General features: G+C 66.7%; 55 protein-coding genes and 1 riboswitch (1 of these 56 cut by a window edge). Of the genes, 26 read left to right on the plus strand and 29 right to left on the minus strand.

All coding sequences use genetic code 11. From position 1 onward, the window contains the following. Positions 1-261: 261 nt before the first annotated feature. The 4 genes from G7007_RS11725 to G7007_RS11740 all read right to left on the minus strand — a co-directional run bounded on the left by G7007_RS11725 (position 262) and on the right by G7007_RS11740 (position 4,492). Positions 262-555, minus strand: a complete 294-nt coding sequence (locus tag G7007_RS11725) for a YceK/YidQ family lipoprotein (RefSeq protein ID WP_181101936.1) — start codon at positions 553-555, stop codon at positions 262-264. Beyond that, positions 552-1,184: a flavin prenyltransferase UbiX gene (ubiX, locus tag G7007_RS11730; protein WP_181101938.1), complete on the minus strand. Its 633-nt coding sequence runs from the start codon at positions 1,182-1,184 to the stop codon at positions 552-554. Before ubiX ends, G7007_RS11725 begins: the two co-directional genes overlap by 4 nt. Then, positions 1,181-2,530 carry a UDP-N-acetylmuramate:L-alanyl-gamma-D-glutamyl-meso-diaminopimelate ligase gene (gene mpl, locus G7007_RS11735; protein ID WP_181101940.1) on the minus strand — a complete coding sequence of 450 codons (1,350 nt, stop codon included), beginning with the start codon at positions 2,528-2,530 and terminating at the stop codon, positions 1,181-1,183. The genes ubiX and mpl overlap by 4 nt, the downstream gene beginning before the upstream one ends. Before the next feature lie 66 nt (positions 2,531-2,596). Beyond that, the gene (locus G7007_RS11740) at positions 2,597-4,492 is read right to left on the minus strand and encodes a sigma-54-dependent Fis family transcriptional regulator (RefSeq protein ID WP_181101942.1); all 1,896 of its coding nucleotides are present in this window, start codon (positions 4,490-4,492) and stop codon (positions 2,597-2,599) included. Between the two features lie 265 nt (positions 4,493-4,757). On the opposite strand from G7007_RS11740, the gene exaC reads away from it, so the two are divergent. The 8 genes from exaC to G7007_RS11780 all read left to right on the plus strand — a co-directional run bounded on the left by exaC (position 4,758) and on the right by G7007_RS11780 (position 13,646). Beyond that, entirely contained in the window at positions 4,758-6,278 is a 1,521-nt protein-coding gene (gene exaC, locus G7007_RS11745) for an acetaldehyde dehydrogenase ExaC (protein WP_181101944.1), read from the plus strand. Between the two features lie 269 nt (positions 6,279-6,547). Next, positions 6,548-7,996 carry an ethanolamine permease gene (gene eat, locus G7007_RS11750; protein WP_181101946.1) on the plus strand — a complete coding sequence of 483 codons (1,449 nt, stop codon included), beginning with the start codon at positions 6,548-6,550 and terminating at the stop codon, positions 7,994-7,996. Between the two features lie 78 nt (positions 7,997-8,074). Beyond that, positions 8,075-9,469, plus strand: coding sequence for an ethanolamine ammonia-lyase subunit EutB (locus G7007_RS11755; RefSeq protein WP_181101948.1), 1,395 nt, complete (start codon positions 8,075-8,077; stop codon positions 9,467-9,469). A gap of 9 nt (positions 9,470-9,478) precedes the next feature. Beyond that, positions 9,479-10,279, plus strand: coding sequence for an ethanolamine ammonia-lyase subunit EutC (gene eutC, locus G7007_RS11760; RefSeq protein ID WP_181101950.1), 801 nt, complete (start codon positions 9,479-9,481; stop codon positions 10,277-10,279). Between the two features lie 418 nt (positions 10,280-10,697). Beyond that, positions 10,698-11,345 (plus strand): DedA family protein, encoded by a 648-nt coding sequence (locus G7007_RS11765; RefSeq protein WP_181101951.1) that lies wholly within the window; start codon positions 10,698-10,700, stop codon positions 11,343-11,345. Between the two features lie 7 nt (positions 11,346-11,352). After that, positions 11,353-12,168 (plus strand): M90 family metallopeptidase, encoded by an 816-nt coding sequence (locus G7007_RS11770; protein WP_181101953.1) that lies wholly within the window; start codon positions 11,353-11,355, stop codon positions 12,166-12,168. Positions 12,169-12,250: 82 nt separating this feature from the next. Then, positions 12,251-12,778: an inorganic diphosphatase gene (gene ppa / locus G7007_RS11775; protein ID WP_060392365.1), complete on the plus strand. Its 528-nt coding sequence runs from the start codon at positions 12,251-12,253 to the stop codon at positions 12,776-12,778. A 166-nt stretch (positions 12,779-12,944) separates the two neighbouring features. Continuing rightward, positions 12,945-13,646 carry an XRE family transcriptional regulator gene (locus G7007_RS11780; RefSeq protein ID WP_181101955.1) on the plus strand — a complete coding sequence of 234 codons (702 nt, stop codon included), beginning with the start codon at positions 12,945-12,947 and terminating at the stop codon, positions 13,644-13,646. Positions 13,647-13,881: 235 nt separating this feature from the next. Here the strand turns inward: G7007_RS11780 and G7007_RS11785 are convergent, their stop codons facing one another. From G7007_RS11785 to kdpF, 6 genes are read right to left on the minus strand one after another with little or no spacing between them, the layout of a single operon-like run. Beyond that, positions 13,882-14,583 (minus strand): response regulator, encoded by a 702-nt coding sequence (locus G7007_RS11785; RefSeq protein WP_181101957.1) that lies wholly within the window; start codon positions 14,581-14,583, stop codon positions 13,882-13,884. Continuing rightward, positions 14,580-17,204: a sensor histidine kinase gene (locus G7007_RS11790; protein WP_181101959.1), complete on the minus strand. Its 2,625-nt coding sequence runs from the start codon at positions 17,202-17,204 to the stop codon at positions 14,580-14,582. The genes G7007_RS11785 and G7007_RS11790 overlap by 4 nt, the downstream gene beginning before the upstream one ends. A 12-nt stretch (positions 17,205-17,216) precedes the next feature. Further along, positions 17,217-17,780: a potassium-transporting ATPase subunit KdpC gene (gene kdpC, locus G7007_RS11795; protein WP_181101961.1), complete on the minus strand. Its 564-nt coding sequence runs from the start codon at positions 17,778-17,780 to the stop codon at positions 17,217-17,219. 10 nt (positions 17,781-17,790) lie between these two features. Continuing rightward, entirely contained in the window at positions 17,791-19,851 is a 2,061-nt protein-coding gene (gene kdpB, locus G7007_RS11800; RefSeq protein ID WP_181101963.1) for a potassium-transporting ATPase subunit KdpB, read from the minus strand. 8 nt (positions 19,852-19,859) lie between these two features. Then, a complete protein-coding gene (gene kdpA / locus G7007_RS11805) occupies positions 19,860-21,554 on the minus strand; it encodes a potassium-transporting ATPase subunit KdpA (protein ID WP_181101965.1) in 1,695 nt (564 codons plus the stop codon). A gap of 3 nt (positions 21,555-21,557) precedes the next feature. Next, complete coding sequence (gene kdpF, locus G7007_RS11810) at positions 21,558-21,647, minus strand: K(+)-transporting ATPase subunit F (RefSeq protein WP_181101967.1); 90 nt, start codon at positions 21,645-21,647, stop codon at positions 21,558-21,560. 234 nt (positions 21,648-21,881) lie between these two features. Here kdpF and G7007_RS11815 point away from each other — a divergent pair, with 234 nt between their 5' ends. The 5 genes from G7007_RS11815 (at position 21,882) to dxs (ending at position 27,574) form a co-directional block, all read left to right on the plus strand. After that, positions 21,882-22,778 carry an alpha/beta hydrolase gene (locus G7007_RS11815; protein WP_181101969.1) on the plus strand — a complete coding sequence of 299 codons (897 nt, stop codon included), beginning with the start codon at positions 21,882-21,884 and terminating at the stop codon, positions 22,776-22,778. Positions 22,779-23,477: 699 nt separating this feature from the next. Continuing rightward, a riboswitch (FMN riboswitch) is annotated at positions 23,478-23,619 on the plus strand. A 76-nt stretch (positions 23,620-23,695) separates the two neighbouring features. Beyond that, entirely contained in the window at positions 23,696-24,349 is a 654-nt protein-coding gene (gene ribB, locus G7007_RS11820) for a 3,4-dihydroxy-2-butanone-4-phosphate synthase (RefSeq protein ID WP_181101971.1), read from the plus strand. Positions 24,350-24,427: 78 nt separating this feature from the next. Then, positions 24,428-24,670 (plus strand): exodeoxyribonuclease VII small subunit, encoded by a 243-nt coding sequence (locus G7007_RS11825; RefSeq protein WP_060392356.1) that lies wholly within the window; start codon positions 24,428-24,430, stop codon positions 24,668-24,670. Then, positions 24,667-25,554, plus strand: coding sequence for a polyprenyl synthetase family protein (locus tag G7007_RS11830; RefSeq protein ID WP_181101973.1), 888 nt, complete (start codon positions 24,667-24,669; stop codon positions 25,552-25,554). The genes G7007_RS11825 and G7007_RS11830 overlap by 4 nt, the downstream gene beginning before the upstream one ends. Before the next feature lie 121 nt (positions 25,555-25,675). Continuing rightward, a complete protein-coding gene (dxs, locus tag G7007_RS11835; protein ID WP_181101975.1) occupies positions 25,676-27,574 on the plus strand; it encodes a 1-deoxy-D-xylulose-5-phosphate synthase in 1,899 nt (632 codons plus the stop codon). A gap of 119 nt (positions 27,575-27,693) precedes the next feature. Here the strand turns inward: dxs and ribA are convergent, their stop codons facing one another. From ribA to nrdR, 10 genes are all read right to left on the minus strand, one after another. Further along, complete coding sequence (ribA, locus tag G7007_RS11840) at positions 27,694-28,311, minus strand: GTP cyclohydrolase II (RefSeq protein ID WP_181101977.1); 618 nt, start codon at positions 28,309-28,311, stop codon at positions 27,694-27,696. A 155-nt stretch (positions 28,312-28,466) separates the two neighbouring features. Beyond that, entirely contained in the window at positions 28,467-29,207 is a 741-nt protein-coding gene (locus G7007_RS11845; RefSeq protein WP_181101979.1) for a substrate-binding periplasmic protein, read from the minus strand. 17 nt (positions 29,208-29,224) lie between these two features. Beyond that, positions 29,225-29,728 carry a phosphatidylglycerophosphatase A family protein gene (locus tag G7007_RS11850; RefSeq protein ID WP_181101981.1) on the minus strand — a complete coding sequence of 168 codons (504 nt, stop codon included), beginning with the start codon at positions 29,726-29,728 and terminating at the stop codon, positions 29,225-29,227. After that, positions 29,725-30,690, minus strand: coding sequence for a thiamine-phosphate kinase (gene thiL / locus G7007_RS11855; protein WP_181101983.1), 966 nt, complete (start codon positions 30,688-30,690; stop codon positions 29,725-29,727). The genes G7007_RS11850 and thiL overlap by 4 nt, the downstream gene beginning before the upstream one ends. Positions 30,691-30,708: 18 nt before the next feature. Further along, complete coding sequence (gene nusB, locus G7007_RS11860) at positions 30,709-31,209, minus strand: transcription antitermination factor NusB (RefSeq protein WP_181101985.1); 501 nt, start codon at positions 31,207-31,209, stop codon at positions 30,709-30,711. Further along, on the minus strand, positions 31,206-31,682 hold the full coding sequence (gene ribH / locus G7007_RS11865) for a 6,7-dimethyl-8-ribityllumazine synthase (protein WP_060392348.1): 477 nt from the start codon (positions 31,680-31,682) through the stop codon (positions 31,206-31,208). Before ribH ends, nusB begins: the two co-directional genes overlap by 4 nt. Positions 31,683-31,773: 91 nt before the next feature. Beyond that, positions 31,774-32,865 (minus strand): bifunctional 3,4-dihydroxy-2-butanone-4-phosphate synthase/GTP cyclohydrolase II, encoded by a 1,092-nt coding sequence (gene ribBA, locus G7007_RS11870; RefSeq protein ID WP_181101987.1) that lies wholly within the window; start codon positions 32,863-32,865, stop codon positions 31,774-31,776. A gap of 18 nt (positions 32,866-32,883) precedes the next feature. Further along, positions 32,884-33,549 (minus strand): riboflavin synthase, encoded by a 666-nt coding sequence (locus tag G7007_RS11875; RefSeq protein WP_060392346.1) that lies wholly within the window; start codon positions 33,547-33,549, stop codon positions 32,884-32,886. A gap of 40 nt (positions 33,550-33,589) precedes the next feature. Then, positions 33,590-34,720: a bifunctional diaminohydroxyphosphoribosylaminopyrimidine deaminase/5-amino-6-(5-phosphoribosylamino)uracil reductase RibD gene (gene ribD, locus G7007_RS11880; protein WP_181101989.1), complete on the minus strand. Its 1,131-nt coding sequence runs from the start codon at positions 34,718-34,720 to the stop codon at positions 33,590-33,592. 2 nt (positions 34,721-34,722) lie between these two features. Further along, positions 34,723-35,187, minus strand: coding sequence for a transcriptional regulator NrdR (gene nrdR, locus G7007_RS11885; RefSeq protein WP_060395555.1), 465 nt, complete (start codon positions 35,185-35,187; stop codon positions 34,723-34,725). Positions 35,188-35,292: 105 nt separating this feature from the next. On the opposite strand from nrdR, the gene G7007_RS11890 reads away from it, so the two are divergent. From G7007_RS11890 to trxA, 3 genes are read left to right on the plus strand one after another with little or no spacing between them, the layout of a single operon-like run. Continuing rightward, a complete protein-coding gene (locus G7007_RS11890) occupies positions 35,293-35,745 on the plus strand; it encodes a YbaY family lipoprotein (RefSeq protein ID WP_181101991.1) in 453 nt (150 codons plus the stop codon). Further along, complete coding sequence (locus tag G7007_RS11895) at positions 35,745-36,404, plus strand: class I SAM-dependent methyltransferase (RefSeq protein WP_181101993.1); 660 nt, start codon at positions 35,745-35,747, stop codon at positions 36,402-36,404. The genes G7007_RS11890 and G7007_RS11895 overlap by 1 nt, the downstream gene beginning before the upstream one ends. 31 nt (positions 36,405-36,435) lie before the next feature. Further along, positions 36,436-37,308: a thioredoxin gene (gene trxA / locus G7007_RS11900; protein ID WP_181101995.1), complete on the plus strand. Its 873-nt coding sequence runs from the start codon at positions 36,436-36,438 to the stop codon at positions 37,306-37,308. A gap of 4 nt (positions 37,309-37,312) precedes the next feature. Here the strand turns inward: trxA and G7007_RS11905 are convergent, their stop codons facing one another. Beyond that, positions 37,313-37,657, minus strand: coding sequence for a hypothetical protein (locus tag G7007_RS11905; protein WP_181101997.1), 345 nt, complete (start codon positions 37,655-37,657; stop codon positions 37,313-37,315). 130 nt (positions 37,658-37,787) lie between these two features. Between G7007_RS11905 and G7007_RS11910 the strand changes: the two genes are divergently transcribed. The 5 genes from G7007_RS11910 (at position 37,788) to G7007_RS11930 (ending at position 41,674) form a co-directional block, all read left to right on the plus strand. Then, on the plus strand, positions 37,788-38,381 hold the full coding sequence (locus G7007_RS11910) for a DUF2796 domain-containing protein (RefSeq protein WP_181101999.1): 594 nt from the start codon (positions 37,788-37,790) through the stop codon (positions 38,379-38,381). Beyond that, positions 38,382-39,092 carry an ABC transporter ATP-binding protein gene (locus G7007_RS11915; protein WP_181102001.1) on the plus strand — a complete coding sequence of 237 codons (711 nt, stop codon included), beginning with the start codon at positions 38,382-38,384 and terminating at the stop codon, positions 39,090-39,092. Further along, positions 39,092-40,357: an ABC transporter permease gene (locus tag G7007_RS11920; RefSeq protein ID WP_181102003.1), complete on the plus strand. Its 1,266-nt coding sequence runs from the start codon at positions 39,092-39,094 to the stop codon at positions 40,355-40,357. The genes G7007_RS11915 and G7007_RS11920 overlap by 1 nt, the downstream gene beginning before the upstream one ends. 8 nt (positions 40,358-40,365) lie before the next feature. After that, positions 40,366-40,881, plus strand: coding sequence for a DUF3299 domain-containing protein (locus G7007_RS11925; RefSeq protein WP_181102005.1), 516 nt, complete (start codon positions 40,366-40,368; stop codon positions 40,879-40,881). A 109-nt stretch (positions 40,882-40,990) separates the two neighbouring features. Continuing rightward, complete coding sequence (locus G7007_RS11930) at positions 40,991-41,674, plus strand: OmpW/AlkL family protein (protein ID WP_181102007.1); 684 nt, start codon at positions 40,991-40,993, stop codon at positions 41,672-41,674. Between the two features lie 51 nt (positions 41,675-41,725). On the opposite strand, the gene G7007_RS11935 is transcribed toward G7007_RS11930, so the two are convergent. From G7007_RS11935 to G7007_RS11945, 3 genes are all read right to left on the minus strand, one after another. Beyond that, positions 41,726-42,655, minus strand: coding sequence for an NAD-dependent epimerase/dehydratase family protein (locus tag G7007_RS11935; protein WP_181102009.1), 930 nt, complete (start codon positions 42,653-42,655; stop codon positions 41,726-41,728). After that, positions 42,648-43,532 carry a sugar nucleotide-binding protein gene (locus G7007_RS11940; RefSeq protein WP_181102011.1) on the minus strand — a complete coding sequence of 295 codons (885 nt, stop codon included), beginning with the start codon at positions 43,530-43,532 and terminating at the stop codon, positions 42,648-42,650. Before G7007_RS11940 ends, G7007_RS11935 begins: the two co-directional genes overlap by 8 nt. A gap of 109 nt (positions 43,533-43,641) precedes the next feature. Next, entirely contained in the window at positions 43,642-44,460 is an 819-nt protein-coding gene (locus G7007_RS11945; protein ID WP_181102013.1) for a helix-turn-helix domain-containing protein, read from the minus strand. A 174-nt stretch (positions 44,461-44,634) separates the two neighbouring features. Between G7007_RS11945 and G7007_RS11950 the strand changes: the two genes are divergently transcribed. From G7007_RS11950 to G7007_RS11965, 4 genes are all read left to right on the plus strand, one after another. Further along, positions 44,635-46,083 (plus strand): alanine/glycine:cation symporter family protein, encoded by a 1,449-nt coding sequence (locus tag G7007_RS11950; protein WP_181102015.1) that lies wholly within the window; start codon positions 44,635-44,637, stop codon positions 46,081-46,083. A gap of 72 nt (positions 46,084-46,155) precedes the next feature. Further along, entirely contained in the window at positions 46,156-47,145 is a 990-nt protein-coding gene (locus G7007_RS11955; RefSeq protein ID WP_181102017.1) for an asparaginase, read from the plus strand. Positions 47,146-47,385: 240 nt separating this feature from the next. Then, positions 47,386-47,574, plus strand: a complete 189-nt coding sequence (locus G7007_RS11960) for a hypothetical protein (protein WP_181102019.1) — start codon at positions 47,386-47,388, stop codon at positions 47,572-47,574. 5 nt (positions 47,575-47,579) lie between these two features. After that, positions 47,580-48,116 carry a hypothetical protein gene (locus tag G7007_RS11965; RefSeq protein WP_258198558.1) on the plus strand — a complete coding sequence of 179 codons (537 nt, stop codon included), beginning with the start codon at positions 47,580-47,582 and terminating at the stop codon, positions 48,114-48,116. Positions 48,117-48,295: 179 nt separating this feature from the next. Here the strand turns inward: G7007_RS11965 and G7007_RS11970 are convergent, their stop codons facing one another. From G7007_RS11970 to G7007_RS11980, 3 genes are all read right to left on the minus strand, one after another. Further along, positions 48,296-48,649, minus strand: coding sequence for a hypothetical protein (locus tag G7007_RS11970; protein ID WP_181102021.1), 354 nt, complete (start codon positions 48,647-48,649; stop codon positions 48,296-48,298). A 215-nt stretch (positions 48,650-48,864) separates the two neighbouring features. After that, on the minus strand, positions 48,865-49,425 hold the full coding sequence (locus G7007_RS11975; RefSeq protein ID WP_181102023.1) for a single-stranded DNA-binding protein: 561 nt from the start codon (positions 49,423-49,425) through the stop codon (positions 48,865-48,867). A 9-nt stretch (positions 49,426-49,434) separates the two neighbouring features. Then, positions 49,435-50,829 (minus strand): MFS transporter, encoded by a 1,395-nt coding sequence (locus G7007_RS11980; protein ID WP_181102025.1) that lies wholly within the window; start codon positions 50,827-50,829, stop codon positions 49,435-49,437. A gap of 129 nt (positions 50,830-50,958) precedes the next feature. Between G7007_RS11980 and uvrA the strand changes: the two genes are divergently transcribed. After that, positions 50,959-53,793 (plus strand): excinuclease ABC subunit UvrA, encoded by a 2,835-nt coding sequence (uvrA, locus tag G7007_RS11985; RefSeq protein WP_181102027.1) that lies wholly within the window; start codon positions 50,959-50,961, stop codon positions 53,791-53,793. Between the two features lie 90 nt (positions 53,794-53,883). On the opposite strand, the gene bfr is transcribed toward uvrA, so the two are convergent. Further along, positions 53,884-54,348: a bacterioferritin gene (gene bfr / locus G7007_RS11990; protein ID WP_181102029.1), complete on the minus strand. Its 465-nt coding sequence runs from the start codon at positions 54,346-54,348 to the stop codon at positions 53,884-53,886. Between the two features lie 160 nt (positions 54,349-54,508). Continuing rightward, a protein-coding gene (locus G7007_RS11995) for a catalase (RefSeq protein WP_181102031.1) crosses the window boundary here: on the minus strand, positions 54,509-55,915 show its 3' portion. It continues 36 nt past the right edge of the window; 1,407 of the gene's 1,443 nt are visible here — the last part of the coding sequence; its start codon lies off the right edge, out of view — the gene reads right to left on this strand; it ends in the stop codon at positions 54,509-54,511.

Raw genomic sequence — 55,915 nt, forward strand, 5'->3', positions numbered from 1 at the left:
AGACAGGGAATTGTGTTTGGCTTTATGCTTGCTCATGGACTGGCCCTCGCTGCCGTTGGCTGTTCAAGAAACGCCACCGTGGCACTGTGATGCCTCGGCGGGGGCGAGTCCATTCAATTACACCCGTGGCCGCACCACGGCGTTGCAGGCCATCGCGGTCACCTGTAGGAGCGGCCCCCGTGCCGCGATTGGGCCTGAAGGGCCCACAAAATCAGCCACTCCATGCATCAGGCAGACCTGTACCGCTATCGCCCACGTCTCTTACAACCCACCCTGCGCCTGATACCGAACCCCCAGCACCGTCAGCACCGACAACGGCAGTAGCAGCGTGTCCAGCACCAGACTCCCCGGCAGGTCCAGGCGTGGCCAGGCGGGCGCCTCGGTGCCGAAGCGCTGCATCGCGCAGCACCCGCCGTTCAGGGCGTACAGGTCCAGCCGCGTCCCGGCGTACACCACCGGCGCGCCAGGATGGGCCGCATCGAGGGTGCGCACCGTGGCGCAGCCGCAGCTCAGGGCCAGCACCAGGGCCAGGGCGACGCCGCGGTTCGGTTTCACTCCTCGGCGGCGCCCAGGTGGTGCTCGCCCCAGCGTGGCAGCATGTCTTGCGGAATCTCCAGCAGGTTGAGGATGCGCGCGACGACGAAGTCGATCAGGTCGTCGAGGGTCTGCGGCTGGTGGTAGAACCCCGGCGCCGCCGGCAGGATCACCGCGCCCATCTGCGAGAGCTTGAGCATGTTTTCCAGGTGGATGGTGGAGAACGGCGCCTCGCGCGGCACCAGGATCAGTTGCCGGCGCTCCTTGAGCGTGACGTCGGCGGCGCGCTCGATCAGGTTGTTGCAGGCACCGGTGGCGATCGCCGACAAGGTGCCGGTGGAGCACGGCACCACCACCATCGCCGCCGGGGCCCCGGAGCCGGAGGCGACCGGCGACATCCAGTCCTCCTTGCCGTACACGCGGATCTGCCCGGCCGCAGCGCCGGTGTATTCGGTGAGGAAGGCCTGCATGGCCTGGGGCTTGGCCGGCAGGATCACGTCAGTCTCGGTGGACATCACCAGCTGCGCGGCCTTGGAAATCAAAAAGTGCACTTCGCGGTCTTCACGCACCAGGCAGTCCAGCAGGCGCAGACCGTACTGCGCGCCCGAGGCACCGGTCATGGCCAGGGTGATGCGCTGCGGCCCGCTCATCGCAGGGCCTCGGCGAGCTTGCCGTGCAGGCCGCCGAAGCCGCCGTTGCTCATGATCACCACATGGGTGCCGGGCCGGGCCTGGCCCTTCACGCGCTCGATGATCGCCTCGAGGCTGTCGGCGACCACGGCCGGCACCGGGCAGGACGCTGCCGTGCCGGCCAGGTCCCAGCCGAGGTTGGGCGGCGCGTACCAGATCACCTGGTCGGCGGCGACCACACTCTCGGGCAGCCCGTCACGGTGCGCGCCCAGCTTCATGGAGTTGGAGCGCGGCTCGATGATGGCGATCACCGGGGCTTCGCCAACCCGCTTGCGCAAGCCGTCGAGGGTGGTGGCGATGGCGGTCGGGTGGTGGGCGAAGTCGTCATAGAGGGTCACGCCCGCCACCTCGGCGACCGTCTCCATGCGGCGCTTGACGCTCTTGAAGGTGCTGAGGCCGTCGATCGCCATGGCCGGGGTGACCCCGACATGACGCGCCGCCGCCAGGGTCGCCAGGGCATTGGCGACGTTGTGCTGGCCGGTCAGTGTCCAGCCCACCACGCCCTGTGCCTGCCCGTCGAGCATCACTTCGAACCGTGAACCGTCGGCGCTCAGCAGGCGGGCCTGCCATTGGCCCCCTTCGCCGGTGGTCTGCACCGGTGTCCAGCAGCCCATGCCGATCACGCGCGCCAGCGCCGGCTCGGTGGTCGGGTGGATGACCAGCCCTTCGCTCGGGATGGTGCGCACCAGGTGGTGGAACTGCCGCTCGATGGCCGCCAGGTCCGGGAAGATGTCGGCGTGGTCGAACTCGAGGTTGTTGAGGATCGCCGTGCGCGGGCGGTAGTGCACGAACTTCGAACGCTTGTCGAAGAAGGCGCTGTCGTACTCGTCGGCCTCGACCACGAAGAACGGGGTGCCGCCCAGGCGTGCGGACACCGCGAAGTTCTGCGGCACGCCGCCGATGAGAAAGCCCGGACTCATCCCGGCATGCTCCAGCACCCAGGCCAGCATGCTGCTGGTGGTGGTCTTGCCATGGGTCCCGGCCACCGCCAGCACCCAACGCCCCTGCAGCACGTGATCGGCCAGCCACTGCGGACCGGACACGTAGGGCAGCCCGGCATTGAGGACGTGCTCGACGGCCGGGTTGCCCCGCGACAGCGCATTGCCGATCACCACCAGGTCCGGTGCCGGATCGAGCTGCGCGGCGTCGTAGCCCTGGGTCAGTTCGATGCCCTGGGCCTGAAGCTGGGTGCTCATCGGTGGGTAGACATTGGCGTCGGAACCGGTGACCCGGTGGCCCAGCGCCTTGGCGAGTACCGCCAGAGACCCCATGAAAGTGCCGCAGATACCGAGAATGTGAATGTGCATGATCGACCTCGCAAAACGTCGAGGCAGGGTAGCCCAGGCGGGCGCAAATCGCACCCGCTGTTTCGCTCAGCGACGGCGCTCGATGCCGTGTCGACGCAACTTGCGATACAGCGTGTTGCGGCTGATGCCGAGCTGCTCGGCGACACGGGTCATGTGCCAGTGGTGGGCCTGGAGCGTGCGCAGCAGGGCGCCGCGTTCGGCGTCCTCGAGGCAGTTGGCGACCATGGGCGGCGAGGCCTCGGCCACAGGAGGCCGGCGGATCGCCGCCGGCAGGTCCTCGACCCGGATCAGTCCGTCGTCGCACAAGGCCACCAGGGTGCGCAGCACATGGCGCAGCTGCCTGACGTTGCCGGGCCAGGCGAAGGCCAGCAGGCGCTGGCGCGCAGTGTCCTCCAGGCGTACAGGATGGTCACCGGCCTCCTGGGCGAGCAGCGCGTCGAGCAGGTGCGCCGTGTCCGAACGCTCGCGCACGGCCGGCAGCTCGACGTCAAGCCCCGCGAGCCGATAGTACAGGTCTTCCCGGAAGCTGCCCTGGGCGACCTGCTCGAGCAGGTCGCGGTGGGTGGCGCTGACGATGCGCACGTCCAGCGCCTGCGCCTGGCCGCCGATCGGCACCACCTGACGCTCTTCCAGCACCCGCAGCAAGCGCGTCTGCAAAGCCAGCGGCATGTCGCCGATCTCGTCCAGCAGCAGGGTCCCGCCATTGGCCTGCAGCAGCTTGCCCGGCATGCCGTCCTTGCGCGCCCCGGTGAAGCTGCCTCCGCGATAGCCGAACAGCTCGCTCTCGATCAGGCTTTCCGGTAGCGAGGCGCAGTTGATGGCCACGAACGGCGCCTGCCGTCGTGTGCTGGCCTGGTGGATCGCCTTGGCGAACGCCTCCTTGCCCACGCCGGTCTCGCCGTGCAGCAGCACGGGCACGTCACGCTCGAAGACCCGCAAGGCGCGGCGAAACTGCTCGCTCAATCCGGCATCGAGCAGGCACAGCCCCACCCCGGTGACCTGGGCCAGACGCGGCGCTACCTGCGGCCGGGCGACGGTGCGCCCGCGCACGCTGGCAAACAGTGCACGACCATCGCGGGTGTGCAATGGCCAGACCGTGCTGCCCTGGGGCATGGCGCGCTGAATCAGCGCTTGGGGGTCGCAACAGAACCACTGCGTCAGCGTCTGCCCCAGCAAGGCGTCGCGGCTGGTCGCCAGCAGGTTCAGGGCGCTCTGGTTGGCGGCGCAGACCCGGCCTTCGTCATCGAAGGCCAGCAGCCCTTCGCTGAACAGGCCGACCGACTCGGCACGCGGGTGGAACCGCAGCAGCCACTGGTGCGCGTACTGGCGCAGGAAGTAGCAGCTCTCGATCATCCGCGCCGACAGGTTCACCAGGCTCATGGTGTGGAACTGGCTCTGGCGCGACACCTGGGCCTTGGCCGACGACACGTCGAGCACGGCGAGCAGGTCGCCATGGGGGTCGAACACCGGGCTTGCCGAGCAGGTCAGTCCGGTGTGCCGCCCCCGGAAGTGCTCGTCTTGGTGGATGGTCAAGGGTTGCCGCTCGACCAGGCAGGTGCCGATCCCGTTGGTGCCCTCGCGCGCTTCGCTCCAGTCCGCGCCCAGCCACAGCCCGGCGCGCTCGAACACGTGGCGTTCGGCGGGTGCGGTGACGCATTCGAGGATGATGCCGCGGGCATCGGTCAGCAGCACCGCATGCCCGGCGCCGGCCAGTTGCTGGTGGAGGCTGTTCAGCTCGCCGCTGGCGATGTCCAGCACCTGCTGCAGGCGCTCGCGGCTTTCCCGCAGCCCGGCCTGCTCCAGCACCACCGGATCCTGCAGCACGGCCGGGTCGAGGTGATAGTCGTCCAGGCAGCGCAGCCAGGACCGTGCGATGGAAGGGTCGCTGACGGCGTCGCCCTTCGCGCCTCGGGCCACGGTCAGTACCTGGCTGGCATGGCGGCTCAAAGACGTGCTCTGCATGGTTGTTGTTCTCCGCAGATGACTCGTGCGGCCAGCATCCTCCACCCACGCCAGGTTTGCAACGAAGGGCGTCTGACGCCACCGTGAACCGTGTCACAAACGGTACAGACTGTGACGAGGCGTTGCGCCACGGCAGGCACAACCCCCGGCCCGACGCCGCCCGCCCTCCCCTGAAACCCGCGTTGCAGAGCCTTCCACGGCGTTGGCCCAGGGTTTGCTCTACGCTTTGGGACTCCACCACAACACAAGAGCCAGGAGACACATCATGCGTTACGCACACCCCGGTACCGACGGCGCCAAGGTCAACTTCAAGCCCCGCTACGGCAATTACATCGGCGGCGAGTTCGTCGCGCCGGTGAACGGCGACTATTTCACCACCACCTCGCCGGTCAATGGCCAGCCGATCGCCGAATTTCCTCGCTCTACGGCCGAAGACATCGACAAGGCCCTGGACGCCGCCCATGCCGCTGCCGATGCCTGGGGTCGCACCGCCGTCCAGGACCGCTCCAACACCCTGCTGAAGATCGCCGACCGCCTCGAAGCCAACCTGGAGCTGCTGGCCATCACCGAAACCTGGGACAACGGCAAGCCGATCCGTGAAACCCTCAATGCCGACATCCCCCTGGCGGTCGACCACTTCCGCTACTTCGCCGGCTGCCTGCGTGCCCAGGAAGGCGCGGCCGCGGAGATCAACGAAGGCACCGTGGCCTATCATTTCCATGAGCCGCTGGGCGTGGTCGGGCAGATCATCCCGTGGAACTTCCCGATCCTGATGGCCGCCTGGAAGCTGGCGCCGGCCCTGGCCGCCGGCAACTGCGTGGTACTCAAGCCCGCCGAGCAGACGCCGCTGGGCATCACCGTGCTGGCCGAGCTGATCGGCGACCTGCTGCCGCCCGGCGTGCTCAACATCGTCCAGGGCTTCGGCCGCGAAGCCGGGGAAGCCCTGGCCACCAGCAAGCGCATCGCCAAGATCGCTTTCACCGGCTCCACCCCGGTGGGCTCGCACATCATGAAATGCGCCGCCGAGAACATCATCCCTTCCACGGTGGAACTGGGCGGCAAGTCGCCGAACATCTACTTCGAAGACGTCATGAACGCCGAGCCAGCGTTCATCGACAAGGCCGCCGAGGGCCTGGTGCTGGCGTTCTTCAACCAGGGCGAGGTGTGCACCTGCCCATCGCGCGCGCTGGTGCAGGAGTCGATCTACCCGCAGTTCATGCAAGTGGTGATGGAGAAGGTCAAGAAGATCAAGCGCGGCGACCCGCTGGACACCGACACCATGGTCGGCGCCCAGGCGTCGCAGCAACAGTTCGACAAGATCCTCTCCTACCTCGAGATCGCCCAGCAGGAAGGCGCCGAGCTGCTGACCGGCGGCAAGGTCGAGAAACTCGAGGGCAGCCTGTCGACCGGGTACTACATCCAGCCGACCCTGCTCAAGGGCAACAACGCGATGCGCGTGTTCCAGGAAGAGATCTTCGGCCCGGTGGTCAGTGTCACCACCTTCAAGGACGAGGCCGAGGCCCTGGCGATCGCCAACGACACCGAGTTCGGCCTGGGCGCCGGCGTCTGGACCCGCGACATCAACCGCGCCTATCGCATGGGCCGCGGCATCAAGGCCGGCCGGGTCTGGACCAACTGCTACCACCTGTACCCGGCACACGCGGCCTTCGGCGGCTACAAGAAGTCCGGCGTGGGACGCGAAACCCACAAGATGATGCTCGACCACTATCAGCAGACCAAGAACCTGCTGGTCAGTTATGACATCAATCCGTTGGGGTTCTTCTGAGCTGCAAGTGGCTAGCTGCAAGCGGCAAGTAAAGGCGGGACGGTGGTGAGGCGGCATGGGGTGCATGACTTGTAGCTTCTAGCTTCTAGCTTCTAGCTTCTAGCTTGTAGCTTGTAGCTTGTAGCTTGTAGCTTGTAGCTTGTAGCTTGTAGCTTGTAGCTTGTAGCTCGCAGCTCGCAGCTCCCTCGCCCCGCCTGGCCCGCTTCCTGCACACCCCATCACCACGGGGCCGGCGCACCCTGCCGGCCAACAAGAAGAAAGGTGAATCTATGCCAAGCGAACAGGCTGCACACGCGCCGGCAGGCGCGTCGGTCGACTTCGAGAACGTCGACTCCGATTACTTCCAGCAACGACAACTGAAAAAAGGCGCGGCAGGCTGGGTCCTGCTGGTGGGCCTGGGCGTGGCCTACGTGATTTCCGGCGACTATGCCGGGTGGAACTTCGGTCTGGCCCAGGGCGGCTGGGGCGGGATGTTCCTCGCCACGCTGCTGATGGCCACCATGTACCTGTGCATGTGCTTCTCCCTGGCCGAACTGTCGTCGATGATCCCCACCGCCGGGGGTGGCTACGGCTTCGCCCGCAGCGCCTTCGGGCCCTGGGGCGGGTTCCTGACCGGGACGGCGATCCTCATCGAATACGCCATCGCGCCCGCGGCGATCGCCGTGTTCATCGGCGCCTACTGCCAGTCGCTGTTCGGCATCGGCGGCTGGATGATCTACCTGGCCTTCTACGTGGTGTTCATCGGCATCCACATCTTCGGGGTCGGTGAAGCCTTGAAGCTGATGTTCGCCATCACGGCGGTGGCGGCCATCGCGCTGGCGGTGTTCCTGCTGGCCATGGTGCCGCACTTCGACGCCGCCAATCTGTTCGACATCGCCCCCACCCAGGCCGTCGGCGCCAGCAGCTTCCTGCCGTTCGGCTACGTCGGCGTGTGGGCGGCGATCCCCTACGCGATCTGGTTCTTCCTGGCGGTCGAAGGCGTGCCCCTGGCGGCCGAAGAGACCAAGAACCCACGGCGCGACCTGCCTCGCGGCCTGATCGGCGCGATGCTGGTACTGCTCAGCTTCGCCCTTTTGATCCTGGTCATCGGCCCGGGCGGCGCTGGCGCCGAGGCGCTCAAGGCTTCGGGCAACCCCCTGGTCGAGGCACTGGCCAAGGCCTACGGCGGCTCGACCTGGATGGGCAGCTTCGTCAACCTGGTCGGCCTGGCCGGCCTGATCGCCAGCTTCTTCTCGATCATCTACGCCTACTCGCGGCAGATCTTCGCCCTGTCGCGGGCCGGTTACCTGCCGCGCAAGCTGTCGGAGACCAACAAGAGCAAGGCGCCAGTGCTGGCGTTGGTGATCCCGGGCCTGATCGGCTTCGCGCTGTCGCTCACCGGCCAGGGTGACCTGCTGATCCTGGTGGCGGTGTTCGGTGCGACCTTGTCCTACGTGCTGATGATGGCGGCGCACATCACCCTGCGCATTCGGCGCCCCAAAATGGAGCGCCCTTACCGCACGCCGGGCGGGGTCGTGACCTCGGGTGTGGCACTGGTGCTGGCGTGCATCGCCGTGGTGGCCGGCTTCCTGGTCGATCCACGGGTGGTGATCGGCGCGGCGGTGATCTACGCAGTGCTGATCGCCTACTTCGCGTTCTACAGCCGCCACCACCTGGTGGCTGGCACGCCCGAAGAGGAACTGGCGGCGATCCAGCAGGCCGAGCAGACCTTGCACTGACTGACGCGCGAGCGCCTTGCCCGGCGGGGCGCTCGACGCCACGCGGCACCTGAGGGGGTGCCGCTTTGGAGGTTGTAGATGGCATCTTTCGTACACACGGTTGGTAACCAGTCCTACCGTTTCGACAGCCTGAAGGAGGTCATGGCCAAGGCCAGCCCGGCCCGTTCGGGCGACTGTCTGGCAGGCGTGGCCGCCAGCAACGATGGCGAACGCGTGGCGGCGCAGATGGCGTTGGCCGACATCCCGCTCAAGCACTTCCTGAACGAGGCGCTGATCCCGTACGAGGAGGACGAAGTCACTCGCCTGATCGTCGACACCCACGACGCCCAGGCCTTCGCCCCGGTCAGCCACCTCACCGTGGGCGGCTTGCGCGACTGGCTGCTCGGCGAGCAGGCCGACGAGCACAGCCTGCGGGCCCTGGCGCCGGGGCTGACCCCGGAGATGGCCGCGGCGGTCTCGAAGATCATGCGCGTGCAGGACCTGGTGCTGGTCGCGCAGAAGATCCGCGTGGTCACCCAGTTCCGCGGCACTCTGGGCCTGCGCGGGCGGCTGTCGACTCGGCTGCAGCCCAACCACCCCACCGACGACCCGGCCGGGATCGCCGCGAGCATCCTCGACGGTCTGCTGTATGGCAACGGCGATGCGATGATCGGCATCAACCCGGCCACCGACAGCACGGCGTCGATCTGCGCGCTGCTGGAGATGCTCGACGCGATCATCCAGCGCTATGAGATTCCGACCCAGTCCTGCGTGCTGACCCACGTCACCACCTCGATCGAGGCGATCAACCGGGGCGTGCCGCTGGACCTGGTGTTCCAGTCGATCGCCGGGACCGAGGCGGCCAACGCCGGGTTCGGCATCAGCCTGAGCCTGCTGCAGGAAGGCTACGAGGCCGGCCTGAGCCTCAAGCGCGGCACGCTCGGGCAGAACCTGATGTACTTCGAGACCGGCCAGGGCAGTGCGCTGTCGGCCAACGCCCACCATGGCGTCGACCAGCAGACCTGCGAAGCGCGCGCCTATGCCGTGGCCCGGCACTTCAAGCCGTTTCTGGTCAATACCGTGGTCGGCTTCATCGGCCCGGAATACCTCTACAACGGCAAGCAGATCATCCGCGCCGGCCTGGAGGACCACTTCTGCGGCAAGCTGCTGGGCGTGCCGATGGGTTGCGACATCTGCTACACCAACCATGCCGAGGCCGACCAGGACGACATGGACACCCTGCTGACCCTGCTGGGGGTGGCCGGCATCAACTTCATCATGGGCATCCCAGGGTCGGACGACATCATGCTCAACTACCAGACCACCTCGTTCCACGATGCGCTCTACGCGCGCCAGACCCTCGGCCTGCGGCCAGGGCCGGAGTTCGAGGCGTGGCTGGCACGGACCGGGATCTTCACCCAGGCCGATGGCCGGGTGCGCTTCGGCGAGCATCTGCCGCCGGCCTTCCGCCAGGCCCTGGCGCAACTGGGATAGGAGCTGAACATGGACAACACCCCTGCGAACCCCTGGTCATCGCTGCGCAACCTGACCTCGGCGCGCATCGCCCTGGGCCGCGTCGGCACCAGCCTGCCAACCCAGGCGCAGCTGGACTTCCAGTTCGCCCACGCCCAGGCGCGCGATGCAGTGCACCTGCCGTTCGACCACGCGACGCTGCGTGACACCCTGGCGCAACGTGGACGGCCCAGCCTGGTGCTGCACAGCGCCGCCCACGACCGCGACCAGTACCTGCAACGCCCGGACCTGGGCAGGCGCCTGGACGAGGCGTCGGTCGCCACCCTGGAGGAACACGCCCGCGCGCACCCGGAGGCCGTGGACCTGGCAGTGGTGATCGCTGACGGCCTGTCGGCCCTGGCGGTACATCGCCACGCCCTGCCCTTGCTGACCCGCTTCGAGGAGCAGGCGGCGAGCGAGGGCTGGTCGATGGCGCCTGTGGCGCTGGTGGAACAGGGCCGCGTGGCCGTGGCCGATGAGATCGGCGAGCGCCTGCGGGCGCGCATGACGGTGATGCTGATCGGTGAACGTCCGGGGCTGAGTTCGCCGGACAGCCTGGGGATCTACTTCACCTACGGCCCGCGGGTAGGGCTGACCGATGCCTATCGCAACTGTATTTCCAACGTGCGCCTGGAGGGGCTGAGCTACGGGCTGGCCGCACACCGGTTGCTGTACCTGATGCGCGAGGCCTGCGTGCGTCAGTTGTCGGGGGTGAAGCTGAAGGACGAGGCGCAGTTGCAGCAGGTCGAAGGGGACGCGACCCAGAGAGCCGGGAATTTTCTGCTGGAGTGAACGGGCGTGAGGGCGGGCAAGCCCGCTCCTACAGAACACAAGATAGCTTGTTGATTTCAAAGGAAATAATTTTAGAACCTTGTGGGCCCTGAGGGCCCAATCGCGGCACAGGGGCCGCTCTTACACTGGCCGCGGTGGTACAGGCAATCGCGGTCCTTGTAGGAGCGGCCCCTGTGCCGCGATCGGGTCCGCAGGACCCGTAGAATCAGCGCACCTCGCTTTCTCCTGCAGCTCACTGACCCCGCCGCCCCACCCGGTAATCCCTCGCTACAATCTCTCCGGGCATTAACGTCATCTGACCGTATAATGCCGTTTGTCTTGTGTGAAAAATTACCCACCCCTGGGTATACCTGCCTACACCGAGGCCCTTTCCCGTCATCGCGCGTGCTCCCAGGGAGCCCCAGAACAGGTGCTGTACATGGATTTCAACCCGCTGGATCTCATCCTGCATCTCGACGCCTACCTCGACCTGCTGGTCAACAACTACGGCCCCTGGATCTACGCCATCCTGTTCGCGGTGATCTTCTGTGAAACCGGCCTGGTGGTGATGCCGTTCCTGCCGGGTGACTCGCTGCTGTTCATCGCTGGCGCGGTGGCCGCCGGAGGTGGCATGGATCCGGTCCTGCTGGGCGGCCTGCTGATGGCAGCGGCGATTCTCGGCGACAGCACCAACTACGTGATCGGCCGTACGGCAGGCGAGCGGCTGTTCCGCAATCCGAACTCGAAGATCTTCCGCCGCGACTACCTGGCCCAGACCCACAGCTTCTATGCCCGTCATGGCGGCAAGACCGTGACCCTGGCGCGCTTCCTGCCGATCCTGCGTACCTTCGCGCCGTTCGTGGCCGGCATCGCTCACATGCATTACCCGCGGTTCCTCGGCTTCAGCGTCGCCGGGTCGGTGCTGTGGGTCGGCAGCCTGGTGACGCTCGGCTACTTCTTCGGCAACGTGCCGTTCATCAAGCAGCACCTGTCGCTGATGGTCGTGGTCGTCATCCTGGTGTCGCTGATCCCGATGATCATCGGCCTGGTACGCGGACGCGGCGGGCGCACGGCCAAGGCGCACTGACAAGGCCATGTGGTCCTTGCGCGCCTGGCGGCGCCAGCGCACCCTGGCCCGCTACCCTCTCGACACCCAGCAATGGCAGGCCGTGCGTGAGCGCCTGCCCTTGCTCGACGGGCTGAGCGACGAGGAACACCGCTGGCTGCGCGACGCCAGCGTCCTGTTCCTGCACGACAAGCACCTGACCAGCCTGTCGGGGCTCGAGCTGGACACCGACCAGCGTCTGTTCCTGGCGGCCCAGGCCCAGTTGCCGCTGCTGCACCTGGGCGAGCTGGACTGGTACCAGGGCTTTCACGAGCTGATCCTCTACCCCGACGACTTTCGCAGCCCGCAGCGCCACCGCGACGCCAGTGGCGTGGAGCATGCCTGGGACGGCGAGCACAGCGGCGAGGCCTGGCTGCAGGGGCCGGTGATCCTGGCCTGGCAGGGGGTGCTGGCCAGCGGCGGCTGGGACGGCTACAACCTGGTCATCCACGAGCTGGCGCACAAGCTCGACATGCTCAACGGCGACGCCAACGGCCTGCCCCCGCTGCACCGCGACATGTCGGTGCAGGACTGGGCCCAGGCCATGCAGAGTGCCTACGACGACCTGAACCGTCAGCTGGACGCCGACCCCGAGGCCCAGACCGCCCTCGACCCCTACGCGGCTGAAAACCCGGCCGAGTTCTTCGCCGTGACCTGCGAGTACTTCTTCAGCGCCCCGGACCTGCTGCACACGGCCTACCCCCAGGTGTACCAGCAGTTGCAGCGGTTCTACCGACAGGACCCGCTCGCCCGCCTGCAGCGCCTGCAGGCCGAGCACCCGCACTATCCTCCGGACCTGGCCTGAGCCTGGCGGGCGTGGCATGGGCCGGGGGAATGTGCCTATAATCGCGGCCAATTTTTCTGGTCAAACATGGGGGCACAGCCCAATGAGCTACAGCAAGATTCCGGCAGGCAAAGACCTGCCGAACGACATCTACGTTGCCATCGAGATCCCGGCCAACCACGCGCCGATCAAGTACGAGATCGACAAGGACAGCGACACCCTGTTCGTCGACCGTTTCATGGCCACCCCGATGTTCTACCCGGCCAACTACGGCTTCATCCCCAACACCCTGGCCGACGACGGTGATCCGCTGGACGTGCTGGTCGTCACCCCGTACCCGGTCGCGCCAGGCTCGGTGATCCGTGCCCGTCCGGTCGGCGTGCTGAACATGACCGACGACGGCGGCGGCGACGCCAAGGTCATCGCCGTGCCGCACGACAAGCTGTCGCAGCTGTACGTCGACGTGAAGGAATACACCGATCTGCCGCCGCTGCTGATCCAGCAGATCGAGCACTTCTTCGCCAACTACAAGGATCTGGAGAAGGGCAAGTGGGTCAAGATCGAAGGCTGGGCCGGCGCTGACGCCGCCCGCGAAGCGATCACCAAGTCGGCAGCCGCCTACAAGGGCTGATGCGACGGCCAGGCACGTCCTGACGACGCACATGAGGATCGGGGCTGTCTGGCCCCGATCTCTTCAGGCAGGTGCGGCAAGACGCCCAGACGCTTCCTACATGCGTCCGCCCCCTCAAACATCCCGTTTATTCCCTCGCGTCCCCCTCCTCGCTAGACTCGTCGCCATGAAGACATCCGGCGACCGCCTCAAGGCCCTCCTGCAAGAATGCAACCTGACCGCTGCCGACTTCGCGGCGCACCGCGACGTCACGCCCCAGCACGTCCACAACTGGTTCAAGCGCGGCGTTCCCTTGGCGCGGCTCGACGAATTCGCCCAGCTGTTGTCGGTCAATCGCCGCTGGCTGCTGTCCGGACAAGGGCGCAAGTACCCGCGCTCGGCCCAGCACCCGCCACGCATCGGCTACCCGCAGCGGCCGGTCCCGCTGTCCCCCGAGCTGGTCGCGCAGGACGCCGAGATCGTGCGCCTGCCCCACCAGACGGTCCGCGAGGGCAAGCTGCAGCCGACAGCCGAACGCTTCCTGGTCCTGCCCCGGCCAGTGCTCGAGGCCCAGGGCGTCGAGCCGGCGCAGGCGATCTGCCTCACCCTGCCCGGCAGCAACATGCAGCCGCGCCTGGCCGTGGGCGCTACCCTGGCGATCGACCGTGGCCACACCCGGATCGTCGATGGCGACCTCTATGCCCTGCTCCACCTGGGTACCCTGCGGGTGCACCAGGTCACCCTGGACCGGGACAACGTCCTGTGCCTGCACAACCATGACGACGATGAGTACCCGAGCGAGTACTACAGCCTGGCCCAGCGGCGCATCCACGGGATCGAGGTGATCGGCCGGGTGTTCTGGTGGTCGCACCTCAATGGCGCACGGTAGGGACAGGGCGTGGCAATTGCCACTGGGCAACGGCGACGAGGCCAGGTATCCTGGCGCTCACGTTCCGTCGCTGTCGGCCTTTGTCCTGGCAGTGACCGGGCCACCGCGAACCTCGCGGCACGCCCGCTGAGGCCTTCCTGGCCGATCACCCTTTGCAGGTGGCCGTGGCTTACCAAAAGTAGGTCAGGACCATCGCCGAAAGCCGGCCACAAGCCGGCTTTTTAGTGCCCGCCTTTCAGCACGGCGCCTCCCCATCGCCTAACCGATACCCCACCCCCGCCTCGGTGTGCAGGTAGCGCGGCGCCGCCGACGCATCGCCGAGCTTCTGCCGCAGGTGACCGACCACCACGCGCAGGTAGTGGGTATCGTCCTGGTGCGTCGCCCCCCAGATCTCGGCCAGCAGCTGGCGTTGGGTGATCACCCGCCCCGGATGCCGGGCCAGCTGGCAGAGCACCGCATACTCGCGCGGCGTCAGTGCCAGGCGACGCCCATCGAGGGTGACTTCGCGGGCGCTGAAGTCCAGGCGCAGGGCGCCCACCGTGACCACGGCCTGGGTCTGCTGGCGACCACTGGCCTGGCGCAGCAGCCCGCGCACGCGGGCGAGGAACTCCTGGATGCCGAATGGCTTGACCATGTAGTCGTTGGCACCCGCATCCAGGGCCTGGACCTTCTGCGACTCGCTGGCGCGGGCGGAGAGCACCAGCACCGGGGTGGCGCTCCATTCGCGCAGCTCGACCAGCACGTCCTGGCCGTCGCGGTCCGGCAGGCCGAGGTCGAGCACGATCAGGTCCGGCTGCCGGGTGGCGCCCAGGCCCAGGCCCTGGGTGGCCGTCTCGGCTTCCAGCACCGTGTAGCCCTGGCTGGCCAGGCTGATGCGCAGGAACTTGCGGATCTGCGGTTCGTCGTCGATCACCAGAATGGTCGGTGCCAGGGTCATGCGGGGGTCTCTTCGGCCGGCTGAGGGTGAAGCGGCAAGTGTAGCGTGATGCAGGTGCCGTGACCGTCCGGCCCTGCGTCGACACTGACCTGCCCACCATGGGCACCCACCATGCCCTGGCAGATGGCCAGGCCCAGCCCGGTGCCCTGCCCGCCGCGATCGCCACGGCTGGCGGTGTAGAACAGGTCGAAGACCTTGGCCCGTTCTTCGGCCGGAATGCCGGGGCCCTGATCGCTGACCGAGATCGCGAGCCGGTCACCCGCGACGGCGACCGACACCACCACCTGTCCCTGGGGTGGGGAGAAGCGTGCAGCGTTCTCCAGAACGTTGACCAGGGCCTGCTCGATCAGCGCCGGGTGTGCGTAGAGCAGCGGCAGCCCCTCGGGCAGTACGAGCTGCAGGCGTACCGGCGCCAGGACCGCCTGCAGGCGTTGCACCGCGCAGGCCACGATGTCGGCCGGCGCGACCCAGTCACGGGCCAGGCTGAGCGCACCATGGCCCAGGCGGGTCATGTCCAGCAGGTTCTGGATGTAGCGATCGAGCCGCTCGCATTCCAGGCGCGTGCCGTCGAGCAGGGCGTCGCGATCGGCTTGACCCAGGGTTTCGCCGAACAGTTGCAGGCTTTCCAGGCTGCCGCGCATGGCCGTCAGCGGGGTGCGCAGGTCATGGGAGACCGAGGCCAGCAAAGCGCTGCGCAGGGTTTCGGTTTCGCCGAGCAACCGGGCGGCCTCCAGTTCTTCGACCAACGCGGCGCGGGCCAGCGCCTGGCCCAGGGGTTGGCCCAGCGCCATCGCCAGGCGCCGGCGTGCCTCGGGGATCGGCTGGCCTGCCTTCGGCCACAGCCCGATCAGGCCGACGCTGCCGCCCTCGACGCACAAGGGCCACCACCAGGCCTGGCTGGCGGGCAGCGTACTGGTGCCCTGCCCGGCCGCCTGGCCGTGTTTCCAGGCCCATTGCGCGGTGGCGCGGTCCACCTCGGCGCGGCTCGAAGGCAGCTCGATGGCCGCGTGCGGATCCTGCCCATGAACGGTGACATGCACGTCGGTCCAGCCTTCGAAGTGACGTCGCGCCGCCGCCAGAACCGCCTCACGGTCACTGGCGGCGGCCAGGTGACGGGACAGGTCGAGCAGTTCGTCGGTGTGCGCCTGGGTCTCGCGCAGGGCCAGCAATTGCCGCCGTTGGGCGGTGGCCAGGTTGCCGGTCACGGTCGCCATGAACAGGAAGAACAGCAGAGTCAGGACGTCTTCCTGCAGGTCCACCGAGAACGAATACAACGGCGCGATGAACAGGAAGTCGTAGAGCAGGAACGACAGCCCTGCGCTCAGCAGGGCCGGCCCGAGCCCGCCGACCACCGCGACCACCAGGACGCCGGCCAGGAACACCAGGGAGATATTGGGCAGTGCCAGCCAGGTGGACAGGCCCCAGGACAGCGCGGCTGCCAGGGCCGAGACCAGCATCGCCAGGGCCAGGTGCCGGCGCCGGGCGGCTGGGCGCCAGCGCCGCGTCCGCGGCGCTTCCACGGCCTCGCGGTCGAGCACGGCGACTTCCAGCCCCTTGGCCCGGCCCAGCAATCGACCCGGCAGGCCCAGCCCCCAGACGCGACGCCGTGCGGCAGCTACCAGCAGCACCGTGGCCCGGCGCTGGACGGCATGCTGGAGCAAGGCATCGGCCACATCGGTGGCGCGCAAGCGGACCACCTCGCCCCCCAGTCGCTCGGCCAGCCGTTGCGCCGCCATCAGCCGTTGCCGATCCGCATCGTCCAGGCCGCGACCGGTGTCGACGTGCACCAGCGTCCACGGCAGGTGCCGGCGTTCGGCGACCCGGCTGGCGTGACGCACCAGGCGCTCGGCCTGCGCATCGCCCCGGACTGCCACCAGCAGACGCCCCCGCCCTTGCGGCAGCGGCAGCCCCTGCTGGCGGTAGCCCTGGGCGACATCGCCTTCGACGTGGGCCGCGGCGACCTGCATCGCCAGCTCGCGCAGCGCCGCCAGGTGCGTTGGCACGAAGAACGCCTCGATGGCGGCGCGGGCCTGCTCGGGCATGTACACCTTGCCCGCCCGCAGCCGCTCCAGCAGCTCACGAGGCGGCAGGTCGACCAGCACCAGTTCGTGCGCCTCCAGCACCACCCAGTCCGGCACGGTCTCCTGGACGCGCACCCCGGTGATGGCGTGAACCTGGTCATTGAGGCTGTCCAGGTGCTGGACGTTGAGGGTGGTGTGCACGTCGATGCCGGCGGCCAGCAGTTCGCGCACGTCCTGCCAGCGCTTGGCATGGCGACCGCCCGGCGCGTTGCTGTGCGCCAGCTCGTCCACCAGCGCCACCTGGGGCCGCGCCGCCAGCAGCGCGTCGAGGTCCAGGGCCTCGAGGGTGCGGTCACGGTAGGGCCGGCGCACGCGGGGCTGTACCGGCAACCCCACCAGCAAGGCCTCGGTCTCGGCACGGCCATGGGTCTCGACCCAGCCGACCCGCAGCCGAACGCCCTGGCGCTGCAGGTCGTGGGCCGTGCGCAGCAGGGCGCAGGTCTTGCCGACCCCGGCGCTGGCGCCCAGGTACACCTTCAGGCGACCCTGGCCATCGGGCAGGGCTGCAAGCAACGCGTCGGCGCGAGCCGGATCAGTCATCGGGCAGGGTCCTCATCGGGGCATCAGGGGCCAGCGCTGTTGCAGTGCCAGGTTCAAGGCCAGCACGTTGACCACCGGCGGCCCGACCCACGGCGTGCGCACCTGCTGGCGCACCAGGGCGTCCAGCACGGCGGCGTCCAGGCCACGGGCCGCGGCGATGCGCTTAACCTGCCACAACGCAGCGTCCGGCGGAAGGTCCGGGTCCAGGCCGCTGCCGGAGGTGGTCAGCAGGGCCAGCGGCACCGGCCCCTCGCCCTGCCCGCTCAGGCGCCTGGCGTCGTCCTGCAGGCGCTGGCGCAGTGCGGGGTGGGTGGTCGCCAGGTTGCTGGCGGCGCTGGCGACCGTGGCGAAGGCCCCCGCCGAAGGCCGGGGCTGGAACCAGGCATCGCCGGTGAACGCCTGGGCGATCAGGGTCGAGCCGAGTACCTGGCCCTGGGCGTCGCGCACCAGGCTGCCCTGGGCCTGCTCGGGGAAGGCAAGGCGCCCGATGGCACCGACCAGCAGCGGGTAGGCGACCCCGGTCAGCAGGATCAACGCGGCCAGGAGGCTGACGGCGGGACGGAGCACAGTGTTCATGAAGCGTTCCTCAAACCAGGTGAAGGGCAGTCAGCGTCAGGTCGATCAGCTTGATGCCGACGAACGGCACCAGCAGCCCGCCCACGCCGTAGATCAGCAGGTTGCGCCGCAGCAGGCTGTTGGCGCTGGTGGCCCGGACCCGTACGCCGCGCAGCGCCAGCGGGATCAGCGCGACGATGATCAGCGCGTTGAAAACGATGGCCGACAGGATCGCGCTCTGCGGGCTGTGCAGGTGCATGACGTTGAGCACGTCCAGCTGCGGGTAGAGGCTGGCGAACAGGGCCGGCAGGATGGCGAAGTACTTGGCCACGTCGTTGGCCACCGAAAACGTGGTCAGTGCGCCGCGGGTCATCAGCAGTTCCTTGCCGATGCGCACCACGTCCAGCAGCTTGGTCGGGTCGCTGTCCAGATCGACCATGTTGGCGGCCTCGCGCGCGGCCTGGGTGCCTTCGTTCATCGCCACACCGACGTCGGCCTGGGCCAGCGCCGGGGCATCGTTGGCGCCATCGCCGCACATGGCCACCAGCCGTCCCTGGCCCTGCTCCTGGCGGATGCGTTCGAGCTTCTTCTGCGGCGTGGCTTCGGCGATCACATCGTCCACCCCGGCCTGGGCGGCGATGGCGGCCGCGGTCAGCGGGTTGTCGCCGGTCACCATCACCGTGCGGATGCCCAGCTGGCGCAAGGCCTCGAACCGCTCGCGGATGCCCGGCTTGACCACGTCGGTCAGCTCGATGGCGCCGATCAGCCGGTCGTCGCAGGCCAGCAGCAAGGGCGTGCCCCCGGCCTGGGCGATGCGCTCGACCTCGCGCGCCAGGCTCTCGGGCAGGGCCGCCCGGGTGCTGCCCAGGTACGCCAGCAGCGCGTCCACCGCGCCCTTGCGGTAGCGACGGTCGGCCAAGTCCAGTCCGGACAGGCGCGTCTCGGCACTGAACGGTACCGGCGTCGCACCTTGTGGCTGCGGGTGACGCGCCACGCCCAGTTGCTCCACGTAGGTCACCACCGACTTGCCCTCGGCGGTGCCGTCGCCCAGCGAGGCCAGCAGGGCGATGTCGGCCAGTTCGGCCTTGCTAACCGACGGCGCGGCGTACAGGCCAGTGCAGCGGCGATTGCCGAAGGTGATGGTGCCGGTCTTGTCCAGCAGCAGCACGTGCACGTCACCGGCCGCCTCCACGGCGCGTCCGGACTTGGCGATCACGTTGAGCCGCACCAGGCGGTCCATGCCGGCGATGCCGATGGCCGACAACAGGCCGCCGATGGTGGTCGGGATCAGGGTCACCAGCAACGCCACCAGGAACAGCAGCGGCAAGGCGCCCCCGGCGAAGACGGCGAACGGCTGCAAGGTCACCACCACCAGCAGGAAGATCAGCGTCAGCCCGATCAGCAAGATGTCCAGGGCGGTCTCGTTGGGCGTCTTCTGCCGACGGGCCCCTTCGACCAGGGCAATCATGCGGTCAAGGGTGGATTCCCCGGGGTTGGCGGTGATGCGTATCAGCAGCCAGTCGGAAACCAGCCGGGTATTGCCGGTGACCGCGCACCGGTCACCCCCGGACTCGCGAATCACCGGCGCCGACTCCCCGGTGATGGCGGCTTCGTCGACGGCAGCGATGCCGTCGAGCACCTCGCCATCGCCGGGGATCAGCTCACCGGCCTCGACCCGCACCACATCGCCCTGGCGCAGCGTGGTCGCCGAGACCGACTCGAAGGTCCCCTGGGCGGTGCGGCGGCGGGCCTGCAGGTCGACGCCGCCCGCCCGCAGGCTGTCGGCGCGCGCCTTGCCACGGCCCTCGGCCAGGGCTTCGGCGAAATTGGCGAACAACACGGTGAACCACAACCACAGGGCGATCTGGAGGCCCACCGACAAGGGCACCGCGTCGTTGGGCAGCAGGCACAGCAGCGTGGCGAACAGCGCCGTCACCGCGACCACCAGCATCACCGGCGAGCGCCGCAACTGACGAGGGTCGAGCTTGACGACGGCTTGCCACAACGCCGGGCGCCACAACGCCGACAGGTGGGTCCGGGCCACGGGCACGACAGGGGCACCCTGGCGGGCAGGTTCTACGGGCAGGTTCATGGCAGGCCTCATCGCGCGACGCTCAGATGATCGGCCACCGGCCCCAAGGCCAGGGTCGGCAGGAAGGTCAGGCCGCCGACCACCAGCAAGGTGACGGTCAGCAGCACCACGAACAGCGGTCCGTGGGTCGGGAAGGTGTCCTGGCCGGCCGGCGCGGCATGCTTGGCCGCCAGGCTGCCGGCCAGGGCCAGCACCGGCAGGATGTAGCCGAAGCGGCCGATGAGCATCGCCAGCCCCAGCAGCAGGTTGTGCGGCGTGCTGTTGGCGTTGAAGCCGGCGAAGGCCGAGCCGTTGTTGGCCGTGGCCGAGGTGTAGGCGTAGAGCAGCTCGCTGAAGCCGTGCGGCCCGGGGTTGGTCAGGGCCGCGTCGATGCCGGGCAGGCTGGCGGCGAGGGCGCCGAGCACCAGCACGCCGACCGGCATCACCAGCAAGGTCGCCACCAGCAGCTTGACCTCGTGGGCGCCGAGCTTCTTGCCCAGGTACTCGGGCGTGCGGCCGATCATCAGGCCGGCCAGGAACACGGTGATCAGCACGAACAGCAGCATGCCGTAGAGCCCCGCGCCGACGCCGCCGAAGACCACCTCGCCGAGCATCATGTTGACCATCGCCACCAGGCCGGTCAGCGGGTTCAGGCTGTCGTGCATGCCGTTGACCGAACCGTTGGAGGCGGCCGTGGTGACCACCGCCCACAGGCTGGTGGCCAGGCTGCCGAAGCGCGCCTCCTTGCCCTCCAGCGGCGCGGCGGCCTGGATCAGGCGCGGGTCGAGCCCGGCCAGCGGCTGCGCCTCCGCCCACAACGCCACCCCGCCGCCCAGGCACAGCAACAGCAGCATGGTGGCGAAGATCGCCCGGCTCTGGCGCAGGTCCTTGACGTAGTGGCCGAAGGTGAACACCAGGGCCGCCGGGATCAGCAGGATCGCCACCAGCTCGAACAGGTTGCTCCAGGCCGTCGGGTTCTCGAGGGGGTGGGCCGAATTGACCCCGAAGAACCCGCCGCCGTTGGTGCCCAGCTGCTTGATCGCCACCTGGCTCGCGGCGGGCCCCATCGGCAGGTGCTGCAGGGTGCCCTGCACGGTGTGGACCTCGACATAGGGGGCCAGGTTCTGCGGTACGCCCTGCCACAGCAGCAGCACGGCCAGCAGCAGGCTCAGTGGCAGCAACCCGTACAGGGTGGCACGGGTCAGGTCCGCCCAGGCATTGCCGACGGTGCTCGCCGAGCGACGGGCGAGGCCGCGACACAGGGCGACCAGCACGCATAAGCCGGTGGCAGCGCTGACGAAATTCTGCACGCCCAGCCCGAGCGCCTGGCTCAGGTAGCTCAGCGACGCCTCGCCACTGTAGGCCTGCCAGTTGGTGTTGGTGACGAAGCTGACCGCGGTATTGAACGCCAGCGCCGCGTCCAGGCCTGGCAGGCCCTGGGGGTTGAGCGGCAGCCAGCCCTGCAGCATGAGCAGGCCGAACAGCGCCACGAACCCGGCCAGGTTGAACGCCAGCAGGGCGATGGCGTAGCGCTGCCAGCCCTGCTCCTGCTGCGGCTGGACACCGGCCAGGCGGTAGCAGCCGCGCTCGATCGGCGCCAGCAGCGGGTGCAGCCAGGTGCGCTGGCCTTCCATGACCCGGTGGTAGAAACGGCCCAGCCAGGGCGCCGGAAGGATCACCAGCAGCAGGAACAGGCCGATCAGGACGATCTCATGACGGTGCATGGGTCACGTCCGGTCGGCGCGCAGCAGCGCGATCAGCAGGTAGATGAACAGGGCCATGGCGGCCAGCAGGGACAAGACTTCGACGGGGCCCATGGGGTGCTCCTGACAGGGCGAGGGACAGGCCTGCAGTATTCGGGCGAGGGACGTAAAGGATCGATTGCCAAGCGTGGGCGTAGGCGTAAAGTTTTCGTAACGAGGGCCAGAAGAGGCGTCTGCGCCAACGGGTCTTTGCATTTGCAATCCGCTGCGTTTTACGCGAGCGTGCCCGTCGCACAGCCCTGAATGCCACGCTGGCGTTGGCGCTTCTTCACCCCATGAGCGTATTCGATGAGAGCTTCCCTGTTTTCCCTGGCGCTGTCGGTGGCCCTGGCCGCCGTCCTGCCGAGCGCCCTGGCGCAACCGACCCCCGGACAGCCGATGGAGGCTTCAGTGCTGCAGCGCGACGACCTGGCCTACCGCTTCAGCACCCTGACCCTGGACGCCGTCGACGGCCAGCGGCACTACCAGCTGTGGATCGGCATCCCGAAACGCCCGGCACCGGCGGCGGGTTACCCGGCCCTGTGGATGCTCGATGGCAATGCCGCGATCGGGGCGCTGTCGCCCGAGCAACTGGACGGGCTGGCCGCCGGGCAGGCGCCGGTGTTGGTCGCCGTCGGTTATCGCACCGAAGCGCGCATCGACCGCGAAGGCCGGACGCGGGATTACACGCCATCGGTCGAGGGCCTGGCGCAGCAGCGCGATCCGCTCACGGGCCTGCCCAGCGGGGGCGTGGAGGCCTTTCTCGACCTGCTCGCGCAGCGCATGCGCCCTGCGGTGAGCCAGCGCGTGCCACTCGATCCACGGCACCAGACGTTGTGGGGCCACTCCTATGGCGGGCTGGCCGTGCTGCATGCCCTGTTCACGCGGCCTGGCGCCTTCACCGACTACGCGGCGGCCAGCCCTTCGCTGTGGTGGCGTCAGGGGGCAGTGGTGGCAGCGGCGACCGGGCTCGAGCAGCGCCTGGCCGGGCAGCATCCTCGGCTGTTGCTGATGAAAGGCAGCAGCGAGGGTGTGCCACCGGGGCAGGTGTCGATGGCCGATGCCGAAACGGGCGCGAGACGGCTGGAGGCGGCGTTGGCGGAGGCGCCGGGGGTGGCGGTGCAGTCGAAGGTGTTCGAGGGGCTGGGGCATGGGCCGATGTTGCCGGCGTCGCTGGGGTATGTGGTGGAGCAGCTGTCGCGCTGAGGATGGAAGGCGCGGATGACTGTCTCTTGGATCGGCTGCGGCACGGCGTGGCACCGTGCAGGCTGATGCAGCGGCCCTTGCACCGCGATTGGACCCGCAGGGCCATGCCTTTCAACGTCTTTACCTGAAACGATGTGGATCACATTGCTGGTCTGGCAGAGCGGTTCAACCCCCTGCGTGGGAGCAACTGTCTTTTTCTACTTGGTACATGCCTGACCGCATGGGCTGATGTGTGGGCTTACCCGCGACGCAGGCGGCGCCCGACAGGGCCCTATCGCTGGCAAGCCAGCTCCCACCCAGACCTCTGCAGCCGTCGGTGTAGGCATGGCTGCGCAAGCAGCTTGTGGGGGCTTGCCCGCGATGCAGGCGGTGATGGACCGGACGCTATCGCGGGCAAGCCCGCAGGAGGGCTGCGCTTGCCTGTACCATGCCGGTGACTCTATGGATGCAACAATGACCCTATCCTGGTGCTTTTTCCAAAGACGTTGAAAGGCCTGGCCTGCAGGCGCACAAAAGCCGTCGACACGGTAAACCATGGTCAACCGCGCAGAACACCACCTGTCTCTCCGACGTCGAGCCTGCTGGCCAAATGGCGTCAGGCCGCGGGTCTGACCACGCCAGGTTCCCCGCCCTGCGATGCCCTCCCAAGGTCGTACACCTCCCGCCTTGCCATCCGGGTACCTGCCTGGGGTATGCTTGCCCGGTCTTCAGGGCGGGGTGCAATTCCCCACCGGCGGTCAGTCGACAGACGAGCCCGCGAGCGCCTTGGCCATGCCAAGGGTCAGCAGATCTGGTGAGATTCCAGAGCCGACGGTCATAGTCCGGATGAAAGAAGGCGTCAGGCGAAGGTCCCCCTGGGCCTTTGCGCGCGCGTTTTTTGCTCGCCCCGAGACGTTCATCTCAACGAGGAGCGTTTCATGTCCACTTCGCACCACACGCACTACCCCAACGTCACCGCCGCCCTTGCCGCCTTCCGTGCCGGCAAGCCCGTGCTGTTGCTCGACGACGACGATCGCGAGGACGAGGCCGACATCATCGCGGCCGCCGAAAACATTTCGCTGCAGACCATGGCCATGATGATCCGCGACTGCAGCGGCATCGTCTGCCTGTGCCTGGACGAGGCCACCGTCGATGCGCTGGCGCTGGCACCGATGGTCCAGCACAACCAGGCCCGTCATGGCACCGGCTTCACCGTGACCATCGAGGCGGCCGACGGCATCACCACCGGCGTCTCGGCCCAAGACCGCATCACCACCATCCAGGCCGCGCTGGCCTCCAGCGCCAGCGAGCGACACATCGTCAGCCCGGGCCACGTGTTCCCGCTGCGCGCACGCGATGGCGGCGTGCTGACCCGCCGCGGCCACACCGAGGGCTCGGTCGATCTGGCACGCCTGGCCGGCCTGCGTCCGGCGGCGGTACTCTGCGAGCTGATGAACCCCGATGGCAGCATGGCCCGTGGCGAGCAGGTGGCGGCATACGCGCGCCAGCACGACCTGCCGGTGCTGACCATCGAGGAGCTGGCCCGCTATCGCCTGGCCCTGCGCGCGCGACAGGCCGACGCAGTGGCGTAAGGAGTACCTGGGGCGTTTGCTCACCCCGCCCCGCTCTGCTAGTGTCGCGGCGTTCACCACAGCCACGAGACAGCCGCCATGGCCCGTAAAAAAGCGTCCATCGATTTCGAGCAATCCCTCGCCGCGCTGCAAGCGCTGGTAGAACGCCTGGAAAACGGCGAGTTGTCGCTCGAGGATTCGCTGGTCGCCTTCGAACAGGGCATCAGCCTGACCCGTGAATGCCAGGGCGCGCTGTCGCAGGCCGAGCAGAAGGTGCAGATCCTGCTCGAGCGCGACGGCGCGCTGGCGGCCGAGCCGTTCGACGCGGAACCGACGGCATGATCGCCGCCTACCAGGCCAAGTGCCAGGCCCAGGTCGACGCGGCCCTGGAGCCGCTGTTCCAGGCGCCCTCGCCCGAACTCGAGCGGCTCTACGCCGCGATGCGCTACAGCGTCATGAACGGTGGCAAGCGGGTCCGTCCGCTGCTGGCCTATGCCGCCTGCGAAGCGCTGGGCGCCGAAGGTCAGCGCGCCAACGGTGCGGCCTGCGCGGTGGAGCTGATCCACGCCTACTCGCTGGTGCACGACGACCTGCCGGCCATGGACGACGACGACCTGCGCCGTGGCCAGCCGACCACCCACAAAGCTTTCGACGAAGCCTGCGCGATCCTGGCCGGCGACGGCTTGCAGAGCCTGGCCTTCAGTGCGCTGCTCGACCCGCGCCTGAACACCCAGGACGCTGCCACCAGCCTGGCCATGGTCCGCGCCCTGGCCGAGGCCGCAGGTTCGGCCGGCATGGTCGGCGGTCAGGCCATCGACCTGGGCTCGGTGGGCCTGAAACTCGACCAGCAGGCCCTGGAATACATGCACCGGCACAAGACCGGCGCGCTGATCGAGGCCAGCGTCCGTCTCGGCGCCCTGGCCAGCGGTCGGGCCAGCGCGAGCCAGCTGGCGTCGCTGCAGGCCTACGCCCAGGCGATCGGCCTGGCCTTCCAGGTGCAGGACGATATCCTCGACATCGAGAGCGATACGGCGACCCTGGGCAAGCACCAGGGTGCCGACCTGGCCCGTGACAAGCCCACCTACCCGGCGCTGCTGGGCCTGCCGGCGGCCAAGGCCTATGCCGTGGAACTGCGCGACCAGGCCCTGGTCGCACTGGAAGGCTTCGGCGAGTCTGCCGAGCCGCTGCGGGCGCTGGCCTGCTACATCGTCGAGCGCCGTCACTGAGCCACGCGTTCCCTCGCCCCGGCACCGGTTGCCGGCCGGTCCTTGGAGTCGCTGGCAAAATGGGCAGTTGTCCTTCAATGGGGTAAACTGCCGCCACTTCACACCTATAACGATTCGCCTGATGCCCACGACGTTTCAAGAGATTCCCCGCGAACGCCCGGTCACGCCCCTGCTGGACCGCGCCGACACGCCCGTCGGCCTGCGCCGGCTGGCCGAAGCCGACCTGGAGACCCTGGCCGATGAATTGCGCCAGGAGTTGCTCTATTGCGTCGGTGAAACCGGTGGGCATTTTGGCGCCGGCCTGGGCGTGATCGAGCTGACCATCGCCCTGCACTACGTCTTCGACACGCCCGACGATCGGCTGGTGTGGGACGTCGGCCACCAGGCCTACCCGCACAAGATCCTCACCGGGCGGCGCCAGCGCATGCACACCCTGCGGCAGAAGGACGGCGTCGCCGCCTTCCCGCGCCGGGTCGAGAGCGAGTACGACACCTTCGGCGTCGGGCACTCGAGCACCTCGATCAGCGCCGCCCTGGGCATGGCCATCGCCGCCCGCCTGCAGAACGACCCGCGCAAGTCGATCGCGGTGATCGGTGACGGCGCGTTGACCGCCGGCATGGCGTTCGAGGCGCTCAACCACGCCCAGGAAGTGGACGCCGACATGCTGGTGATCCTCAACGACAACGACATGTCGATCTCGCGCAACGTCGGCGGTCTGTCCAACTACCTGGCCAAGATCCTCTCGAGCCGGACCTACACCAGCATGCGCGAGGGCAGCAAGAAAGTGCTCTCGCGGCTGCCGGGTGCCTGGGAAATCGCCCGGCGCACCGAGGAGTACGCCAAGGGCATGCTGGTGCCCGGCACGCTGTTCGAGGAGCTGGGCTGGAACTACATCGGCCCGATCGACGGCCATGACCTGCCGACCCTGATCGCCACCCTGCGCAACATGCGCGACCTCAAGGGCCCGCAGTTCCTGCACGTGGTCACCAAGAAGGGCAAGGGCTTCGCGCCTGCCGAGGTCGACCCGATCGGCTACCACGCCATCACCAAGCTGGAACCGGCCAACGCGCCGCCCGTCGCGCCGCGCAAGGCGACCGGGCCGAAGTATTCGGCGGTGTTCGGCCAGTGGCTGTGCGACATGGCCGCCGCCGATACGCGCCTGGTCGGCATTACCCCGGCCATGAAGGAAGGTTCCGACCTGGTGGCATTCAGCGAGCGCTACCCCGAGCGCTACTTCGACGTGGCGATCGCCGAGCAGCACGCCGTCACCTTGGCGGCCGGCATGGCCTGCGAGGGTGCCAAGCCGGTGGTGGCGATCTACTCCACCTTCCTGCAGCGTGGCTACGACCAGCTGATCCACGACGTGGCCGTGCAGAACCTCGACGTGCTGTTCGCCATCGACCGTGCCGGCCTGGTGGGTGAAGACGGCCCGACCCATGCCGGCAGCTTCGACCTGTCCTTCCTGCGTTGCATCCCCGGCATGCTGATCATGGCGCCGAGCGACGAAGGCGAGCTGCGCAAGATGCTCAGCACCGGTTACCTCTACGAAGGCCCGGCGGCGGTGCGCTACCCCCGCGGCAACGGCCCGAATGCCTTGATCGGCGGCGACCTGGACCCGCTGGAGATCGGCAAGGGCGTCGTTCGCCGCCAGGGCAAGGACGTCGCGCTGCTGGTGTTCGGCGTGCAACTGGCCGAGGCGTTGAAAGTGGCCGAGACGCTGGACGCCACCGTGGTCGACATGCGCTTCGTCAAACCCCTGGACGAGGCTCTGATCCGCGAACTGGCCGGCAGCCATGCGCTGCTGGTGACGGTCGAGGAAAACGCCATCATGGGCGGTGCGGGCGCGGCGGTCGGCGAGTTCCTGGCCCGTGAGGCGCTGGTCAAGCCCTTGCTGCACCTGGGGCTGCCGGACCTCTACGTCGAGCACGCCAAGCCGGCGCAGATGCTGGCCGAATGCGGCCTGGACGCTCCCGGCATCGAAGCGGCCGTGCGCGCGCGGATGGCCTTGCTCGGCCTCTGAAGCCGGCCCCGCTCGGGGCCGAGCGCTGACAGGGACGCCTGCACCGCGGGCGTCTCTCCTGCCTGATCGTCTGTCGACGGGGTCATTGCCAGCGGGCGCAGCCGCCCGGGCCGGACGCCTTACGTCGGCGGCACTTCACCCTGATGTTCGTTGCCCATCATGTGCCCGAGCTTGCCGGCCTTGGTCGCCAGGTAATGGCTGTTGTGCGGGTTGTGCCCAGTGTGCAGCGGGACCCGCTCGGCCACCGCGATGCCCATGCCGCCCAGGGCCTTGACCTTGCGCGGGTTGTTGGTCATCAGGCGCAGTGAGGTCACGCCCAGGTGCTCGAGCATCGGCAGGCACATGGCGTAATCACGCTGATCGGCGGCGAAGCCCAGGCGCTCGTTGGCTTCGACGGTGTCGGCGCCCCCGTCCTGCAGTTCGTAGGCCCGGATCTTGTTGAGCAGGCCGATGCCTCGCCCTTCCTGACGCAGGTACAGCAACACGCCACGACCCTCACGGGCGATGGCCTGCAGGGCCGCCTCGAGCTGCGAGCCACAGTCGCAGCGCTGACTGAACAAGGCATCGCCGGTCAGGCACTCGGAATGCAGCCGCCCCAGCACGGGCTTGCCATCGGCCACATCACCCAAGCTGAGCACCACGTGTTCGCGGCCCGTGGCCTCATCGAGAAAGCCGTGCATGGTGAAGGTCGCGAAAGGCGTGGGGAGTTTGGAGGCGGCGACGAAAACGACGGGCACGTTGTGCTCCTGATTGGTAACTTGGAATTTCACGTGAGGGCGATTGTATCAGCAGGGCGCACGGTGTGCGCGAGCAGGATTCTGAGGTGATGCATCGAACCGTTCGATCGATGGCATGCCCGGGCCGTACGGCTGGCGGCGGGCATCGATGGGGCTCATTGCGGACGACTCTGCGGCGTGAACGGATAGGGCTGCTTCCAGCGCTCGAAGATCGGCCGAAGCTCGCCACTGCGCACCAGTGTTTCCATACGCTGATCGAACAGGTCGCGCAGGGCCTGACTGTCCGGGCCGTCACCGAACGCCAGGTACAGCGGCAGCTCGGTCAGGTGGCTACGGCGGAACAGCCGCTTATCCTGCGCCTGCTCCAGCACATAGTCGACCTCGGTGAGCGAATCGATGTAGAAGTCCACCCGGTCATGCTCGAGCATGGGCAGGATGCCCTCGCGTCGCTGGATCTCGCGGAACTGTTCGATGTTGGGCAGGTACTGCTTGAAATCGTAGCTGCGTACCCAGGCCAGGCGGTATTGGCCGATGGTCTGTACGCTAGGCATGGGCCGGTTGGCCAGGCCCAGCACGTAGATATGGTCCATGTCGAAGTGCCAGCGCGGGTAGAGATAGTCCTTCTCGCCCTGGTAGGCCCCGACCCAGGCATCGGCCTGGCCACGCCTGACCAGCCCGACCGCACGGCTGTAAGGCGCGCTCTGGGCCTCGACCTTGACCCCGACCGGCTCGTACACCTTGCGCAGCACGTCCCAGGCCAGGCCGGTACCGTCAGCATTGGTGTAGTCGATCCAGGCTTCGCTGACCAGACGGATCTGCTCGGGAAGCGCGGCGGCCATGACCTGCGGGCTGCCGGTCACGAGCGCCAGGCACAACAGCAGGTACTTCATGACCATCGCGCCACCTCCGTGTCTCAGGTCAGCCACCACACCAGGCCCTGCATGGCCAGCCAAGCGAACACCCCCGCCAGCACATCGTCGAGCATGATCCCCACACCGCCGTGCACGTGCCGGTCGATCCAGCGAATCGGCCAGGGTTTGAGGATGTCGAAGAAGCGGAACATCAGGAAGCCCGCCACCAGCCACAACCAGCCTTCGGGCACCAGCCAGAGGGTGATCCACATGCCGACCATTTCATCCCAGACGATGCCTTCGTGGTCATGCACACGCAGATCGGTGGCGACCTTGCCGCACAGCCAGAAGCCGAACAGCATGGTGAGGCCCAGCAGCAGCCAGTAGCCCCAGTCCGGCAACATCTGCCACAGCGGCACGAAGGGCAGCGCCACCAGCGAGCCCCACGTCCCCGGCGCCTTGGGCAAGGTCCCGGAGCCGAACCCGAAGGCGATGAAGTGCCAGGGGTTGCGCCACACCGAGGGCGGTACGAATTCGGCGGGCACTTGGTTCGGATGGTCGGTCACGGGGTCCCCCTGAAATGTTGATAGCCCCGCTGCGTCGGGGTGATGTCGTGGCCCTGCGCATCCAGCAGGCGTACCCCCTGACCGGCCACGGCATGGCCGATGACCTGCACGGGCAGCCCGGTCTTCTCCAGACAGGATAGTCGCGCAGGCGGCAGGGTGAAGAGCAGGACGTAGTCGTCGCCGCCGGTCAGGGCCGCCTGGTGTGCGGCCTCCTGCCCGAGCAGGGCCTTCAGCGCATCGGACAGCGGTAGCCGTTCAAGGTTGATTTCCAGGCACAGCCCGGACGCCTTGGCGATGTGGCCGGCGTCGGCGAGCAGGCCATCGGAAATGTCCAGGGCCGCGCTGGCCTGGCCGCGCAGCGCCTGGCCCAGGGCGAACTGTGGCGAGGGCGCCCAGTAGTGCGCCAGCAGCGGCGCGGCCACCGCGGGCTGCGCCTGGCGCTCGCCCAGGACCAGCGGCAAGGCACCGGCCGCGTTGCCCAGGTCGCCGCCCACGCAGAGCAGGTCACCGATCTGAGCGCCGCGGCGGGTAAGTGCCTGGCCCCGTGGCACGTGGCCGAACACCGTCAACGTCAGGCTCAGCGGGCCACGCGTGGTATCGCCGCCCACCAGGCTGAGCCCGCACTGCCCGGCCATCTGGTCGAGGCCGGCGGCATAGCGGGCCAACCAGTCGACGTCGACCGCCGGTACGGTCAGCGCCAGGGTGAAGCCCAACGGGGTCGCGCCCATCGCCGCCAGATCACTCGCCGCCACGGCCAACGAACGCTGACCGAGGGCATGCGGATCACAGCCTGTGGGAAAGTGAACGCCGGCCACCAGGGTGTCGGTGGACACCGCCAGGCAGGCGCCTGCCGGGACATCGAGCAAGGCGCAATCGTCGCCGATGCCCAAGACCACGCCCTCCCCGCCCCGTGCGCAACGCGCAGCGGCGAAGAAGCGTGCGATCAGCTCGAACTCACCCATGGGCGATTGGCGCCACGGTCAGCGCCGTGCCGCCTTGACTTCGGCTTCGCGCAAGGTCGGAGCCAGCTTGTCCAGCACGCCGTTGACGAACTTGTGGCCGTCGGTGGCGCCGAAGACCTTGGCCAGCTCCACACCTTCGTTGATGACCACGCGGTAAGGCACGTCGACGCGCTTGATCAGTTCCCAGGTGGACAGGCGCAGCACGGCCAGTTCGACGGGGTCCAGCTCGTCCAGCGTCAGGTTCAGGCAGGGCGCCAGGGCGCTGTCGATCTCGCTCTTGATCGCCGGCACGCCGTGCAGAATCTCGCGGAAGTAGGCGCCGTCGATGTCGGTGAAGTCGTTGTCGACGCGGAACTGCGCTTCGATCTCGTTCAGCGAATGCTTGGCCATGTGCCACTGGTACAGGGCCTGGGTCGCGAGCTTGCGCGCCTCGCGGCGCTTGAGGCTCTTGGACGGCTTGCCGGCGTCGGCCGGCTTGGGCTCGCGCGGGTTGAAACGATCGCTGTCGTCGCTAATCACTTGGCCTCCAACTGCGCCAGCAGGCTGACCATTTCCAGGGCCGACAGGGCGGCTTCGGCGCCTTTGTTGCCCGCCTTGGTGCCGGAACGCTCGATGGCCTGCTCGATGGAGTCGACGGTCAGCACGCCGAAGGCGACCGGTACGCCGAATTCCATGGAGACCTGGGCCAGGCCCTTGGTGCATTCGCCGGCCACGTATTCGAAGTGCGGAGTACCACCGCGAATGACCGCGCCCAGGGCGATGATTGCGTCGTACTCGCCTTTCTGGGCGATCTTCTGGGCGACCAGCGGGATCTCGAAGGCGCCTGGGGCACGGATGAGGGTGATTTCGCTTTCGGCGACACCATGGCGAACCAGGGCGTCGACGGCGCCGCTGACCAGGCTTTCGACGACGAAGCTGTTGAAACGGCCAACCACCAAGGCATAGCGACCTTTGGGGGCGATGAAGGTACCTTCGATGGTCTTCAGGGTCATTCGGGTGTTCTCATCTTAAAGAGCGAGGCCGCCAACGAGCGGCCTGCGAAAGGGTTTTGCCACGAGCGGCGAGGCGATCGCAGCGCTCGCCTCACTCGGAGGGCACGTATTCTACAACTTCCAGATCGAATCCGGATATCGCATTGAACTTCATCGGCGAGCTCATCAGGCGCATCTTGCGCACACCGAGGTCACGCAGGATCTGCGAACCGGCACCGACGGTGCTGTAGGTGGTCGGCGTCTTGGGCTGCGCTTCGCCTGCGGCTTCGCGGATGTGCGCCAGCAGCAGGTCGCCGTCCAGCGGATGACCGAGCAGCAGCACCACACCGCTGCCGGCCTCGGCCACGGCAGCCATGGCGGCGCGCAGGCTCCAGCGGCCAGGGCTCTTGACCAGCATCAGGTCGCGCAGCGGGTCCATGTTGTGCACGCGCACCAGGGTCGGTTCCTCGGCGCGGATCTCGCCCAGGGTCAAGGCCATGTGCACGTCACCTTCGACCGAGTCACGGTAGGTGACCAGGTTGAACTGCCCCAGCTCGGTGTCCATCACCTGCTCGGTGACCCGCTGGACGGTACGTTCGTGGATCATGCGGTAGTGGATCAGGTCGGCGATGGTGCCGATGCGGATGCCATGCTGGGCGGCGAACGCTTCCAGCTCCGGGCGACGCGACATGGTGCCGTCGTCGTTCATCACTTCGCAGATCACGCCACTGGCCTCGAACCCGGCCATGCGCGCCAGGTCACAAGCCGCTTCGGTGTGGCCGGCACGCGCCAGCACGCCGCCGGGCTGGGCCATCAGCGGAAAGATGTGCCCCGGGCTGACGATGTCCTCGGCCTTGGCGTCGCGCGCGGCCGCAGCCTGCACGGTGCGGGCGCGGTCGGCGGCCGAAATGCCGGTGGTGACGCCTTCGGCGGCCTCGATCGACACGGTGAACTTGGTGCCGAAGCCCGAACCGTTGCGCGGTGCCATCAGCGGCAGCTTGAGCGTTTCGCAGCGCTCGCGGGTCATCGGCATGCAGATCAGGCCACGGGCGTGCTTGGCCATGAAGTTGATGTGCTCGGCCTGGCAGCACTCGGCGGCCATGATGATGTCGCCTTCGTTCTCGCGGTCTTCGTCATCCATCAAGATGACCATCTTGCCTTGGCGGATGTCTTCCACCAGCTCTTCGATACTGTCGAGCGCCACGCGGCACCCCCTTCTCAATCAGGATTTCAGGTAGCCGTTGGCGGCCAGGAAGCTTTCGGTGATGCCACTGCCCTTGCTCGACTCGGCGGCCTTGTCGCCCAGCAGCAGGCGCTCCAGGTAACGGGCCAGCAGGTCGACCTCAAGGTTCACCCGACGCCCTGGGCGGTAGTCGGCCATGATGGTTTCGGACAGGGTATGCGGGACGATGGTCAGCTCGAATTCGGCGCCATCGACCTCGTTGACCGTCAGGCTGGTGCCGTCGACGGTGATCGAGCCCTTGTGGGCGATGTACTTGGCCAGCTCCTTGGGTGCACGCACGCGGAACTGGATGGCGCGGGCGTTATCGCTGCGCGAGATGATTTCGCCGACACCATCGACGTGGCCGCTGACCAGGTGACCGCCCAGGCGGGTGGTCGGCGTCAGGGCTTTCTCGAGGTTGACGCGGCTGCCGTTCTTCAGCTCGGTGAAGGCGGTGCGGGCCAGTGTCTCGCGACTGACGTCGGCGCAGAAGCCGTCGCCCGGCAGTTCCACGGCGGTCAGGCAGACGCCATTGACGGCGATGCTGTCGCCCAGCTTGACGTCGCCCAGGTCGAGCTTGCCGGTCTGGACGTGAACACGGTAGTCGCCACCCTGTGGAGACAGGCTGCGGATACTGCCGATCGATTCGATGATGCCTGTGAACATGAGTCCTCCTCGGGGCAAGGCGTGTACGGCGTGCCGGCGATTATACGCCGACGGCCGCCTGGGGGATGGCCGTGATGCGCCAGTCATCGCCGACGGCGCGCACGTCGGTGATGGTCAGGCGAGGCGCCTGGTCCATGCGCGACAAGGGCCAGTCGAGCAAGGGCCGGGCGGCGGAACCCAGGAAGGTGCCGGCGACGAACAGCTGGTATTCGTCGATCGCACCTTGCTGGGCGAAGGCGCCGATCAGGCCGGCACCGGCTTCGAGCAGCACCTCGTGCAGCCCGCGCGCAGCCAGCACGCGCAGCAGCGCCGGCAGGTCGACGTGGCCCGCCTCGCCGGGCAGGCTCAGCAGTTCATGGCCGGCCTCGGCGTAGGCCGGGTCGAGCGGCTGCGCGGTCACCACCAGCGCCGGACCGGCCTGGTAGAACGGCGCGTCCAGCGGCAGACGCAGGCGTCCATCGATCAGCACCCGCACCGGCGGCCGCGACAGGGCCAGGGCGGTGCAGTCAGGGTCCAGGCCCAGCTCGGTGCCGCGTACGGTCATTCGTGCACCGTCCATCAGCACACTGGCAGCGCTGGTCAGCACGGCACTGGAGCGGGCGCGCAGACGTTGCACGGCGCTGCGCGCGGCAGGCCCGGTGATCCACTGGCTCTCGCCGCTGGCCATGGCGGTACGGCCATCCAGGCTCATGGCCAGCTTGGCGCGCACGAACGGCAGGCCCTGCTCCATGCGCTTGAGAAAGCCGGGGTTGAGCGCCCGCGCCTGCGTCTCGAGCACGCCGCTGTGCACCTCGATGCCGGCCTCGGCCAGGCGCTGCAGGCCCTGCCCGGCGACTTGGGGATTGGGGTCACGCATGGCCGCCACCACGCGGGCCACGCCGGCCTCGATCAGCGCGTTGGCACACGGGGGGGTGCGACCCTGGTGGCTGCACGGCTCAAGGGTGACGTAGGCGCAGGCACCTTGCGCACGGGCGCCTGCCTGGCGCAGCGCATGGACCTCGGCATGGGGTTCGCCGGCACGCACGTGCCAGCCCTCGCCCACCACCTCGCCGTCACGCACGATCACGCAGCCGACCCGGGGGTTGGGATGCGTGCTGTAGAGCCCCTTGCGCGCCAGTTCGAGGGCGCGGGCCATGTAATGGGCGTCGAGGATCGCGGTCTGGCTGGACATGCTCACTCTTTGGCCGGCTCGCGGGCCAGTCGGTCGATTTCTTCGCGGAACTCTTCGAGGTCGCGGAAGCTGCGGTAGACGGAGGCAAAACGGATGTAGGCCACTTCGTCGAGCTTGCGCAGCTCGGCCATCACCAGCTCGCCGACCACCAGCGACTTGACCTCGCGCTCACCCGTGGCCCGCAGCCGGTGCTTGATGTGCGCCAGGGCGGCCTCCAGGCGTTCGACGCTGACCGGACGCTTTTCCAGCGCGCGCTGCATGCCAGCACGCAGCTTGTCCTCGTCGAAGGGCTGACGTGTGCCGTCCTGCTTGATCAGCCGCGGCAGCACCAATTCGGCGGTCTCGAAGGTGGTGAACCGCTCGCCACAGGCGACGCACTCGCGTCGGCGGCGGACCTGTTCGCCTTCGGCAACCAGGCGCGAGTCGATGACCTTGGTGTCGTTGGCACCGCAAAATGGACAGTGCATGGTGGCAGGCAACAAAAAAAGGGAGGGCCATGGTAGCGCATCCCACTGGCAAGACAAGCCAAAGGGGGTACCATCCGGTCAAATCTGCCCGTGAAGGATCTCCCCATGCACCATCGCGCGCTCGTCGTGCTCAGCCTTGCCTGCCTGCTCGCCGCCTGTGGCAGCGACCGCCCCAAGACCGAGCCGGCGCCCACCACGCCGCCGCCCAAGGTCGCCGAGGCGCCCAAGACGCCGGGGCCGCTGCCGGCCTACCAGCGCGAGGTGAGCGGCACACTGCTGGAGGTGCCGGCGGGTGCCGAAGTCGAGCTGGCCCTGCTGGTGATCGACACGCGGGGGCGGCCCCAGCGGCTGCTGGCCAGCGACACGCTGACGGGCACCGGGCAGCCGTTGCCCTACGCACTGCGTTTCAACCCCGAGGCGTTCCCGGCCAATGCACGGGTCGAGCTGCGCGGGCGTGCCAGCCAGTCGGGCCAGCTGATCCTGCACCTGCCCTCGCAACCGCTGTTGCGCCCCGAGACCCAGGCGACCGGCCCGCTGCGCTTCGAACGCGCGCCTTGATGGGCCTGGATGTCCTGCAACGCGCCTTGGGTGAGGTGATCGACCAGGCGCGGCTGACGGCGACCGCGCTTCCGGGCAGCGACCTGGCCCTGTGGCTGATCGATGCGCAGGACATGGCGCGTGCGTTCAGCCCCGACGAGACGCAGCGCATCCTCGAGACGCCGCCTTACTGGGCCTTCTGCTGGGCCAGCGGACTGGCCCTGGCGCGCTTTCTGGCCGAGCACCCGCACTGGGTGCGCGGCAAGCGCGTGCTGGATGTTGGGGCCGGTTCGGGGATCGCCGCAATCGCCGCCGCCCGTGCCGGTGCTCGTGAGGTGGTGGCCTGCGACCTCGATCCGCTGGCGTTGCGTGCCTGTCAGGCCAACGCGGCGCTCAATGGTGTCGAGCTGCACTACCGCGAGGACTTTTTCGCCCACCTGGACGGCTTCGACCTGATCCTGGCGGCCGACGTGCTGTACGACCGCGCCAACCTGCCCCTGCTCGATCAGTTCCCCCTGCGAGGCCGTGACACGCTGGTGGCGGACTCGCGGGTGCGCGACTTCGACCACCGGCATTATCGAGCGCTCGGCACGCTGCACGCCCTGACCCTGCCGGACTTGGCCGAACCGCACGAATTCCGCCGCGTCAGCCTGTACCACGCCAGCGGCGAGCCTTTATAGTGGTGCCATTCAAGGATTTGCGAGAGCCGCGATGAGCCAAGAGACGCCGTACATTTTCGATGCCACCGACGCCACGTTCGAACAGCTGGTGATCGAGAACTCGTTCCACAAGCCGGTCCTGGTGGATTTCTGGGCCGAATGGTGTGCACCGTGCAAGGCGCTGATGCCGCTGCTGGCCAAGATCGCCGAGGACTATCAGGGCGAGCTGCTGCTGGCCAAGATGGACTGCGACGCCGAGCAGCAGATCGTCGCGCAGTTGGGTATCCGCAGCCTGCCGACGGTGGTGCTGTTCAAGGATGGTCAACCGGTCGACGGGTTCTCGGGCGCCCAGCCGGAGTCGGCGATCCGCGCCTTGCTCGAGCCTCACGTGCAACGGCCTGAAGCGCCTGCCGCCTCGCCACTGGAACAGGCCAAGGCCTTGTTCGCCGACAGCCGCTTTGCCGAGGCCGAAGCGCTCCTGGTCGCACTGCTGGGCGAAGACAACACCAACGCCGAAGCCCTGATCTATTACGCCCGCTGCCTGGCCGAGCGCAATGAACTGGATGAAGCGCAAACGGTGCTGGACGCGGTCAAGACCGACGAACACAAGGCTGCACTGGCCGGGGCCAAGGCCCAGCTGACCTTCCTGCGCCAGGCCGCCAGCCTGCCCGAAGCCGCCGACCTCAAGGCGCGACTGGCGCAGAACCCGGACGATGACGAAGCCGCCTACCAGCTGTGCATCCAGCAACTGGCGCGCCAGCAGTACGAAGCAGCCCTCGAAGGCCTGCTCAAGCTGTTCCAGCGCAACCGGGGCTATGGCGAAGGCTTGCCGCACAAGTCGCTGCTGCAGGTGTTCGAGCTGCTGGGCAACGATCACCCCTTGGTCGGCACCTACCGACGCAAGCTGTTCGCTGCCCTGTACTGATCGCTCACTCGACCCAGTGGTAGATCGGCGCATCCACGCCGCTCTCCACACGGACATTGGGGTTGTGGCGCAGCCGCACCAGCAGGCGTTTGCCGGCAGCGATACTGCCGGCCAGCCCCTCCAGGCGCTCCAGCAAGGCGGGACCGGCCATCTGCCCGGCCTGGGCCAGCACGGCGCAGGCCGCCTGCCATTGCGCGTCATCCGGCCGCTGCACCGGCGTTGGCGGTGACGAAGCGACCGGGCTGGAGGTCGCCACCTCGCCTTGCGCCTTCAACTGCACCCATTCGGCAGGGTCCAGGTCGATCGTCAGGTCCACCGGCCATGGCCCGATCTGGCCTCGAATTCTCATGCGTCGTTCCTCCTGTTCGCGAATGAAGGGCATGCTCCCACGCGCGGGTCACAGGCACCAGACGCACTGGCCACTTGCGCCAAACTTGTTATAACATCACGTAACATCCTACCGTGCCCGGAGTCTTTCCATGCGCCGTCTGTTGCTTGCCCTGCCTTTTGCGTTGCTGCCCCTGACCGCCGCCGTCGCGCACGACGCGCATGACCACGAACACGGTACCCTTGGCGCCCACGAGCACGGGGTCGCCCGCTTGGACGTGGCCCTCGATGGCAACACGCTCGAACTGGAACTGGACAGTCCGGCGATGAACCTGGTGGGCTTCGAGCATGCCGCCACCTCTGACGCGGACAAGGCCACAGTGGCCCGTGTGCGTGAGCGACTGGCCGACCCATCGTCCCTGTTCACCCTGGATGCCGCCGCAGGCTGCGATCTCACGCAGCAGACCTTGGAAAGCCCTCTTTTCGGCCAGGCACCGGCCGTTCATGACCATGAACACGAAAAGTCCGACGCGCATGCACATGAGCACGAGCACGAGCACGAGCATAGCGACATCCACGCCCACTACGCCTTGACCTGCACCACGCCGGGCGCCCTGACCCAGCTCGACCTGGCGCCTCTGTTCCAGCAGTTCCCGGCCACGCGCACGCTGCACGTCCAGCTCATCGGCCCCAATGGCCAGAAAGGGCAGGAAGCGACCGCGACCCAGGCCACGGTCGCCTTCTGAATGGACACGCCGCTGATCGAATTGCGTGACCTGTCCTTTGCCTGGCCAGGTCAGCCGCCTCTGCTGGACATCGCCGCGTTCGACCTGCAGGCAGGCGAAACCCTGTTCCTCAAGGGGCCCAGTGGCAGCGGGAAAACCACGTTGCTCGGCCTGCTAGGAGGCGTCAACCGACCCGACCGCGGCAGCGTTCGCCTGCTCGGGCAGCCGCTGGAGTCACTGGGTCAAGGCGCCCGAGACCGGTTCCGGGTCGACCACACCGGCTACATCTTCCAGCAGTTCAACCTGCTGCCGTTCCTGTCGGTGCGTGAAAACGTCGAGCTGCCCTGTCGCTTCTCGCGCAGCCGGGCCGAACGTGCCTCGCAACGACACGGCAGCGTGGAGCGTGCCGCGTCCGCGCTGCTGGCGCACCTGGGGCTGGGGGATGAAGCGCTGCAGACGCGACGCGCCGACAACCTGTCGATCGGCCAGCAGCAACGGGTGGCGGCTGCGCGCGCCTTGATTGGCCAGCCCGAGCTGGTCATCGCCGATGAGCCGACCTCGGCACTGGATGCCAATACGCGCGAAGCCTTCCTTCAGTTGCTGTTCGCCGAATGCCGGGCAGCTGGCGCCAGCCTGCTGTTCGTCAGCCATGACCAGAGCCTGGCTCCGTTGTTCGACCGTCATCTGTCCCTGGCCGAGCTCAATCGCGCGGCCGTGTCCCGGGAGGTTTGATGTACCTGCTCCGTCTTGCCTTGGCCAGCCTGGCCAATCGGCGCTTCACCGCGTTTCTGACCGCCTTCGCCATCGCCTTGTCGGTGTGCCTGCTGCTGGCGGTCGAACGGGTGCGCACCGAAGCCCGTACCAGTTTCGCCAGCACCATCAGCGGCACCGACCTGATCGTCGGCGCGCGTTCGGGGTCGGTGAACCTGCTGCTGTACTCGGTCTTTCGCATCGGCAACGCCACCAACAACATCCGCTGGGACAGCTACACCCATTACGCCAATGATCCGCGGGTGAAATGGGCCATCCCGATCTCCCTGGGCGATTCGCACCGTGGCTATCGCGTGATGGGCACCACGGGCGCCTACTTCGACCACTACCGCTATGCGCGCCAGCAGCCCTTGCACCTCGCCCAGGGCCGCCCCTTCGCCGACGATCCGTTCGAGGTGGTGCTTGGCGCGGAGGTGGCCGAGGCGCTGCACTACTCGCTGGGCGACACACTGGTGCTGGCCCACGGGGTGGCGGCGATCAGCCTGGTCAAGCATGACGACAAGCCCTTCACGGTGGTCGGTATCCTGCAGCGCACCGGCACCCCGGTCGATCGCACCCTGCACATCAGCCTGGCCGGCATGGAAGCCATTCATGTCGATTGGCACAACGGTGTGCCTGCACGGGGCGCGGGTCGGATCAGCGCCGACCAGGCCCGCACCATGGACCTGCAGCCGACCGCCATCACGGCCTTCATGCTGGGCCTGAACAGCAAGATCGCCACGTTCAGCTTGCAGCGCGAGATCAACGAGTTCCGCGGCGAGCCATTACTGGCCATCCTGCCCGGCGTGGCCCTGCAGGAGCTGTGGAGCCTGATGGGCACGGCTGAGCAGGCGCTGTTCGTGGTGTCGCTGTTCGTGGTGCTGACCGGATTGATCGGCATGCTCACGGCCATTCTCACCAGCCTCAACGAGCGGCGTCGGGAAATGGCCATCCTGCGTTCGGTCGGTGCCCGCCCCTGGCACATTGCCGGGTTGCTGGTGCTCGAGGCACTGGCACTGGCCCTGGCCGGCATCCTGGCAGGGTTGGCCTTGCTCTACGTCGGCATCGCACTGGCGCAAGGGTACGTGCAGGCCCAGTATGGGCTATTCCTGCCACTGGCCTGGCCGAGCGCCCACGAATGGAGCTTGCTCGGTATCATCCTGGGCGCGGCCCTGCTGATGGGCAGCGTGCCGGCCTGGCGAGCCTACCGGCAATCGTTGGCCGATGGCCTGTCCATCCATTTGTGAGGGGCCTCATGCGCGGTGCACTATCGCTGGTACTGATCCTGGTCATGGCGCCGCTCTGGGCGGCAGAGCCCCGCGAACTGGACTGGCCGCAGCTGATTCCCGAAGGCGCTCCGGTCATCGTGCCGCAGATGGCGCCATTGCATGACTTGTCGCAACTGGGCAGCGCGCTGGCCGGCGAAGGGGCGCCGGCCGCCCAGCAACCGGCACCCGATGCACCGGTGGTGAAGGCACTCGACGGCCAGACGGTGAAGCTGCCGGGCTACATCGTGCCACTGGAGGTGAGCGAGGAAGGACGAACCACGGAGTTTCTGCTGGTGCCCTATTATGGCGCTTGTATCCATGTGCCACCGCCGCCGGCCAACCAGATCGTGCACGTGGTCAGCGAAATGGGCGTGCGCCTCGAGGACCTCTACCAGCCCTACTGGATCGAAGGCCGGATGCAGGTGAAACCGGTCGCCAGCGAGCTGGCGCAGGCGGGCTACCAGATGGAGGCCGAAAAAATCTACGCCTACGAGCTGAAATAGCGTCTACGCCGCGGTTTAGACCCAGTTCCTTGAGCTGGATCAAACGTTTGGCGCGGTCGCATCCTTACCATGGGGCCCCTCGATTATTCACGTCCTTTCTGGAGCCCCCATGAACAAGTCCCTGCTCGGCGCCTCGCTCGTTGCCCTGGCGCTCGCGGCGCCCGTGGCGCATGCCTATCAACCGGGTGACGTCATCCTGCGCGCCGGCGCCATCGTCACCGCACCGAACGAAGACAGCGGCGAGCTGAAGCTCGACGGCGCCAAGGTCTCCGGCACCAAGGCGACCCTGGACAGTGACACGCAGCTGGGCCTGACCCTCGGCTACATGCTGACCGAGCACGTCGGGATCGAGCTGCTGGCCGCCACGCCGTTCCAGCACACGGTCGGGGTCAAGGGGCTGGGCGGCGGCCTGGACGGCAAGCTGGCGGACATCAAGCAGTTGCCGCCGACCCTGTCGCTGCAGTACTACCCGCTCGATGCGTCGTCGCGCTTCCAGCCCTATGCGGGCATCGGCATCAACTACACGATGTTCTTCGACGAAGACCTCAGCAGCACGCGCAAGGCCCAGGGCTTCCGTAACCTGAAGATGCAGGACTCGGTCGGCCTGGCCGGGCAGTTGGGCATGGACTACATGCTGACCGACCACCTGCTGGTGAACGCGGCCGTGTGGTACGTGGACATCAACACCAAGGCCTCGATCGATGGCCCCAGCGCCCTTGGCGTGGGCAAGACCAAGGTCAACGTGGAAGTGGACCCGTGGGTCTACATGGTCGGTGTCGGCTACAAGTTCTAAGCGCGGTACGCGGCGTGCCCGGCACGCCGCCTCCATTTCCGAAGCGGGCGATCAGCGTCCCAGCAGCAGCGCCAGGCCTTCCACCAGTGGGGTGGGCTCCTCGAGGCGCAGACGCGTCAGCAGACGCCGGTTGTCTGCCCGCGAATGCCGGATGTCACCCGAGCGCGCTGGGCCGTTGCTGATCGCAGGCAACCCACCCAGCACCTCGCCCAGCGCCGCCAATAGCTGGTTCAACGAGGTGGCCTTGTTCAGGCCGACGTTGATGGCGCCCTCCTCCACCGTCGGCAAGGTCAGCCCCTGCACCAGCAGCTTGACCAGGTCTCCCACGTAGAAGAAGTCGCGCGTCTGCTCGCCGTCGCCGAACACGGTGATCGGCACCGCCTTGCTGGCACGCTCGGCGAAGATGCTGATCACGCCGGAGTACGGCGAGGACGGGTCCTGACGCGGCCCGAAGATGTTGAAGAAGCGGAACACGACCGGCTCCAGCCCATGCTGCCGGCGATAGAAATCCAGGTATTGCTCGCTGGCCAGCTTGTCCACCGCATAGGGGGTCAGTGGCGCCTTGGGCGTGTCCTCGACGATGGACTGACCTTCCCCGTTGTTGCCGTAGACCGCCGCGCTGGAGGCGAAGACCACGCGCCGGACGCCATGGACGCGCATCGCCTCGCAGACGTTCAGGGTGCCGATGAAGTTGCTCTGGTGGGTGCGTACCGGGTCGTCGACCGAGGCTTGCACGGATGCCACCGCTGCCAGGTGCACCACCGCCTGGCAGCCCTGCATGGCACGCGCCACCAGCGCTGCATCGGCCACATCGCCTTCGATCAGCTCGAGACGGGGATCGTGCAGTTGCAGGTTGTCGCGCTTGCCGGTGGACAGGTCGTCGAGGATACGGACCGCATGGCCCTGCCTCAACAACGCGTCGCTCAAGTGCGAGCCGATGAAGCCGGCACCGCCGGTGATCAGAATGGGCGCGTCAGCCATGTCGATAGAACCGATCCAGGAGAGAAGGCAGGCCGGCGCGCCAGGCGCGTGGCTTGATGCCGAAGGTGTGGAGGATTTTCTTGCAGGCCAGCACCGCGTGCTGAGGCTCTTCGCTGGCGTCGGCACGGGCGGCGTGGGCCTGGGCGGTCGGCGCCTGGATGGCCAGTTTCTGCCATTGCGCCGCTTCGCCCAGGATCGCCTGGCCGAGTGCCAGCGGCGTGGTCGCTTCGTTGCCGGCGTAGTGGTAGGTGCCCCAGAGCGGCGCTTCGCAGTCGAGCTGCTTGAGCACCGACAGGATCACCCGCGCAGCGTCGTCCACCGGCGTCGGGTTGCCGCGTCGGTCGTCGGCCAGGAACAGCTCGTGGGGTTGTTCGGCACGCGTCAGGAAGCGCCCGAGCACGCCGTCGCGGCTGTCGTCGAGCAACCAGCCGAAGCGCAGCAGCACATGCTGTGGGCAGGCAGCACGTACGCTTTGCTCGATACGCCAGAGCGCCTGGCCACGCAAGCCCAACGGCACCGGCTCGTCCTTCTCGCTGTACGCCGTGGCGCGCGAGCCGTCGAAGACCCGGTAGCTGGAAGGCTGGACCAGGGTGATCTGGTGGTGCTGGCACAGCTCGGCCAGGCGCTCGACACCACGCTCCTGCAACGCCAGGCGCGGTTCGCTGACCGACGCGGCCTGGAACCAGTCGAAGTAGTAGGCCAGGTTGACCAGGGCATCGGGACGATGATCGTCGAGCAGCTGCGTCAGGCTCGCGGCGTCCCACTCCTGATCGGGCGGCCTGGGCGCCAGAAACTGGATGTCTTCCTCGGCACCGAGGCGAATCAGCGATTGCCCCAGGGCACTTCCACCCCCCAACAGCATCAGGCGCATTCGCATAGAGTCAGCAGATCCGGACAGGTGGTTAGAGAAAGCAGCCATTTTGCGGGTTCTTTTCCGCGGAGCGCAACCCTGGCGGCCCGCCTCATCGCACACCGCCCGCGGCCGGTCACTCCACTTCGAACAGCCCGTTGCTCGAGGGTCTGGCACTCAGCCGCGCGCGCACGTCGTCGTCGATGCGCGGGTCGTCAGGGCGGTACAGCTTGACCTGGCGGTAGGTGCTGATGCGGTTGATCTCGGTACCCAGGTACTCCCAGACCACCCGGGTACAGGCCGGATTGCGTCGATCGCCGCTGGACACCCCGGCTTTCAGGCCATTGAGCCGGGTGATGCGACTCTTGAAGCTGGGGATGAGGATGGTCTGGCTCATCTCGTTGAAGGTCAGCGACTCGTAGTCGACGAGGAACAGGCGGTCCTGCAACTGGAAGGCCGCGCCCAGGTAGCGGCAGCGCACCCAGTCCTCGGCCTGCACGTCGGTGCTGCTGGTGCGCTCCTGGCGTTCCTGGCGCTCGAACACGAACGCGCCCCGTTCTTCGCGCAGGTGCACCAGCGACAGCAGGATCATGCCGGGGACCGAGAGGCAATTGGAGTACTCGAAGTAATACCCACAGTAGCGCGACAGGTTGCCCGCATGGGCGTGCAGGGGCTTGAACAGCTCGCTGATCGGATCGCCGTCCGGTGTGGTCGCCGGCGCGGCCTGGCGCGCGCCGAACAGCTGGGCGAACTGCTCGCCAGGCAAACTCAGCTCGTAGTCCTCGACACCGAAGAAGTCGCCGATGCGCTTGAGGTTGTACGGCGTAGGCTGGCTTTGCCCGCTGAGGTACTTGTTGAACTGGGCACGGTTGATCGACAGCTGTCGGCAGACCTCGGAAATGGAACGGTAATGGCTGCACGCCAGTTTGAGATTGGCGGCGAAATGTTCGCTCATCGTGGGCGTCCGGGTGATGCTATGGGCGCCATCATAGCATCAAGTCGCATCAATTCAGAGCAAGCCGCGAAATTGTAACTGCACTTGTCATGCCCAACCATGCGCCCCATGGCATCGGCGCGCCTGCGTCGTGCCGATTTTCCATGCCAAGAGAATAAGAATCGAGGTTCTTCCATGCTTGATGCGCTCAACGATTTCCTCTCGGGGAAACTCCTCATCGTGCTGATCGTCGGACTCGGCAGCTACTTCACCATCCGCTCGCGGTTCGTGCAGTTCCGCCACTTTGCCCACATGTTCGGCGTCTTCAAGGAATCGCTGCGCGGCCAGGCAGGCCAACTGAGTTCTTTCCAGGCACTGATGCTCAGCCTGGCCGGTCGCGTCGGCGCCGGTAACATCGCAGGTGTCGGCATCGCCGTGACCCTGGGCGGCCCTGGTGCCGTGTTCTGGATGTGGGTCACGGCCCTGGTGGGCATGGCCAGCAGCTTCTTCGAATGCACCCTGGCCCAGGTCTACAAGCGCGCCGACGGCGACGGCCTGTACCGCGGCGGCCCGGCCTACTACATCCTGCACGGCCTGAAATTCAAAGGCATGGCGATCGTCTTCTCGCTCCTGCTGCTGGTCACCTATGGCTTCGCCTTCATCGGCCTGCAGTCCTATACCGTGACCCATTCGCTGCAGAACGCCTTCGCCCTCGAGCCGACCCACACGGGCATCGTGCTGGCCGTGCTGCTGGCCATCACCTTCATCGGTGGCATCAAGCGCATCGCCTCGGTCTCGGACCTGCTGGTTCCGATCAAGACCATGGCCTACATCGGCGTGACTCTGTACGTGATCGGCACCCAGATCGAACACGTGCCGGCCATGCTGGAAACCATCTTCAAGAGCGCCTTCGGCCTGGACCCTGCCTTCGGCGGCCTGCTGGGCAGCGCCATCGTCATGGGCGTGAAGCGTGGCGTGTTCGCCAACGAAGCCGGCCTGGGCAGTGCCCCGAACGTCGCGGCCGTGGCCGCCGTCAAGCACCCGGGTGCACAAGGCGTGGTGCAGGCGTTCAGCGTGTTCCTCGACACCTTCGTGATCTGCACCTGCACCGCGCTGTTGATCCTGCTGTCGGGCTTCTACACCCCTGGCTTCGAAGGGGACGGCATCGTTCTGACGCAGAACTCCCTGGCCGCCGTGGTCGGTGACTGGGGCCGTATCTTCGTCAGCGTCGCGCTGTCGCTGTTCGTCTTCACCTGCATCCTCTACAACTACTACCTGGGCGAAAACAGCCTGCAGTTCCTGACCCGCAACCGCGCTGTGCTGATGGGCTTCCGCGTCCTGGTGCTGGTCCTGGTGATCTGGGGCTCGACGCAGGATCTGTCGACCGTGTTCGCCTTCGCCGACATCACCATGACCTGCCTGGCCTTCGTCAACCTGATCGCCCTGGCCTTGCTGTTCAAGGTCGGCCTGCGGGTGATGCGCGACTATGACGACCAGCGCCGTGCTGGCATCAAGCAGCCGGTGTTCGACTCGGCGAAGTTCCAGGACCTGAACCTGGACCGCGCGGCCTGGCCGGCCAACCCGACCGTCGACACCCCGGCGGATACGGTGACGGCACCGGCACCGGCACACGCCCGCCACTGATCCAGCCTCTGCACCAGCCGCCCCGTCCGCGGGCGGCTGCCTCTCTTCGCTTTTCTTGCTACGGAATGCGCCATGCGTGCAGTCAAGAATCTCTTCGTCCTCTATACCGGGGGCACCATCGGCATGCTCGAGACACCGGCAGGCCTGGCACCTGCGGGCGGCTTCGAGGCGCGGATGCGCGACTACCTCGCCAGCTGCAGCGAGGCCCCTCGACTGAGCTGGACCCTGCGTGAGCTCGACCCGCTGATCGACAGCGCCAACATGCAACAGGCCAATTGGCTGGCCATGCGCGACGCCATCGTCAAGGCCGTCGAGCGCGACGGGCATGATGGCGTGCTGGTGCTGCACGGCACCGACACCTTGGCCTATAGCGCTGCTGCCCTGTCCTTCCTGCTGCTCGGCTTGCCGGTACCGGTCGTGCTGACCGGCTCGATGCTGCCGGCGGGCGTGCCCGACAGCGACGCCTGGGACAACCTGTGCGGCGCACTGCGCGTGCTCGAGCGTGGTGTGGACGAGGGCGTGCAGCTCTATTTCCACGGCACGCTGCTGCACGGCTGCCGGGCTTCCAAGCTGCGCAGTGAGGCCTTCGACGCCTTTGCCGCACTGCCCCGTGAACGCCATGGCCAGACGGCCGACGCGGTGCCTGCCGTGCTGAGCTACCGCCAGCGCCGCCAGCCCGTCAACCTGGCGGTGATGCCGATGTTCCCCGGCGTACGCGCCGCTCATGTGCGCGCCGTGCTGGCCAGTGGCGTGCAGGGCTTGCTGCTGGAGTGCTACGGCAGTGGCACCGGCCCGTCGGAAGACCAGGGCCTGCTCGATGCCTTGAGCGAAGCGCACCACGATGGCGTGGTCATCGCGGCCATCAGCCAATGCCCGGAAGGCGCGGTGCAGTTCGACACCTACGAAGCCGGCAGTCGGTTGCGCGATACCGGGTTGATCAGTGGGGGCGGCATGACCCGCGAGGCAGCGCTGGCCAAGTTGTTCGCCCTGCTGGGTGCAGGGCTGGATACGAAGGACTGCGAGCACTGGTTCGGGCTGGACCTGTGCGGCGAGCGCGCCTGAGCGCTGCCTGCAACCGATCTACTGGAGGGTACGCTGCATAGGCCACATACAAGATAGATACTTGCTCGGCACCCTGCCGCTCGACCAAGCAGGATGCTGGAGGCAAACGCGCCTCACGTGCCCCATCGACTACCCTTCCCTGTACCCGCGCAGCTGCCTGCTGGACGGACGCCCCAGCGCTGTCGTTCGAGGGCAGCATTGGTGCTATGCTGGACGCCAAGAGCACAGAGGTACAGACTCATGAAATCCAAGGTGTTTTTCTCGGATCAATTGGTCGTCGAGGCCAACGCCAAACTTGCCAAACGCCGGGACGGGACTCGCCGTACACTTCCGCTGGAAGTAGGCGACATCATCTACAGCACGCGTCAGAGCACAGATGAAATTCGGTCTGCCTTCGAGATTGCTTCGGCACGCTTGAGGAAAGCGTAAGGCCTATGGAGAACGGTGGTTACAACTTCATCTACACCGAACTGGTCAAGAACGAAGACGACATTCTGGGCATCATCGCCTACTCGCTCTACAAGTGGCAGAAAATCGAATTCATCAAAACGTTCAAGGCTAAGCATCGCCGAGATCCTACAGATGCTGACCTCTCCCACTTTCACGAAGTCAGTAACTCGAGCTTTCAATTACAGGCCTATCGCGACCAAGCGGACAAACTGGCCCAAGATTTCTTGACGATCTCCTTGGAAACCAGAGCTGAAGCACTCGAGCAGTATTACGAGACCAAGACGACCGATGCGATTAGAGGCTACAAGCCAAGCTTTTGGCTAGGCGTTTCCCAGGGAGTAGTAGCCTCGATCATTTTTGTGCTGCTCCTGGGAGTGCTGGTCATCTTCACGTGGAGCCTCAATCAAGGCCCTAGGCAAGTGATCGAGCAGATCTTCGACGTAAAAATTCTCAATAACTCGTCGGCGCCACGTGATTCAGAGAGTCAATCGGACGCACCTGCCAGGCCCGATGATGCCTGAGTACCCTACGTTGATCCCTGCACGCGCAGCCAATTATGAAGGTGGCCGGTCCTCAGGTGTGCACGCGTCCAGGTTTTCTTCATCCGCGGTTATGACGAAATAGTCGCCCCCCACGTACCGAATTTGCATCTCGCCCATAGGCAGCTGCCCTTCTGGAGCGGTAAGTGTGTACACCGACGTCAAAAATCTATGGGCCCCACGGCTTTATGGGCGTACAGATGACAACCCAAGGTGAATAGCGCACCGTCTGCGATAAAGAGGGGCCCTGCATACAGGCGTACATACCCGAGCCAAAAGAGACCGGTGGAGCGGGAATAGCGGCCCGCTGATGGATCGAAGGCCAGGACAAGCAGGATCAATAAGGCGATAGCAGCACCTGTTGCAATCAGGATTCCGCCCACGTAGGCATCACTTTTTCTACAACCGCCAAGATAGAGCGCATAAAGTTCGCAAAATCTTGGAATACGGTGTTTGCCTACCACTGCATCCAGCTTGACTTCTATTCGGTCGAAGGCTTCATTTTTCGATTGCATGATCCACTCCCTTGAAAGTCTGGATGCTAAGCAATTGCCGCAGCAAGTGGGGGGCTCAAGCGCACATTCAGAAGCCACCTACAGTGAAAAAAGAAGTTTCTTCAGACGACTTCATGTCTTCGCCAGAGTGTTTTCGCGCTTCCTCACAGCAGGCATAAAAAACCCGGAGCAAAGGCCCCGGGTTTTTGGTCTGGCGCGATGCCTGACGGCTGGACTCAGAACGGAATGTCGTCGTCGAAGCTGTCGAAATCGGCCGCCGGCTGCTGCTGAGGCGCCGGTTGCTGCTGCGGACGCTGTGGCGCCTGCTGCGGGCGCTGGGCCTGCTGGCGTGGCGGGGCCTGGTTGTACTCGTTGCCACCCTGGTTCTGGTTCTGGCTCTGGTTGTAGTTGCCGCCACCCTGGTTGTAGTTGCCACCACCGTCCTGGTTCTGCTGACGGCCGCCCAGCAGCTGCATGCTGCCCTGCATGTCGACGATGATTTCGGTGGTGTAGCGCTTGATGCCGTCCTTTTCCCACTCGCGGGTCTGCAGCTTGCCCTCGATGTACACCTGAGAACCCTTGCGCAGGTATTCGCCAGCGATCTCGGCCAGACGGCCGAACAGGGAAACGCGGTGCCACTCGGTGCGCTCGACCTTCTGACCGGACTGCTTGTCGGTCCACTGCTCACTGGTCGCCAGGCTCAGGTTGGTCACGGCGTTACCGTTGGGCAGATAGCGGACTTCGGGATCCTGGCCGCAGGTACCGACCAGAATGACTTTGTTAACCCCACGGGCCATAACGTTCTCCTAGGCTTCACGCGCGGTCGAGGTCGGGTCTACCAGACGCTCGAGGGTCGCGCGATCCAAAATTTTCGTATCCAGTTTGATGTAGATGGCAGCTTCTTCCTCTACCACTACGGCATCGGTCACTCCCGGCACGGCCATCAGGCGCGTGGTCAATCCGGCCTCGCTCACTGCGCCAGGCGACAACGGTAGGCGCAGGCTGGTCACGTAGGGCGGCTCGTTCATGCCCAGCGTCGCGAGCAGCCAAATTAGGCAAAGCCCCGCGCAGCCGAGGAACACCGCCCCCAGGCCACCGTGCTGGAACAGCCAGCCACCGAGGATGCCCCCCAGGGCGGCGCCGAGGAACTGACTGGTGGAATACACCCCCATGGCCGTGCCCTTGCCGCCCGCAGGCGATACCTTGCTGACCAACGAAGGCAGCGATGCCTCCAGCAGGTTGAAGGCCGTGAAGAATACCACGGTGCCCGTCACCAGTCCGCGCAAGTTGTCAGCCCACTGCCAGAAGAACAGCTCCACCAGCAGCAGGACACTGACCGCGCCGAGCAGCACACGCTTCATCTTGCGCTTTTTTTCGCCGTAGATGATGAACGGGATCATTGCAAAAAATGAGACCAGCAAGGCCGTCAGGTACACCCACCAGTGCTGCTCCTTGGGCAGCCCGCCGCGCTCGACGTAGGCCAGGGGCAGGACGACGAAGCTGGCCATGAGGATGGCGTGCAGGATGAAGATGCTCAGGTCCAGGCGCAGCAGGTCCCGGTTGCGCAAGGTCGGCCCCAGGGCCTGCCGGGCCACGCCGGACTCACGGTGTTGCAGCACGCTGTGGCCGGCCGGCACCACGAAGGCGATCAGGCCGATGCCGACCACCGCCAGCGCCGCCGTGGCCAGGAACAGGCCGGACAATCCGAACGCGCGGGTCAGCAACGGACCTACGACCATCGCCACGGCGAACGACAGACCGATGCTCATGCCGATCATGGCCATGGCCTTGGTCCGGTGCTGTTCGCGGGTCAGGTCCGACAGCAGGGCCATGACCGCCGCCGAGATGGCGCCCGCCCCCTGCAGGACGCGGCCGGCGACGATGCCCCAGATGGAATCGGCCTGGGCCGCCAGCAGGCTGCCGAGAATGAACAGCACCAGGCCAGCGTAGATGACCGGACGACGACCGATCCGGTCGGACACCATCCCGAAGGGGATCTGCAGCACCGCCTGGGTCAATCCGTAGGCGCCGATGGCCAGGCCGATCAGCGCCGGCGTCGCGCCTGCCAGGTCCATGCCATAGGTGGCCAGGACCGGCAGCACCATGAACATGCCCAGCATGCGGAAGGCGAAGACCAGGGCCAGGCCGCTGGCGGCGCGGGTTTCGCTGCCGCTCATGCGATCATGGGGAGCGTCGTGCATGGAGTAACCTCATATGAACCGGCAGGAATTCTATCAGTCCGACAGCTTGACGGCATCTGCGCGACGCTTTGCCGCGTGATGGCCGTGCGCCGTATACTTCGTCGTTTATGCCCGCCAAGCGAGGCCGCAGTGGACAAGATCCTGATTCGTGGGGCACGCACCCACAACCTGAAGAACATCGACCTGACCCTGCCGCGCGACAAGCTGATCGTGATCACCGGTCTGTCCGGTTCCGGCAAGTCTTCCCTGGCGTTCGACACGCTCTACGCCGAGGGTCAGCGACGCTACGTGGAATCGCTGTCGGCCTATGCCCGGCAGTTCCTGTCGATGATGGAAAAGCCCGATGTGGACACCATCGAAGGGCTGTCGCCGGCAATCTCCATCGAGCAGAAATCCACCTCCCACAACCCCCGCTCCACCGTCGGCACCATCACCGAGATCTATGATTACCTGCGCCTGCTCTATGCCCGCGTAGGGACGCCGCGCTGTCCCGACCATGATATCCCGCTGGAAGCGCAAACGGTCAGCCAGATGGTCGACCTGGTGCTCGAACAGCCGGAAGGTCGTCGGCTCATGCTGCTGGCGCCGGTGATCCGCGAGCGCAAGGGCGAGCACCTGGCCGTGTTCGACGAACTGCGCGCGCAGGGCTTCGTGCGCGCCCGGATCAACGGCAAGCTGTACGAGATGGACGAGCTGCCCAAGCTCGACAAGCAGAAGAAGCACAGCATCGATGTGGTCGTGGACCGTTTCAAGGTGCGCGAGGACCTGCAGCAGCGTCTGGCCGAATCCTTCGAGACCGCGCTCAAGCTGGCCGACGGCATCGCCCTGGTCGCACCCATGGACGATGAGGCCGGAGAAGAGACCATCTTTTCCGCGCGCTTCGCCTGCCCGATCTGTGGCCATGCCATCAGTGAGCTGGAACCCAAGCTGTTCTCCTTCAACAACCCGGCCGGGGCCTGCCCGACCTGCGACGGCCTGGGGGTCAAGCAGTTCTTCGACACCAAGCGCCTGATCAACAACGAACTGACCCTGGCCGAAGGCGCGATCCGCGGTTGGGACCGGCGCAACGTGTACTACTTCCAGATGCTCGGCTCGCTGGCCGGGCACTACCGCTTCAGCATCGACAAGCCCTTCGGGCAACTGTCGGCCGACCACCAGAAGGTCATCCTGCACGGCAGCGGCAAGCAGAACGTCGACTTCAAGTACCTGAATGACCGTGGCGACATCGTCAAGCGTTCGCACCCGTTCGAGGGCATCATCCCGAACCTGGAGCGCCGCTATCGCGAGACCGAGTCGACCTCCGTGCGTGAGGAGCTGGCCAAGTACCTGGGCACCCAGCCCTGCCCTGATTGCCGGGGTACGCGCTTGCGTCGCGAAGCACGTCATGTCTGGGTAGGCGAGAAAACCCTGCCGGCCGTCACCAGCCTGCCGATCGGTGATGCGAGCGCTTACTTCGGCGACCTGACCTTGACCGGGCGCCGGGGCGAGATCGCTTCGAAGATCCTCAAGGAGATCTGCGAGCGCCTGCAGTTCCTGGTCAACGTCGGGCTCGACTACCTGACCCTGGACCGCAGCGCCGATACCCTGTCCGGCGGCGAAGCGCAGCGTATCCGCCTGGCCAGCCAGATCGGCGCCGGCCTGGTGGGGGTGATGTACATCCTCGACGAGCCCTCCATCGGTCTGCACCAGCGTGACAATGATCGCCTGCTGGCGACGCTCAATCACCTGCGCGACCTGGGCAACACCGTGATTGTGGTCGAACACGACGAGGACGCCATTCGTCTGGCTGACTACGTGGTCGACATCGGCCCCGGCGCCGGCGTGCACGGGGGCAGCATCGTCGCCGAAGGCACGCCTCAGCAGGTCATGGAGCACCCTGACTCGCTGACCGGCCAGTACCTGTCCGGCCGCAAGAAGATCGTCGTGCCTGGCAAGCGTACGCCGCGCAACAAGAAGCTGTCGCTCAAGCTCAAGGGCGCGCGCGGCAACAACCTGCAGAACGTCGACCTGGAAGTGCCGATCGGGCTGCTGACCTGCGTGACCGGCGTGTCCGGTTCGGGCAAGTCGACGCTGATCAACAACACCCTGTTCCCCCTGGCCGCGACCGCGCTCAATGGCGCCAGCACGCTGGAGGCCGCACCTCACGCCAGCATGGATGGCCTGCAGCACCTGGACAAGGTCGTCGACATCGACCAGAGCCCGATCGGTCGCACGCCTCGCTCCAACCCGGCCACCTACACAGGGCTGTTCACGCCGATCCGCGAGCTGTTCGCCGGTGTGCCGGAGTCGCGCTCACGGGGCTACGGCCCCGGGCGGTTCTCCTTCAACGTCAAGGGCGGGCGCTGTGAGGCGTGCCAGGGCGACGGGCTGATCAAGGTCGAGATGCACTTCCTGCCCGATATCTACGTGCCGTGCGACGTCTGCAAGAGCAAGCGTTACAACCGCGAGACGCTCGAGATCAAGTACAAGGGCAAGAACATCCACGATGTGCTGGAAATGACCATCGAGGACGCCCGCGGCTTCTTCGACGCGGTGCCCGCGCTGGCGCGCAAGCTGCAGACCCTCATGGACGTGGGCCTGTCCTACATCAAGCTGGGGCAGTCGGCCACGACCCTGTCAGGGGGCGAGGCGCAGCGGGTCAAGCTGTCGCGCGAGCTGTCCAAGCGTGACACGGGCAAGACCCTGTACATCCTCGACGAACCCACGACAGGGCTGCACTTCGCGGACATCCAGCAATTGCTGGACGTACTGCACCGGCTGCGTGACCATGGCAACACGGTGGTGGTCATCGAGCATAACCTGGACGTGATCAAGACTGCCGACTGGCTGGTCGACCTGGGCCCCGAAGGCGGCTCCAAGGGCGGGCAGATCATCGCCAGCGGCACCCCCGAGCAGTTGGCCGAGATGAAGCAGTCCTACACGGGCCACTACCTCAAGCCGCTGCTGGAACGCGATCGCGCCTGAGTGAACGCAAAAGCCGTCGCCCTGTGAGGGAGCGACGGCTTTCGTGTCACGCGTTACCGTGCACCCTGCCCTGGGCGCCCAGTAAAGCGGTTACAGCTGGGATTGCAGGTAGTTCTGCAAGCCGATCGACTTGATCAGCCCTTGCTGCTTCTCCAACCAGTAGGCGTGGTCTTCTTCGGTGTCCGCCAGTTGCACGCGCAGGATGTCGCGGGTGACGTAGTCACGGTGCAGTTCGCACAGCTCGATGCCCTTGCACAGTGCGGCACGCACCTTGTATTCCAGGCGCAGGTCGGAAGCCAGCATCTCCGGCACGGTGGTGCCGATATCCAGATCATCCGGACGCATGCGTGGGGTGCCTTCGAGCATCAGGATTCGGCGCATCAAGGCATCGGCATGTTGCGTCTCTTCTTCCATCTCGTGGTTGATACGTTCGTAGAGCTTGCTCAAGCCCCAGTCTTCGTACATGCGCGAGTGGATGAAGTATTGATCACGTGCCGCCAGTTCGCCCGTCAGCAACGTGTTGAGGTAGTCGATTACGTCCGGGTGACCTTGCATGACCCTGGTGCTCCACAATGACAATGATGCACACAGTGTGAACCAGGTGAGCCCTCAGGTCACTGAAAAAGACGTGATCGCGCGGATTAAATTCTGCAAACAGTAGTGATATGCATTGAAAAACCGCCCGGATGCGGGCGGTTATTCTTATCATTTAGACTCAGTCGAGCGAGACACCCAATGCTCGTGCGACACCTTCTCCGTACGCCGGATCGGCCTGGTAGAAGTACTGCAGCTGACGCTGCACGACATCGAGGCTGACACCCGCCATGGCGCCGGCAATGTTGCTGATCAGCAACGCTCGCTGATCGACTGTCATCAGGCGGAACAGCGCACCGGCATGACTGAAGTAGTCACGGTCTTCACGGTGATCGTGACGGTCCGCACTGCCCGACAGGGCCAGCGCAGGCTCTGCGTGACGCGGCGACTGCTTGGGCGCATCGGCATAGCTGTTGGGCTCGTAGTTCGGCGCCGCGCCACCATTGCTGCCAAAGGCCATGGCGCCGTCACGCTGGTAGCTGTGAACGGGGCTGCGAGGCGCGTTGACGGGCAGCTGCTGGTGGTTGGTGCCAACACGGTAGCGATGTGCGTCGGCATAGGCGAACACACGGCCTTGCAGCATGCGATCCGGCGACAGCCCGACCCCAGGCACCATGTTGCTGGGGCCGAAGGTGGCTTGCTCGACTTCGGCGAAGTAATTCTGCGGGTTGCGGTTGAGCTCCAGGATGCCCACTTCTTGCAACGGATAGTCTTTCTGCGACCAGGTCTTGGTCACATCGAACGGATTCTCTGCGCGGGCCTGGGCCTCAGCCTCGCTCATGGTCTGCACGTAGGCCGTCCAACGTGGATGGTCACCACGCTCGATGGCGTCGAACAGGTCACGCTGCGCGTAGTCCGGCTCGGTGCCCGCCAAACGCGCGGCATCGGCAGGCGACAGGTTCTTGATGCCCTGCTGCGTCTTGAAGTGCCACTTCACCCAGGTGCGCTCACCGGTGCTGTTGATGAGGCTATAGGTGTGGCTGCCGAAGCCGTGCATGTGACGGTAGCCGTCAGGGATGCCGCGGTCGGAAAACAGAATGGTGACCTGGTGCAGGGCCTCGGGTGAGTGCGACCAGAAGTCCCACATCATCTGCGCGCTTTTCAGGTTGGTCTGGGGGTGCCGCTTCTGGGTGTGGATGAAGTCCGGGAACTTCAGAGGATCACGGATGAAGAATACGGGGGTGTTGTTGCCGACGATGTCCCAGTTGCCTTCCTCGGTGTAGAACTTGATGGCAAAACCACGCGGGTCACGTTCGGTGTCGGCAGAGCCGCGCTCACCGCCTACCGTGGAGAAGCGCAGGAAGATCTCGGTGCGCTTGCCGATCTCGGCGAACAGACGCGCGCTGGTCAGCGCAGTGATGTCCTGGGTGACCGTGAAGGTGCCATAGGCGCCTGAGCCCTTGGCGTGCACACGGCGCTCAGGGATGTTTTCCCGATTGAAGTGGGCCAGTTTCTCGAGCAGGTGGAAATCATCGAGCAACAGTGGACCGCGTGGCCCGGCAGAGCGGGAATTCTGGTTATCTGCGAC

This window comes from Pseudomonas entomophila (genome assembly GCF_013523125.1).
Classification (GTDB): Bacteria; Pseudomonadota; Gammaproteobacteria; order Pseudomonadales; family Pseudomonadaceae; genus Aquipseudomonas; species Aquipseudomonas entomophila_B.

Coding starts and splice junctions, on each gene's coding strand:
- G7007_RS11755 (WP_181101948.1), top strand. CDS start 8,075: ATGGCATCTTTCGTACACACGGTTGGTAACCAGTCCTACCGTTTCGAC.
- G7007_RS11975 (WP_181102023.1), bottom strand. CDS start 49,425: ATGGCCCGTGGGGTTAACAAAGTCATTCTGGTCGGTACCTGCGGCCAG.
- exaC (WP_181101944.1), top strand. CDS start 4,758: ATGCGTTACGCACACCCCGGTACCGACGGCGCCAAGGTCAACTTCAAG.
- G7007_RS11895 (WP_181101993.1), top strand. CDS start 35,745: ATGGGCCTGGATGTCCTGCAACGCGCCTTGGGTGAGGTGATCGACCAG.
- G7007_RS11845 (WP_181101979.1), bottom strand. CDS start 29,207: ATGGTCATGAAGTACCTGCTGTTGTGCCTGGCGCTCGTGACCGGCAGC.
- nrdR (WP_060395555.1), bottom strand. CDS start 35,187: ATGCACTGTCCATTTTGCGGTGCCAACGACACCAAGGTCATCGACTCG.
- mpl (WP_181101940.1), bottom strand. CDS start 2,530: ATGCACATTCACATTCTCGGTATCTGCGGCACTTTCATGGGGTCTCTG.
- kdpA (WP_181101965.1), bottom strand. CDS start 21,554: ATGCACCGTCATGAGATCGTCCTGATCGGCCTGTTCCTGCTGCTGGTG.
- G7007_RS11920 (WP_181102003.1), top strand. CDS start 39,092: ATGTACCTGCTCCGTCTTGCCTTGGCCAGCCTGGCCAATCGGCGCTTC.
- G7007_RS11930 (WP_181102007.1), top strand. CDS start 40,991: ATGAACAAGTCCCTGCTCGGCGCCTCGCTCGTTGCCCTGGCGCTCGCG.
- thiL (WP_181101983.1), bottom strand. CDS start 30,690: ATGGGTGAGTTCGAGCTGATCGCACGCTTCTTCGCCGCTGCGCGTTGC.
- kdpB (WP_181101963.1), bottom strand. CDS start 19,851: ATGAACCTGCCCGTAGAACCTGCCCGCCAGGGTGCCCCTGTCGTGCCC.
- G7007_RS11830 (WP_181101973.1), top strand. CDS start 24,667: ATGATCGCCGCCTACCAGGCCAAGTGCCAGGCCCAGGTCGACGCGGCC.
- dxs (WP_181101975.1), top strand. CDS start 25,676: ATGCCCACGACGTTTCAAGAGATTCCCCGCGAACGCCCGGTCACGCCC.
- ppa (WP_060392365.1), top strand. CDS start 12,251: ATGAGCTACAGCAAGATTCCGGCAGGCAAAGACCTGCCGAACGACATC.
- G7007_RS11815 (WP_181101969.1), top strand. CDS start 21,882: ATGAGAGCTTCCCTGTTTTCCCTGGCGCTGTCGGTGGCCCTGGCCGCC.
- bfr (WP_181102029.1), bottom strand. CDS start 54,348: ATGCAAGGTCACCCGGACGTAATCGACTACCTCAACACGTTGCTGACG.
- G7007_RS11940 (WP_181102011.1), bottom strand. CDS start 43,532: ATGCGAATGCGCCTGATGCTGTTGGGGGGTGGAAGTGCCCTGGGGCAA.
- G7007_RS11935 (WP_181102009.1), bottom strand. CDS start 42,655: ATGGCTGACGCGCCCATTCTGATCACCGGCGGTGCCGGCTTCATCGGC.
- eutC (WP_181101950.1), top strand. CDS start 9,479: ATGGACAACACCCCTGCGAACCCCTGGTCATCGCTGCGCAACCTGACC.
- G7007_RS11950 (WP_181102015.1), top strand. CDS start 44,635: ATGCTTGATGCGCTCAACGATTTCCTCTCGGGGAAACTCCTCATCGTG.
- G7007_RS11905 (WP_181101997.1), bottom strand. CDS start 37,657: ATGAGAATTCGAGGCCAGATCGGGCCATGGCCGGTGGACCTGACGATC.
- ribH (WP_060392348.1), bottom strand. CDS start 31,682: ATGACCCTGAAGACCATCGAAGGTACCTTCATCGCCCCCAAAGGTCGC.
- G7007_RS11740 (WP_181101942.1), bottom strand. CDS start 4,492: ATGCAGAGCACGTCTTTGAGCCGCCATGCCAGCCAGGTACTGACCGTG.
- ribB (WP_181101971.1), top strand. CDS start 23,696: ATGTCCACTTCGCACCACACGCACTACCCCAACGTCACCGCCGCCCTT.
- G7007_RS11910 (WP_181101999.1), top strand. CDS start 37,788: ATGCGCCGTCTGTTGCTTGCCCTGCCTTTTGCGTTGCTGCCCCTGACC.
- G7007_RS11925 (WP_181102005.1), top strand. CDS start 40,366: ATGCGCGGTGCACTATCGCTGGTACTGATCCTGGTCATGGCGCCGCTC.
- G7007_RS11980 (WP_181102025.1), bottom strand. CDS start 50,829: ATGCACGACGCTCCCCATGATCGCATGAGCGGCAGCGAAACCCGCGCC.
- kdpC (WP_181101961.1), bottom strand. CDS start 17,780: ATGAACACTGTGCTCCGTCCCGCCGTCAGCCTCCTGGCCGCGTTGATC.
- G7007_RS11825 (WP_060392356.1), top strand. CDS start 24,428: ATGGCCCGTAAAAAAGCGTCCATCGATTTCGAGCAATCCCTCGCCGCG.
- eat (WP_181101946.1), top strand. CDS start 6,548: ATGCCAAGCGAACAGGCTGCACACGCGCCGGCAGGCGCGTCGGTCGAC.
- G7007_RS11970 (WP_181102021.1), bottom strand. CDS start 48,649: ATGCAATCGAAAAATGAAGCCTTCGACCGAATAGAAGTCAAGCTGGAT.
- ubiX (WP_181101938.1), bottom strand. CDS start 1,184: ATGAGCGGGCCGCAGCGCATCACCCTGGCCATGACCGGTGCCTCGGGC.
- G7007_RS11955 (WP_181102017.1), top strand. CDS start 46,156: ATGCGTGCAGTCAAGAATCTCTTCGTCCTCTATACCGGGGGCACCATC.
- G7007_RS11780 (WP_181101955.1), top strand. CDS start 12,945: ATGAAGACATCCGGCGACCGCCTCAAGGCCCTCCTGCAAGAATGCAAC.
- G7007_RS11765 (WP_181101951.1), top strand. CDS start 10,698: ATGGATTTCAACCCGCTGGATCTCATCCTGCATCTCGACGCCTACCTC.
- G7007_RS11785 (WP_181101957.1), bottom strand. CDS start 14,583: ATGACCCTGGCACCGACCATTCTGGTGATCGACGACGAACCGCAGATC.
- G7007_RS11890 (WP_181101991.1), top strand. CDS start 35,293: ATGCACCATCGCGCGCTCGTCGTGCTCAGCCTTGCCTGCCTGCTCGCC.
- ribD (WP_181101989.1), bottom strand. CDS start 34,720: ATGTCCAGCCAGACCGCGATCCTCGACGCCCATTACATGGCCCGCGCC.
- G7007_RS11945 (WP_181102013.1), bottom strand. CDS start 44,460: ATGAGCGAACATTTCGCCGCCAATCTCAAACTGGCGTGCAGCCATTAC.
- G7007_RS11790 (WP_181101959.1), bottom strand. CDS start 17,204: ATGACTGATCCGGCTCGCGCCGACGCGTTGCTTGCAGCCCTGCCCGAT.
- G7007_RS11875 (WP_060392346.1), bottom strand. CDS start 33,549: ATGTTCACAGGCATCATCGAATCGATCGGCAGTATCCGCAGCCTGTCT.
- trxA (WP_181101995.1), top strand. CDS start 36,436: ATGAGCCAAGAGACGCCGTACATTTTCGATGCCACCGACGCCACGTTC.
- kdpF (WP_181101967.1), bottom strand. CDS start 21,647: ATGGGCCCCGTCGAAGTCTTGTCCCTGCTGGCCGCCATGGCCCTGTTC.
- G7007_RS11915 (WP_181102001.1), top strand. CDS start 38,382: ATGGACACGCCGCTGATCGAATTGCGTGACCTGTCCTTTGCCTGGCCA.
- G7007_RS11965 (WP_258198558.1), top strand. CDS start 47,580: ATGGAGAACGGTGGTTACAACTTCATCTACACCGAACTGGTCAAGAAC.
- G7007_RS11770 (WP_181101953.1), top strand. CDS start 11,353: ATGTGGTCCTTGCGCGCCTGGCGGCGCCAGCGCACCCTGGCCCGCTAC.
- G7007_RS11960 (WP_181102019.1), top strand. CDS start 47,386: ATGAAATCCAAGGTGTTTTTCTCGGATCAATTGGTCGTCGAGGCCAAC.